This window comes from Paenibacillus caui, assembly GCF_019904135.1.
In the GTDB taxonomy this organism is placed as follows: Bacteria; Bacillota; Bacilli; order Paenibacillales; family Paenibacillaceae; genus Fontibacillus; species Fontibacillus caui.
The window spans coordinates 57,672-115,342 of record NZ_JAIOGQ010000001.1 but is presented as its reverse complement, the minus strand read 5'-3'; the positions used below and the strand labels follow the sequence as shown (position 1 = coordinate 115,342).

Below are 57,671 nucleotides of genomic sequence, written 5' to 3'. Positions count from 1 at the left end.
TCGAGGACAATGCGCATAACGCGACCGCTTCCCTGACCAACCGCGATGTCACTAACGGGGTTGTTTCCGTAATGCCAAGGCCTCAAAGCGGGTATGTGTCCGGCAATTCGGTGTCGCTCTTTTTCCAGGATAGTCTGAAGAGTGTATCCAACTATGCTTATAATCAATTTTCAGTTACCGAGGATGGCGTTTCGGTAGGAATCATCAGTATTTATCAAAACGGATCGGCGGTTACCCTGTTTTTGTCAAGAGCCGTATCCAACGGATCGGCTGTAAAGGTATCCTATGTTCCGGGTTCCTACCCGTTGCAGGATTATCGGGGACAGAACATTTCAGGCTTCAGCGACTTTTACGTAAGAAACTACAACGACACCAAAGCTCCGGAGTTTACGGGTGCGGGAGGATCGGGGAATAAAGTTGTTTTAACCTATAATGAGGCGCTAAGTACATCTAATGTACCGCTCAAAAGCCAATATTCGGTCCTTGTCAACAACAGTCCGGTGTTTGTAACTGCAGTAGCTATTGCATCTAACCAAGTAACCCTTACACTGGCTTCTTCATTTACGACGTCGCAAAATGTGACGGTATCCTACGTTTCCGGGACAGGCGGACTGACGGACCTGAATGGCAATTTGGCCGGTTATATCAATTTGGCCCCTGTAAATCTTGTTGCTGCCGTTGACGGAGTGAATTCAATTACCGTAAACGGGGATACGCTGACGATCCAGTACAACAACACATTAGTTTATAATTCCAGTTCACTGTTTACAGGACTGTTCTACCTTAAAGTGAATCAGCAAACTAGGGATATCATTTCGGCAACGGCAGGCACTGATCGCGTGACATTAAAACTTGCCAGCCCTGTAACTGCAGGACAAAGCGTGGTGCTGTCCTTTATGATTGGTTCTTCCCCTTCTCTGTATGATCAAAATGGGAATGCGATCAAAGGCTTCACCAATGCACCGGTTCAAAATTTGACACCTTCAGGCACATCTGGAAGCGGATCGAACACTGGCACAACGCTGCCTGCCAATATGACTCAGCTGGACAGCAGCTTATTTGGTCTATCAGGGTACGTTCTAGGAGTTTCAAGCACCCATTCATCGACTTTGGACCGTTCCAGAGGCGGACAGACAGTTAACAGGAATGTGATTGATAGCACCAAGCTAAAAGACAGTTTCAGCTATATTAGATCTAATGCAACATCGAACGGCCGCACTCTGGTGTTTGAAGTGCCGCTTGCAGATAAGGGAGCCTATGTAGGCGTTCCGATTCAACCTTTATACGATGCTTATTCTTCTGATAAAACATTATCCTTTGGAGTTCGTTTGGGAGATGCGCTTGTTGTTGTCCCCCTAAACAAAATTCCGTTTGCGGATATTACAAAAACGCTTGGCACCGGCTTTTCTTCGGGCTATTTATGGATTCAGATGGAAAGAGTAACCAAAGAGAAACTAAATGTATCGACGAGTCAAGGGAGCGTAACCTCGATTCCGCTTGTCGACCCTGTAGATCTCAATATCACGGTAGGGGCAGTGATTGGTGCGGGCACAACGCCGCTTCGGATCAGCGGGCAAACGTTGTATATTCGAACAGCGAATACGGTGAATCCTGCACAGTCTTCCATGACGAAATATGATAATACCGCCGGAAAAGCTTACTTTTTCCCGACCCATATTCAAACTTCAGGGTCTTACACCATTCTGAGCGGCAAGCTTAATGAAGGGGGAGCAGTGGCCGGCCCTTCGGCGGGATTTGCAAGTTATGCGGATATCAGCAATCATTGGGCGCGTGCTGCCATTACGGAGCTTGCCAATAAGTTGATCGTCTCCGACCGGTCATTGAATATGTTCCAACCTAAGCTGAGCATTACCCGAGCCGAATTTGCCGAGTATATTTCCAGGGGGCTTGGCCTAACTCCGGACTCCGGCAGTGCTGTGCGCTTCAGCGACGTTTACATTGGCTCGAGCGCTTCAGGTTATATCGGGGCAGCAGTGAAGGCCGGAATTGTAACAGGAAATACAGACGGCACGTTTAAACCTGGAAGCAATATTACACGCGAACAAATGGCTTTAATGATGGTAAGGGCAATGTCTGCAGCAGGGAAGGACATTTCATTGTACAGCACATCAACTCAGATTCTATCCAGATTCAAGGACAACAAGAGCATCGGAGACAAGCAGACGGTGGCTAAAGCGGTTCAAGCCGGTATTATTCAAGGCACAAGCACAGGGACATTCAATCCCAAAGGAACGGTAACCCGTGCGGAAGCCGCGATCATGCTGAAACGTGTTCTTGATAATTTGAATTATCTGCAGTAGTTTCGATTTTAAAAAGAAAGATCCCCGTGTTTCTAGAGAATCACGGGGATTTTAGTTTATTAGAGCTCTGAATTATCACACCGTTCTGCTCTTTGTATTAGTTTTCCTCTTACTTAATTACTCAGCCTATTATTCTCCCCATCCCGAACTTTTTCGCCAAAAAATTCATGATGATTCGTAACTTTTCTGTCTTTTTGCAGTCTATTAATTAGAGGATGGATTCCTCATTTGGTATTTTGAGGAGAAAAGGCCGTCATAGATTGCTATAAAAGATGGGAGAGTCGCTTTAACAATGGTAGATCGGTACTGTGCAAAGCCTAGGTTTTTGCGGGGAAAGGCAGGAAAGAAGTGGTTGGTCATTTCGCTGGCGGGGCTGATCTGGGTTCAGCCGGTAATGGGAGTTACGTCTTTGTGGGGAAACTCATCGATGGTGTACGCAGCCTCAAATCAAGCAGTCAAGCTGTCTGAGGATATCATTACGTCGGGAGTCAAGCTCCAGAAATATCAATATACGTTAACCCGGTCGGGCTCTCAGGTGAAGGTGCTGGCCGATGTCGTTCAGATCGATTTAACGAATCCTTATGTCAAACTGGATGTGATGACAGGTAAGGGCGGGCAGGTGACGACCCGTCAATCGGTCGGAGGCATGGCAGGGGAGACCGGCGCAGTGGCGGCGGTGAATGGGGACGTTTTCAATACGAGCGGCCAGGGCGTCGCCATGGGGGCTTCGGTGTCGGAAGGCCAGGTGGTCACAAGCCCAAACCAATTGCAGGGCATGTATGCTTTTTATTTGGACAGTAATAACGTGCCTGCGATAGACAGCTTTACTTTTGAAGGAACCGTGCAGGCCGAGGACGGATCGTCTTTTCCGCTAACCGGCATTAATAAGGAGTCCTACAGGACGGAGCCTGACAACGGGTACAGCCACGCGAACGCCATGTATATTTACACCAGCGCGTGGAGCTCGCCAGACAGGCCAAGGGATTCTGCAACAACGCCGACTGAGGTGCTGGTGCAAAACGGCGTTATACAGCAAATCTCAAACGGCGCGGCCATTCCCGGTCCGGTTCCCGCAGATGGATTCATTCTCCGCGCGCACGGAACAGCAGCAGCTTATGTGATGAGCCATTTGGCTGTGGGTCAGCATATCAGCGCGAACTACCAGCTTCGTTCGGTAGGCGGCGGGAAGCCGGTGGATCCTTCTGCTCTGAAGATGCTGATCAGCGGACATACGCTATTGGTAGATCAGGGAAAAGCCTCTTCCTTTACCCGCTCGATAACGGGGGTTAGCGGAAGCAGCGCCGTGGCCCGGACGGCAATCGGTTACTCTAAGGACGGCAAATATGCTTATCTGATTACGGCCGAAAAAAATGACAACAGCAGCGGCATGAAGCTGACGGAGCTGCAGGGCTTTATGACGAGCATCGGCGTCTGGAAAGGGCTTGACCTTGACGGTGGCGGATCGACAACGATGGTGTCCAGGCCGCTGGCTGAAACGGACAGCTCGCTTACTTTTGCCACATCCAACGGGGGTACCATTCAACGCCAGGTGGTGAACGGAGTCGGCGTTTATACGACAGCTCCGCAAGGAACGCTGAAGGGCCTTAAGGTAAGCGGCGCTCAAACCTTGCTGATCGGGCAGGAAGCCAGTTATAATTTGAAAGGCTACGATACGTACTATAATCCGATCGATACGTCCACTATTGCGGCGACCTGGAAATCCAGCAACGGCAACGTCGTCTGGACCGGCAGCGCTTTTAAAGCCGTGAAGCCGGGCGCGGCGCTGCTGACCGCAGCCAGCGGGCAGGCAACGGTAAGCACAAACGTAACGGTGCTTGGAGAAGACGACGTGAGAGGCCTTAACCTGGGAGCCGTGAGCGGCGCCCTTCAGGCCGGTGCTTCGGTTGCGGTCACGCCGAAAGCGAAGCTTAAAGACGGCCGCACCGTAGAAGTGCCGGCAAGCGCGCTGAAATGGGAGTTCAAAGGCATTCAGGCCAGTGTGGGCAATGGCACGCTTACGGTTAATTCCGTAAACCCGAATACCCAGATCGGCTATGCGATTGCCAGATACGACGGCTTCAGCGCGATGATTGCCTTTAGCGCAGCCGGGGACAAGTCCTGGGAGGATTTTGAAAATACAGCCTACAATATCGCTTTTACCGGCAGTCCCGCTGAGGTGACTGGACAGGCGCAGGTTGTGCCTAGCGGAGATGATCATGGCAATGTGCTTCAGCTGAATTACGATCTGACGGGCGGCACCGGCAACAAATTTGCATATGCCCAGTTTAACGGAAGCGGCGGACAGGAAATTCCGGAAGGGGCAACCGCGATGTCGCTTGACGTGCTGGGAGATTCGAGCCTGAACTGGCTGCGTGCCGAGCTTGAGGTAAGCGGCAAAACAGTGTATCTGGATATTGCCAGACCGCTGGATTGGACCGGCTGGAAGCATGTAGATATCGACCTCAGCTCGTATGGCATCACTTCCGGAGCCAAGCTCAAGCGGCTTTACGTCGTCAACCTTGCGGAAGGCCAGGATGAGCGCGCAATGACCGGCAGCGTTTCTTTTGACAATATCCGGTTTACCGTTCCATCAGGCGGGGACAGCTCGCTTCCCCCAAGTGCCAAGGTCGTCATGACCGTCGGCAATAAATCGTTCACCTTTAACGGTCAAAAGCAGAGCATGGATGCTGCTCCGGTCGTAAAAGATGGAACAACCTACGTACCGATCAAATATGTAGTTGATTATTTCGGCGGACAGGCCGCATGGACGGCCGCGTTCAAACGAATTACGGTGCTTCGGGGCAGCACCATGCTGGATCTCTATGTCGACAACAAGGAGTATATTTTAAACGGCCAACGCCAAACCGCAGAAGTAACACCGTTAATTATAAATAACAGGACTTTAGTCCCTATTCGATTAGTTTCAGAACGGCTGGGAATCTCCGTAAAATGGGAACAGAAAACGAAGTCTATTACCCTTGAATCATGATATGATAGTACTTGATATTATCTAGGGTAAGAAATGGAGAATGACTTACGTGGATTTTCAAACCGATGCGATAGACCGGGTCATTAAAAATGCGATCGATGTGATGCAAAACAGCAAACTGCAAATGATCGAAATTCTCGATGCTGCACGCAATGAGCTCAAGACATTAAATACCGAGCTTCAGCAGGTCATGAAGGAAACTGCAGAGACGGTAGAGAAGGTTGATCAGCTTGAACTGAATTACCGCCGCTCCCGAATCCGGCTGACGGAAGTCAGCCGGGATTTTGTGCGTTATAAGGAAGAAGACATCAAGCAGGCTTATGAGAAGGCGACGCAGCTGCAGCTTGATCTTTTGATATATCGTGAGAAAGAGATGTATTTGAAAGCTCGGCGCGATGAGCTGCAGAAACGCTGTCGCAATGTAGAACGGTCCGTAGAGAGAGCTGAAACAATTGGTACCCAGATGAATGTAGTCCTCGAGTATTTGTCCGGCGAAATTGGACAGGTAACGAGGATACTGGAATCTGCCAAGAACAGGCAATTGCTCGGTTTGAAAATTATTTTGGCCCAGGAAGAAGAGCGCAAGCGAATTTCGCGTGAAATCCACGATGGTCCTGCCCAACTTCTTGCCAATATGGTACTTAGGACCGAAATTGTGGAAAGAATGCTAATCAAGCAGGATTTTGACAATGTTCGGGACGAAATAGTAGATTTAAAGCACCAGGTAAGATCCAGTCTGGAAGAAATGCGCAAGGTCATTTTTAATTTGCGGCCTATGGCTCTTGATGATCTGGGCCTTATCCCGACGCTGCGCAAATATGTTCACGACTTTGAGGAGAAGACCAAGATCAGGGCCACTTTTGAAACAAGAGGCAAAGAGCAGCGGTTATCTTCCGCTATGGAAGCAGCTATATTCCGTCTTGTGCAGGAAGCTCTTAACAATGCGGCCAAGCATGCCTACCCTACTTATGTCGGTGTCGAAATCACTTATCAAGCCCAGATGATTAAAATTATGGTTCAGGATAACGGTCTTGGGTTTAAAGTAGAGTTGCTCGAGCAGAAGACCAAGGAGCATGCTCATTTTGGCTTGATAGGAATGCGGGAACGGGTTGAACTGCTGGAAGGAAGAATGGAAATTGAGTCGGCAGAGAACCAGGGAACGAAAATCGTCATTCATATTCCGACAAACGTAGAGAAGAGAAAGGAGCAATAATTAAGATGGATCAGGTGAGTACAGTGGAGAACAGAACAGTGAAAGTGCTTTTGGCTGATGATCATCAGCTGTTTCGGGAAGGACTTAAAAGAATTTTGAATATGGAGGAAGACATCGAAGTCGTTGGCGAATGCAGTGACGGATCGCAGGTGCTCGACTGCTGTACAAGATATAAACCGCAAATTGTCCTGATGGATATCAATATGCCGGGTACCAATGGCGTTGATGCGACCGAGCAGCTTCGGGAGGTCATGCCGGACGTTAAAATAATTATTTTATCCATCCATGATGACGAGAGCTATGTGTTTGAAACGCTTCGCAAAGGGGCGACAGGCTATCTTCTAAAGGATATGGAGGCGGAGTCGCTGATCAACGCGATTCGTTCCGTAGCGGAGGGACATGCGTTTATCCATCCTAAAGTAACAGGCAAGCTGATCCAGCAGCTGCGCCGTATGGAGTATTTGCATGAAACCGGGGCCATTGCAGAGGACGGCACGCTTCGTGAAGCGGGAGTTAAATTTGTAGCCGGCGACGACAACCCGTTGACCAGACGGGAGGCCGAAGTGCTTCGTCTGATGGCTGAGGGCCGGAGCAACAAGATGATCGGCGAACATCTGTTTATTAGCGAGAAAACGGTGAAGAACCACGTCAGCAGCATTTTGCAAAAGATGGAGGTTGACGACCGTACCCAGGCCGTGATCAACGCGATCAAATTCGGATGGGTTACGCTGTAGAGAAACCGCTGCTATCAAAAATATGATGTTTATATCATAGGATGATAGCAAAATTAAAGTACGTCTTTGGTTGTATGGATAGCCCAGTGGGATGGAACCAATCGTGGTAATCGCTTACCGCGTTATTGCTTCAATGATCCTACAAAGCGAGGTCCAGGGTAACTTAAGTGCAGACAACCCTTGATTCTTACTAGACACGCGGTACACCAATGCCCAGTAACCCCCTCTCTCACCATCGCATATACTGTGCTATAAGCTTGAAGCTTAAGGGTTAAGGCAGACGGTTTCTATAACCTTTACAGGTTTATCGAACCGTTCAGACGATGGGGAGGTGAGCTCCATGATATCTTTGGGATTATGGATTCTGTTAGGTTACGGGCTTGCGGCCGCCGTAGTTCACTGGCTGTACAGCCGTTCGAATGGGGGAATGTCCGGTTCCCGCGGACGGTCCATCCACTATGTATTAATCACCCGCAACCACGGTCGGCAGCTGGAGTGGTATTTGCGAGCGATTTGCTGGTATGCGGGTCTGCGCAGCACACACCCTACGGTGACGCTGATTGATGAAGATTCAGAGGATGATACCTTGGCTATTGCAGAGCGGATGAGAAGATTCGAGGGTATCCATCTGCAGGTGATCAAATTTTCAGGAGTTCTGTCAAAGGAAGAACTGGAGCGCCATTCACCGGATTTTCAGGGGGAGAGCGTATTGTTTATTGATCTTCGCCAGCCGGGGGAGGCATCCAAAATCCCCTATGTACATGTTAGCTAAAATAAAGAAAGCCTTCTCTTCGAAGGAAGAGAAGACAGGGTGAAGCACACTCGGATAAGCCAGACGGCTTTGAGTGTGTTTTTTGTTGTATTAATTAGAAAAATGACAGGATTGAACTAGCCGGAGATACGACCCGATTTATTCAGCATTTGGAATCACAAGCGATCAGGCGACCGGAGCGCCTGAAATCGGTTGTTTGATATCTTGTTTTGGGCAGGGGGGCGGAAGATGAAAGCTGCTTTATATGTGGTGAAGGTGAAAGGGCGATGGCAGGCCAAAGTAAGCCTGGATCTGCGCATGGATTTGCTATGGTGGACAGGAGGCGTGGAAAGTCACCGTGGAAAATATCCGGCGGCGGAGTGCATAGTGCTGATCATGGAAGCGGCTCCTTTAGGACAAGCTGCTGCTTGGCGTGATCAATTTGTATCTATGCCGGCTTATGACCGTTTTGATTTGGGAGACTGGGGGAAATTGATCAGCACATGGCGGAGGCAGGAGGAGAAACGGACGGGAACGGGGGCGAAAGGAACACGATCGGTCAGCCTCTGGAGGAGCTGCGCTTTAGGAGGCAGGGAAATAAGCCGGAAGCCTGGGCTTGCGAGAGATCACAAGGATGCTATTTCGGGCAGCGTACAGAACAGGGGCTTGGAAAATGCTCGGCAAGAGCGTGATGAGCCGCTGTGGTTATACCGCCGTTCAACGGGGATAACCCCGGATTTCAGACGGCTGCTCGCAGCAGATGCCTCCAATAAGGAAGGGATGGCAGCGCTTCGGAAGCTGCCCATGCCTGATGAGGTGGAGCAGCTTTCCGTGGCCCTTGCGGGCCGATCGCTGCTGCTCCCGGAACTGCGGCAGCTGCTTGATGATGCGCTGCCGCTGCTCGCAGGCTCGTGGCGCACAGCTGTGCAGCTGGCGCATCTATCCGGGAGCCTGCAGCTACTCTCCGGCGTCGCCCCGCCAGCCGGGCGACGGAAGGGGCTTGCCGGCCTGCTGCGCGGGCCGGCAAGCCCCCGCTGCCGCCGCTGCGGCAGCGCGGTAGTCCGCACGGCGCCATGCGCCTCGTGCGGGGAGAGCGGCTGCGCCTATTGCGAGGCGTGCCTCGCACTCGGGCGCAGCCGGGCCTGCGCGCTGCTGCTTCGCGGCAGCGCCGGGGGGCGGGCCGCGGCGAACGCGCGCGCGGCCCGGCCGGGGCCCCCCACCGGTCACGAGCTGGACCGGTGGGGGCTAAGCCCCGCGCAGCGCGAGGCAGCTGCCGCCGCGCTGCGGTTTCTGGCGGAGCCGAATAAAGGGACGCGGCCTGCGCGCTTTCTGCTCTGGGCCGTCACCGGCGCCGGCAAAACCGAAATGATCTTCCCGCTGCTGGCGCACGTGCTGGAAGCCGGGGGCCGGGCGCTTGTCGCCACACCACGCAGGGATGTGGTGCTGGAGCTCGCGCCCCGGATCGCTAAAGCTTTTCCGGCCGAGAAGGTGAACGTGTTATATGGCGGAAGCAGCGACCGCTGGCAATCTGCGCCGCTTGTACTGGCCACAACCCATCAGCTGCTGCGGTTTCATAAAGCCTTTGACCTTGTGATCATTGATGAATTGGACGCATTTCCCTATCACAATGATCCCATGCTCGCTTTCGCGGCGGAAGCCTGCTGCCGTGACGATGGTCATTTTATTTTTCTGTCGGCAACACCGCCCCGTTACTTGCAGCGGGAGGCAGCGGCCGGCAAATGCATGGCAGCCAAAGTGCCTGCCCGCTTTCACGGGCATCCGCTCCCGGTCCCGAGGCGGATACAGTCGCCCGGCTGCATGGAGTTGGCCAGGCGGAGGCGCCTTGGGGGAGCACTGCGATCCGAACTGAAGAACTCCATCAACCGCGGAGCGCAAATCTTCATGTTTGTGTCCCGGATCAAGCACATCCTGCCGCTTGTCTCGCTGCTGCGGACAAGCTTTCCCGATCTTGTGATCGAAGGAACTTCTTCACAAGACGGGGAACGGGCGTCCAAAGTGCTCGCCTTCCGCAGCTGCCAGATTCGTATTCTGGTGACCACAACCATTCTCGAACGAGGGGTAACCGTACCGCGCAGCGACGTCTTTATTTTGGATGCGGACAGCGGGCTATTCGATGAAGCTTCCCTTGTCCAAATGGCGGGCAGAGCAGGAAGATCCAAAGACGATCCCGCAGGGAAGGTGTTGTTCTTCTCCCCGCAGTCGACGCTTTCGCAGAGGTGGGCCATCCGGCAGATCCAGCACATGAACCGAATTGCCAAAGCAAGAGGATATATCAGCAGCGAAAAGGCAGGGAAGGAGGGATCCGGATGAGCCATCCTGGACGCTTAGGCTTTGGCAAGCTGTACACTATGTTCGCTCCACCGGGTTTTTCCTGCCTGGGTTGCGGCAAATGGACCCGGCACAGCGCTGGCGATTACGGTTATCCCGAGCTCTGCCCTTCCTGTGCGGAAGCGATTCCCTGGATCAGGGATCCGCGCTGCCCGGTGTGCGGCCGGGGGATCGGTTGTCCGGATTGTACGCGAGGAGATTGGGCTCAGCATCGGCCATTTATTATGAACCGAAGCGCAGTAACCTATGATGAGCGGATGAGAGACTGGCTTGGACAATACAAATACCGTGGCCGGGAGAGACTCGCTTCCGTGCTCGGCAGAATGACCGTACAGGGCTATATCTGGTTGGAACAGGAAATGCGCCGGGTCACGGGAGACCGAAGATGGAGAATTCACATCATCACCTATGTGCCGGTAAGCCCGCCTAGAATGAGGGAGCGAGGCTTTAATCAGGCGGAGGTGCTGGCGGCAGCGGTTGCCGGGAAGGTAAAAATGCCGCTTCTTCCTTTGCTTCAGCGGACCAGAGATACGGAGAAGCAGAGCTTGAAGTCCCGTTCGGAGCGGCTAAAGGATATGCGCAGCGCTTTTGCAGGCTATCCTGAAGGCGTTCGCCGGCTGGGCAATTTGATCCAAAATGGCCAAGGATTCAGGAACGGTACCCGATTCGGTCAGAGTCAACCACTCCGGCTGCTGCTTGTTGATGACATCTATACGACCGGGAGCACTGCCGGCGCATGCGGGGCCCGGCTTCACGACATATGCGCCTCAATAGGGGTCCAGGCAGAGGTTTACAGTCTGACATGGGCGAGGTCTTAACGTAACATTTTGGCGTGAGACAACCGATAAATAGAGAGAAGCGAACAGATAGACTTCCAGAATTGAATAGGTTAATCTAGTTTTAACCGCGTTTTTTTAAAATATGAGTGGAGGAAAAAAGAATGAATCTGGATAATTGTCCTCGCTGCGGAAAGCTTTACGCCAAAAATTTCAAAAATCTGTGTGGGAACTGCATTGCCGACATTGAGAAGGAATATGATAAATGCAGAACTTATTTGCGGGAACACAAGGGAACGCACATCCAGGAGCTATCGGACGCTACTGAGGTCTCCATCCGGCAGATCACCAAATTTATCAAGGAAGGCCGGATTTCCATTGAGGACCATCCAGAGATGATGTATCCCTGCGAGGTGTGCGGAATTATGATCCGTGAAGGCAACATGTGTGAAAGCTGCCGCGCAAGGCTTACCCGGGACTTGACAGCCGCCTCCAGGAAAATAGCGGGCGAGGAGAATGCCGAAGGAACTACTACTTACGGGGCCATAAATAAATTGCGTAAAGACTAAAACCGGTTTCAATTGACTATTAATAATGTTTCAATCCCTGCCGATAAACTTAGTAAAGATTATCGGCTTGTTTATTTGATAAAGAAAGGTGAGAGTCATGAAAGTTAATGATATCGGACGGCTCGGAGCGATTAACTCATATCAGCGTCAAGTAGAAAATCAACGTCAACCGGAGGACAGGAAGGCCAAGCGCAAGGACGAATTATCCATTTCTCCCGAAGCTATGGAGATGCTTAAATCTTCAGACAAACCGGAAAATGCAGCCAATGCTAAACGGATTCAGGAATTGAAGGCTCAGGTTGCTTCGGGGGCCTATCAGGTGGAAGCCGGCAAAATCGCCGAGAAGCTGGCTCCTTATTTCAAGGAATACACGAAATAGGAGGGGAACATGTCAGTTACCATCCTTTCGGAAACCTTGGACGCTCTTAGGGAGAGCTATTCGGAATTATTGGGAACTTCTTTAGAGAAGAGAAAGGCTATTGTTTCGCGGAATTATGATGAGCTGCTCAGAACGATGAATGTGGAATCCAGAAAGACGAAAGCGATCCATGAGCTTGAGAATCGGCTTCAGGACGGCATTCAGCTTTTGCTTCGGGAAAAAGGAGTCCAGTCCCACCTGCAGCTGAAGCTGTCGGAAATTATGCGGCTTGTGTTCGATCCGGAAGAAAAGGCGCAGCTTAAGGACAAGCATGCTGCGCTCAAACATACACTCGAAGAGCTTAAATCAGTGAATGCATTTAATCAGGAACTGATACAACAGTCCCTTTCATTTATAGATTATTCGTTGAATTTAATGGCTGATAACTGGGATCAGGAGCTGACTTATGCTCCGCCTCAGGTTCAGGACAAGAAGCCGCAGGCGAGAAGCAGGTTTGATACACGGGCGTAAATAGCAAGGATGGAAGCAGCAAGGATGAAAGAGTAAAGGAGCGAAGGAACATGACTTCTACATTTCACGGGCTCGAGACCAGCAAGAGGGCTCTTTTTGTCAATACGACAGCAATGCAAACGCTGGGAAACAATATCGCCAACCAGAATACGGAAGGCTACTCCCGGCAGCGCGTGAATACATCGGCGACAAAGCCGATTTGGCAGATGGGCATGACGAAGAGCCAGATGCCCGGGCAGCTTGGCACAGGCGTGCAAGTAGACAGCATCACCCGGATGCGGGACAGCTTTCTCGACATTCAATACCGCCGGGAGAATACCTCTCTGGGCGCTTATGACATTTTAAACACCACGATGACTGCGATCCAGAACATTTTGAATGAACCCTCCGATAACGGAATCAGCAGCGTAATGAATGATTTTTGGGATTCCTGGGAGGCCTTGAACCGGGACCCTTCGCTTCTGAGCGCTCGTGTCGCCGTTTCCGGAGCCGCGCAGAACCTCACGGATACGCTGAAGCACGTGGGAGAATCGCTAACCAATCTGGAGACTGACACCAACTCGAATATCGGCAAGAAAGTGAGCGAAGCCAATAATATTGCAAGCAACATCGCCAAGCTGAATGTGCTGATCCGCGACAACGAAGCCTTTGGCGATCACGCCAATGATTACAGAGACCAGCGTGACCTGCTTGTAGATCAGTTGTCGAAAATTGTTAACATTGATGTAACCGAAGATAACAGAGGCATGATCACTGTGGCTGCTGCCGGCAACAATCTTCTTACGGGGGATCAGGTGACACCGATGACAGAAGCGGCTGCACAGGCGGCCACAGGCGGGGAGTTAAGCGGGTATGCGGAGTCCCTTGATGAAATTGCGAATATCCGCAACCAGCTTAACGGTATGGTGGACACTCTGGTAAACGGGCCGGTAACGGTGACGCTCAGCAACGGTTATGTCACTTCTGCAAATATGACTGCCCTGAATGAAGTAACGCTGAAAGATGGAAGCAAGATTCCGGCAGGTCAGACCATTCCAAAGGGATCGGAAGTCGTTTCCCCGATGCAAGTCCAAGTTGATGGTTTCAACGGCCTGCATGAGCTTGGCTACAATTTGGAAAATCCGGCGGAATCGGGAGTTCCTTTCTTTACAGCCAGCGGAGGCGGCGCTTTTACCATTGACAACATTTCCGTAAATCCTGATATTATCAAAGATACCAATAAAATTGCAGCTTCTTCGAAATATGAGACGGTGGGCGGAACGAATCGAACGATCAGGGGCAACAGCGACATTGCGAACGCGCTTGCTTCGCTGCGGGATGTTACGTTCACTTTTCCGGATAATTTGACTTCACTCACCGAGGGGACAACGGATGATTATTTCCGGGCGGTGACTTCCGATTTGGGGATCAGAGCAAACAACATAGCCCGAAATCAGGATAATCAGCAGAATTTGGTAGATTCCTTACAAATGTCCAGACAATCGGTTAGCGGAGTGAATTTGGACGAAGAACTGGCGGACATGATTCGTTTTCAGCAAGCTTATAATGCCGCGGCACGGTCTATGACAACGGTGGATGAAATGCTGGACCGGATCATTAATCAAATGGGAATTGTAGGTCGTTAAGAGGAGGGGAATAAGAGATGCGTGTAACAGGCGTAATGCAGAACCTGCAGCTGCTTAAAAATCTGCGCAACATTAACACGGCCATGACCGTGGGGCAAAACCAGCTGGCAACGGGCCAGAGAATTACAAAACCGAGCGACGACCCTATCGGGGTCGGGTATCAGATGCGTTATGACACGGATTTGGCCAGGGACGATCAGTTTTTGGAGAATGCCAAGACAGGCAACGATATTCTGAAGACGATGGATTCTCTGATGCAGCAGGCAGACGATGTGCTCAAACGGGCACGTACGCTAACCTTGCAAGCGGCGAACGGGACTTATGGCCAGGAGCAGCGTCAGGTTATCGCCAAAGAGATCCGGCAGCTCAAGGAACAGATGGTCACGATCGGCAACAGCACTTATAACGGACGTTATCTCTTTAATGGACAGAAGACAGATCAGACTCCATACACCTCGGCAACGGCTTCAACGGACGAAACGGATCAGGGACTTTTCTATCTGAACGTAAGCCCTGCAGTTAAGGTGCCCGTCAGTATTTCCGGTGAAACCATCTTCGGTGCAGCAGGAACGGATAACGTCTTTAAGGTTCTGGATGACCTTGCAGATTCTCTGGATTCCAATAGTACAACCGGTATTTCGGCTGCTTTAGGCAAGATTGACGACTCCGCAGACCGGATTATGCTAAGCTGGGCAGAGATAGGTGCCAGAATGAACCGGTTCGATCTCATGCAGAGCCGAATTGGCGATGACCAGAACAATCTCCATGAACAACGTTCCGAGGTAGCCGACGTCGATATGCCTACGGCTATTACCGATTTGAAGATGAAGGAAAACGTCCTTCAGGCTGCTTTGTCCACAGGGGCCAGAATCATGCAGACTTCTTTGCTGGATTTTCTGAGGTAGTAAATCCGGCAGAGGAGGGCGGAGGTGAATCATGGATTTTTCGGCTGTAACTTCGGGCTCATGGGGACAGTACATTCCCGCGGAATTGACGATTAAGACTGAGTCGGCAGAGCTTGAAACCGATATGAGCGGCGTTTATGACGACATGGATTTAAAACGCCCTTATTCCCTAATGAAGGAATTCAATCAGAAGACTCAGGCTGAGCTTCTGGAACTCATTGCAGCCAAGGCCCGGGAAGGCGACAGGATGGCTAATATAGCATCAGGAGAGAAAAATGTATTCGGTGCAATCGCCCATGAGCGTTATATGAGAAGCGGTCAGAAGGAACTTAATGTTGGGCTTGTGCCTCATCAGGGCGTAATCATAGACTTCCGTATTCACCCTCCGGAAATTAACTTCGAGGTAAGAGGGGGGCTTCCCAAATGAAGGTGATCCAGAGTCCCGTTTACGGTCCGCTGGAGCTCAGTGCTAATCAGATCTACAAGTTTGAAACCGAAATTCTGGGAATATCCGATATTCATGATTACGGGCTTTTCCCTTTGGCAGACACCTCTTTTTTTGTCTTGCATGCTCTTCAGGAAGATGTGAGCTTTATTCTTCTTCCTGCACACGAGGCGCTGGAAAATTACAGCTTTAAAATATCGGATGAAGTTGTAGAGCTGCTAAAGCTGGAATCCCCGGATGACGTTGGGGTGATGCTGATCGTCAATATCCAGAACAGTGAGCTGTACGCCAATCTGATGGCGCCTATTCTGCTTTCTCCCCATTCATTAAGGGGAATTCAATATATACTCAAGGACCAGGATATGCCGATTCGCTATCTGATTAAGCGTAAGGAGGGCGAATAAATGCTTGTCCTAAAGCGCCGGATCGGCGAAACTGTCATGATTGGCAACGACATTGCGGTCCAAATCCTGGGGATCGAAGGCGATCAAATCAAAATCGGCTTCATAGCCCCCAAGGATGTTCAAATTCTTCGCAAGGAACTGTATGAAGGAATCGTTTCAGAAAATAAGTTAGCTAAGGAACAGACTGAGCAATTGCAGCAAGAACAAATCCTTAACTTGCTTAAAAATTTTAAAATGTAATTCATTTTAACATTTGGGTGGGATAGGGATGAATATCCGTCGCGTGGAAACAGTGAGTGTAGAAACAGTAAAATCTTTTTCAGGGAGTGCTCCGGGTCTTCCCTTGCAGCCGATAGCCGGCAATTCTGGAATTGAAAAAACAGAAGGGCAGTACAATTACCACTCATTAACGGATGAAGAGAAAACCAGGCTGGACAAGCAGATCGAGAAATTAAACAAGGCGATCGCAGATTCCAATAGAGAGCTGCATTTCAAGTACAACGACAAAGCCAAACAATTGTACGTCGAGGTTGTGAATGCCAAAACGAAAGAAGTCGTGAATAGCCTTCCGCCGGAGTTTCTGATCGACCTTTCGATCAAAATGAAAGAATTGATCGGCATGTTCATCGATCAAAAAATTTAGCAGGAAAGGAATGAATGAATATGAGCATCAGCTTTACAGGCCTTGCTTCCGGTTTTGACTCCGGCAGCTACATTGACGCGATCATGAAGCAGGAGTCCATCCCGCTTACCAAACTGCAAACCAAGAAATCAAATGCAGCAGCTTACCAAAAAATATTTAAATCCCTGAATACGAAGCTTGCAACTTTGAAGGACGCAGCTACGGCTTTGAAGGATGCTACCAGCTTTAAGCTTACAAGGGCTACCAGTTCAGATACTTCGAAGTTATCAGTAACTGCTGGTGATAATTCGGTTACTGGGAACTACCAGGTGAATGTCACTCAGCTTGCGCAGCAGCAGGTGGCGGCAAGTAAGTCTTTTAACATCACAGATACGGGTGCTTCACTTCCAGACTCCATTACTGTGAACGGGAATACGATTGATCTTACGGATTTGAAGTCCAAAACGATGGACGAAGTCTTGAGTACAGTAAGAAGCAGAATCAACGCCTTGGGGATGGGTGTCAATGCCGCTGTAGTACAAACATCAGCTACTACCCAAGCTTTAACACTGACTTCGGCGCAGGCTGGCCAAGCCAATTCGTTTACATTTTCAACAACTGACTATTTCGGTTTCGTAGAGAAACAAGCTGCTAAAGATGCAACACTTCAGGTTAATGGTATCGATGTAACAAGTTCAACCAATGAAGTGAAAAATGCAGTTCCTGGCGCAACCCTTCAATTAACTGGTACAGGTACTTCCACAGTGAATGTCAGCCAGGATGCAGATAAAATAGCGGATAAAGTTCAGACATTCGTAACTGCATATAACGATATTATCAAGACCATTCGGGATAACACCCAGAAATCCACAAAAAATGCGGACGGCAGTCTGTCACTAACTCTTCAAGGGGACTCTACCCTGAGAGATTTGCAATCGCAAATGAACAATATGCTAAATGGCCTCTTTGGCGATAAAGCGGGATATAAATTAATGTCTGACCTTGGGCTTGAAGTAGACAAGGGGGTAACTTCGGCCGCATTGATGACCGGAGAATTATCCTTCGATAAAGATACCTTCAAATCCAAGCTTGCAGCAGATCCGGATACACTACAACAAATGTTTACGGGGACTGATCCTTCCTATGACGGTTTTGGAAAGAAAACTGTAAATTTCCTAAAGGTCTGGACAGATAGCGTAAATGGGGTTATAACCACAAAAGTCAAGGGTTACGATGACGACATCTCTTTTATTGATGATGCGATAGAGAACATGCAGACCCGCTTGGACATGAAAGAGGCAAGCTTGAAGAAGCAGTATGCCAATCTCGAAGTCGTTATGTCTTCTTTGAATAATCAGAAATCATGGATGTCCAGCCAATTGTCGGCTTTGACGGCTAAATCCTCCAGCTAAATAATTGAAATTCACAGGAGATGAAGTATTTGACATCACCTAATCTGGCAGGCTATCAAGCCTATCAAAAAAACAAATATCAGACGGCGTCTCCGCATAGATTAACGCTTATGTTGTTTAATGGAGCTATCCAGTTTGCCTTAAATGCAAAAGAAGCGATTCAGCAGGGAGATATTACAAGTACCAATAAAAACGTTCAAAAGACTCAAGATATCATTTATGAACTAATCTCTTCCCTAAACATGAGGGATGGAGGGGAAATTGCCCGGAATCTCAGGCAGCTTTATTTCTATATAATTGAACGGCTTATTGAGGCGAATATTAAGAAGCGTTCAGAATCTCTTGATGAGGTTATCGGGATGCTCGGTGAACTCAAAACGGCATGGGAGGCAATCGGAAAGGGTGGCACGCTTGATCAATGAAGCTCAAATGTCGGCCCTCTTGAAGCGAAAGAGCAGTCTATATAAAGAACTCCTTGTTTGTTCCGAATTGCAGAGAGAGCTTGTTCTTAAAGGGGATGCTGAAGATATAGGGGGACGCTTTCCCCCTCTGGCTTCTCAGTGGAATAGACTAACCATGGAAATTGAGGCCCTCCAGCAGCAAATAAACGATTTTCCCGCCGATTCTATAGCAGCGGATGAAAGTCTGACTTCTGTAATGAATGAGATACTTAGCAATATTGAAGTCGCGCAAAATAAGCTCAGAGATATGTCTTCGAACACTGGGACAGGCTTGCAACATGTCAAGAACCATCAGAAGGTCATGAATGCGTACTACAATCTTCAGAACAGGGATCGGGATCAAATCCCTTTGTATGTTGATGAGAAAAAATAAAAAGTATTTTCCAAGTTAAGCTAAACAATCTCTTAATTTGGCCGATATAAAAATTAGGCCACATGGACGTGGCCAAAACAACCAATCATGGAGGATGATTCGTAATGGGAATGTTTATTAACACGAACGTTGGCGCTCTCAACGCTGGCCGCAACTTGAACTTCAACAACACAAACATGAGCAAGACAATGGAAAAATTGTCTTCCGGCTACCGCATCAACCGCGCTGCTGACGATGCTGCCGGTCTGGCAATCTCCGAGAAAATGATTTATCAAATCAACGGCTTGAACCAAGCTCAACGTAACGCACAAGACGGTATCTCGATGATTCAAACGGCTGAAGGCGACTTGACTGAAGTTCATGCCATGCTGCAACGGATGAACACGCTGGCTAACCAGGCAGCGAACGGTACGTACGATACTACCGACCGTGTGAGTCTTCAAGCAGAAGTTAATGAGCTGCGTGCAGAAATTAACAGAATTACTGGAAATTCCAATTTCAACGGTGTAAACTTACTTGATGGATCTTCTGCTTCTGCTACTTTCCAAATCGGCGTATCCAATGGTGAAACACTTACTGCGAATTTCACTGATAATAGAACTACTGCTCTTGGTGTTGATGCCATTGATATCTCTAGCCAAACTGGCGCTCAAGATGCACTGGCTGCAATCGAATCCGCAATTAATACAGTCTCCACTAACCGCGCTGCTTTGGGTGCTTATCAAAACCGTCTGGAGCATACGATCAACAGCTTGGGTGTAACTTCCGAGAACCTGTCGGCTGCTAACTCCCGTATTAAAGATGCTGACATGGCTACTGAAATGACAGCATTCACGAAGAATCAAATTTTGGTTCAATCCGGTACTGCTATGCTGGCTCAAGCAAACTCTGCACCGCAAGCAGTTCTTAAATTGTTGGGATAATCATTTGAAACAGCGCAATAAGCTCTCCATTTCAATGGAGGGCTTATTTTTTTGTCTTCAATATACAAAGCTACTATTGACTGACCGATAAAGAATGTAAAGATAAAACATTTGAAATGGTTCACATACATTTAGTGGGTATTTCTGGATATTATAAGGGATTGACTGAGGAGATTGTAGTGAAAGTGATACAAACTTTTAGTAGAGTTACCATGCATAGCACCAAATATTTGAGTAGGATAGCTGCTTCGAGACGAAGGGAATTCATAAGAAGTTGGTCTCCGAATCTTAAAGTGAAAATTCAAACATAACTTGTCCGGGTTCTGTATATCTGTTTTTTTACAATCAATGTTTTTGGACAGCTTAAGTATAATGAATGTAAATAGTATCATTAAACTATACCTTATTCCTGCCTGCATTAAACATAAAAAAGGAGTGCTGAAATGAAGATACTCACTAGTATTATAATAATTACTTACAACCAGTTAAAATATACCCAAGAATGTATTGCTAGTATCAGACAGTACACCGAGGCGGGAACTTATGAGTTGATTGTCATAGATAACAATTCCACCGATGGAACTCAGGAGTGGTTGAGTAGCCAGCAAGATATCTTATCTGTACTGAATACTCAAAATTTCGGATTTCCAAAAGGTTGCAACCAAGGGATAGCACTTGCTAAAGGGGAAACTGTACTTCTTCTTAATAATGACACCGTAGTAACACCAAGATGGCTTGAACTACTGCTGGAACGGCTCTACAGCGATGAGTGCATCGCGGCAGTAGGTCCGGTAACAAATAATATGTCGAACTATCAGCAAATTCAAGTCCCTTATAAAACTATTGATGAAATGATTACTTTTGCGGATCAATATAATAAACCGGATGACGATGCGTATGAATATAGATTAAGGTTAATGGGCTTTTGTTTGTTGATGAAGAAACAGATTATTGAGCAAATTGGATTTTTAGACGAACGATTTTCTCCGGGGAATTATGAGGATGATGACTTAAGCTACAGAATAATAGAAGCTGGGTATCATTTGGTTCTCTGCAAAAATGTCTTTATACATCATTATGGATCTGTATCATTTGGTGCTCAAAATGATAAATATACAGCTCTGCTAAAAAAGAATAAACAAAAGTTTATCGAAAAGTGGGGATTTGAATCGGGATATTCGTCCTTTATAAGGAATGATATTATCCAATTAATAAATCCTTATGATAAAAATTCGTCTATTCGTGTGTTGGAAATAGGCTGTGCTTGCGGCGGAACATTACTGGGGATAAAAAGCAAGTATAGAAATGCTGAATTACACGGAATTGAAATAAATAAGGCCGCAGCGATTATTGCATCCAATTTTGCAAATGTTAGAATAGCGAATGTTGAGAATCAACTCGATTATCCCCCTAAACATTTTGATTATATATTGCTGCCGGATGTATTGGAACATTTGACAGATCCTTGGAACGTATTGAGAAATCTAGTGGTCTATCTGAAAGATAACGGAAAAATTATCGCGAGTATTCCAAATGTTATGCATTACAGTGTTTTGAAGGAAGTCCTTAACGGAAGATGGTACAAAGATTCGGGAATAATGGATAATACTCATTTAAGATTTTTCACCCTACATGAAATAGATAAAATGTTTAGGGCTACGGGCTGTCAAAGTGTTCGATATCACGGAAATACTTTGACTATCAATGACGAGGATCAGAGGTTTGTTGATGGACTTGTACAGTTGTCGCAGCCTGAACTGCGAGAGCAATTTATCGTGTATCAATATTTGGTAGAAGCTTGCTCACCTCATTTTGATAGTTTCCTACAGAAATGTATTGAACGGTTTGATGCTGCCGCACAGAATGAAAATGATCTGATTAATTTATTGGATGCTACTTCTGACGGCAATGTTACAAGTGATAACTTAATTAGTATTATAGATTCTCTACCGGTTAATAGAATCAAGATCTTAAATCAATTGGCGGTTATCTTCTATAACAATAGACATTACAATTTAGTTATTCCTTTGTTGCAGCACGCATTAGAAATAGATAACTTAGATGAAGATTCTTTATACAATTTAGGATACTTTTTATATAGAGCCAGTGAATATGAGTTATCTTTATATTATCTGGAACAAATCCCAAATAAAGACCAGGATATTAATCAATTGATAATAGAAGTACAGCAAAATAAATTAGAAAATTGAGTTTGGAGTCTGTGATGAAAACAATAGCCCTAACGATGATAGTTAAAAATGAAGAAAAGGTTCTTCCCCGCTGTCTAGACAGTGTTTGTAAATTGGTGGACGAGATCATTATTGTGGATACGGGATCAACTGACCGTACTAAATGGGTGGCCCAAGCTTACGGAGCAAAAATATATGATTGGACATGGAATCATAATTTTGCGGATGCCAGAAATATTGCTCTGGATCATGCTTCCTGCGACTGGAACTTAGTTCTTGATGCGGATGAATATATAAATAACGGGGGAGCAGCTATTCGTCAGTTCATCAATCAGGAGAATGCCATTGGAAGACTGAAGTTAGTAAGTCAGTTTTCTAGTGACGATGGAGAATTATCTTTTGCCCAAAGCTTTATTTCGCGAATTTTTCCGTCTGGAGTCAGGTACGAAGGGAGAATTCATGAGCAATTGGTCTCCGATCTTCCAAGGATTAAGCTTCCTGTTGAAATTCTGCATGACGGCTATATGAAGTCCAAGGCAGATCGGAATATCCCTATTTTGCAGATAGAAATTGCGAATAATCCTAAAGATTCATATTCTCACTACCAAATTGCCAAAGAATTTAGAGGAATTAACAATCATGTTCAAGCATGTCATCATCTTGAGCAAGCGTATGCTTTGCTGACAAAAATGGAATCCTATGCTCCTAACGTGATCGTTAATTTAATTTATGAATTAATTGCTACCAACCAGCTTGAAGCGGGTTTGCCGATTATTCAGAGAGAACAGGCCTTTTTGCAGGATTTTGCCGATTTTCATTTTGTTTGCGGTGTGTTTTATATGAAATTGATTTTAAGCAATACAAAGAAATATATCGATTTGTTTCCGTTAATTGAAGCATCATATTTAAAATGTTTGGAAATTGGTGAGACAGATCAGTATGAGAGTGTTTTAGGCACGGGAAGCTTTACCGCCTTGCACAATTTGGGTAGTCTATATGAGGTTATGGGCAATCTGGAGAGGGCAACGAGTTGCTATAAGAAAGCGGCATCTTACGGTTATAAACCATCTGAAAAAAGACTTCAACATATTTAGAAAGAATGTACTGTGAGAAACTCCATATGAGTATGAATACTATTATATCTGTTAATAAAATAAATAATTGATGAAAAGAAGAGTTGCTAAAGATAAACAATTCTGAATTTTTCTTGTCCCCTGTTTCACCCCCGCCCATTCCGGGTTATATATAATTGCAGACTCCATTTTATGTATACCGTGAAAACACACGCGTCTTCGTCAAATAGACAGTTTTCTACATGAAGCAACAATTTACCCCGATTGACATCGGAGAACAGCGGATGGTATATTCGAATTGTGGGCCTGACTCACTTATTTGACAATGAAGGGAATGTTAGTGCATGCAAGGTAAAGTTAAATGGTTCAACGCTGAGAAGGGTTATGGCTTCATCGAGACTTCCGAGGGTGGAGACGTATTCGTGCACTTCTCTGCAATTCAGTCTGAAGGCTTCAAGACTCTCGAAGAAGGACAAGACGTAGAGTTCGATATCGTCGAAGGAGCTCGTGGACCGCAAGCGGCTAACGTTGTCAAGTTATAATCATCCCGGCACAGCCGACCTACATATAATGGTATCGATGGTTAACAATTGAGAATCGATTAGCAACAAGACCCCAGTGATTGGGGTCTTTTCTTTTTGTTATTTTTAAAGCGTTTTTTTCGTTTTTTACGGTTTTTACACTGCCTTTACATATGGTATAATGAATAGGCAAAGGAGGAGTGCTTTATGAATTTAAGTATTCGAGGTCAACAGATTGTTGTGACTGATGCTTTGCGTGATTATGTGGACAAAAAGCTTAGTCGTCTTCAAAAGTACTTTGATGCACCCCCCAGCTCTGATGGAAGTGTCACTTTGAATGTAGCACGAGGCGTTCACACGGTGGAAGTTACGATTCCGCTACCCGGCGTTTTGCTCCGGGCCGAGGACAGGAGCGATGATATGTATGCATCGATCGACGCCGTTGTGGACAAGCTAGAACGTCAGATTCGCAAGTATAAGACGAAGATTACCCGCAGGATTCGGCAGGAAGGCTTGAAAGGTCTGTTGGTTGAAGAACCGGCCGACGGTTCGCTGCTTGTGCAGACCGAGAAGGAAGAAGATGATAGTGAACTGCAGGTGGTCCGTACCAAGCGTTTTACTCTGAAGCCAATGGATGTGGAAGAAGCGATTTTGCAAATGGATATGCTTGGCCACAATTTCTTCGTATTTTCCAATATCGATTCGAGTGAGGTTAACGTCGTTTATAAACGAAATGACGGCCGATACGGGCTAATCGCCCAGGATTAACATTGCCTGATTCTCTTTGTTACAAATTATTGAAGATCAATTGAAATTTCAAGTTGAATTGGTGAAACTGAGCCTTTATCCGAAACGGATAAGGCTCTTTATTCGTATACACTTATTAGCAGATGCTCAGGTTTGAACACCCGTGTTGCGGCATGTCTTACAAACTGTTACAATTTAGGCAAACGACCTGTTTTGCATGAAAGGGGAAAACCATGCTAGGACTTGTAAAGAAGATCTTTGGCGACACGAACGAACGTGAAGTCAAACGTCTGACGAAGACTGTAGACTTTATTAATACATTGGAACCTGAATTTCAGAAGCTTACCGACGAGCAATTGAAGGCGAAAACGGCCGAATTCCGTGAACGGCTAGAAAAAGGCGAAACGCTTGACGACCTGCTGCCGGAGGCTTTTGCAACCGTACGTGAGGCATCCAAGCGGGTGCTTGGCAAACGTCATTATGATGTGCAGTTGCTTGGCGGGATCGCGCTGCACGAAGGCAAGATCGCCGAGATGAAAACCGGTGAAGGGAAGACGCTGGTCGGTACCCTGCCGGTTTATTTGAATGCCCTTTTGGAGAAAGGCGTTCACGTCGTTACCGTTAACGATTATTTGGCACAGCGCGACAGCGCGGAAATGGGCCAAATTTATAATTTCCTCGGCATGACCGTTGGCGTGAATTTGAACGGAATGGAGCATGCGGAGAAACAGCAAGCCTATGCATGCGATATCACCTATGGCACAAACAACGAGTTCGGTTTCGACTACCTTCGCGATAACATGGTTTTGTATAAAGAGCAAATGGTACAGCGTCCGCTCTATTATTGCATTATTGACGAAGTGGATTCCATTTTGATTGACGAAGCCCGGACTCCGCTCATCATTTCGGGACAGGCGCAGAAATCGACAGAGCTGTATTATGCAGCCGACCGTTTTGTGAAGCGTCTGATGAAGGAAGAAGACTTCACGGTCGATATTAAGGTGAAGTCGGTTGCCTTGACCGAAGCCGGCGTTGCCAAGGCCGAGAAAGCCTTTGGGATCGAGAACCTGTATGACCATGCCCACGTAACGCTGAACCACCATATAGTACAGGCGCTGAAAGCGAACGCGATTATGCGCCGGGACGTCGATTATGTGGTGACGGATGGCGAAGTCGTCATAGTCGACGAGTTCACGGGCCGCCTGATGGCCGGACGCCGCTACAGCGATGGGCTGCACCAGGCGATTGAAGCGAAGGAACAGCTCGAAGTGCAGAATGAGAGCATGACGCTCGCGACAATTACGTTCCAGAACTACTTCCGGATGTACCGCAAGCTGGCCGGCATGACCGGTACGGCGAAGACGGAGGAAGAAGAATTCAAGAAAATTTACGGGCTCGAAGTACTCCAGGTACCGACGAACCGCCCGAACATTCGTAAGGATATGCCGGATGTCGTCTATAAGAGCGAACAGGGCAAATTCAAGGCGGTTGTCGAAGAAATCGTGAAACGCCATGCCAATAACCAGCCGGTACTCGTCGGTACGGTGTCGATCGAGAACTCCGAGCTGCTGTCGGAAATGCTGAAACGCAAAGGCGTGAAGCACAAAGTGCTTAACGCGAAATACCATGCGGAGGAAGCGGAAATCATCTCCCGCGCGGGCGAACCGGGTTCGGTCACAATCGCCACAAACATGGCGGGCCGCGGTACGGACATTCTGCTTGGCGAAGAGGTCGATAAACTGGGCGGCCTGCATATTATCGGTACGGAACGCCATGAATCCCGCCGGATTGACAACCAGCTGCGCGGCCGTGCCGGTCGCCAGGGAGACCCGGGCTCGACGCAGTTCTACCTTTCCATGGGCGACGAGCTGATGAAGCGGTTTGGTGCGGACAATGTGCTGAACATGATGGACCGTCTCGGCTTTGATGAAGATTCACCGATCGAAAGCAAGATGATTACACGCGCCGTCGAATCGGCCCAGAAACGGGTGGAAGGCAATAACTTCGACGTCCGTAAAATCGTTTTGCAATATGACGATGTCATGAATCAGCAGCGTGAAATTATATATAAGCAGCGCCGCGAGGTGCTTGAGTCCGACAACATTAAGCAGATTGTCCTGGACATGATCAAGCCGGTGATCGAGCGTGTAGTTGAGGCACACTGCAGCGACGATATTCCCGAGAACTGGGAACTGGCAGAAGTTGCGGACTATGTGAACTCCAAGCTGCTGGATGGCGAAGTGACCAAAGACGAGCTGTGGGGCAAAGAGAAGGAAGAAATTACGGAGTATATTTTTGATAAAGTGATGCAAAAATATAACGCCCGCGAAGAGCAAATCGGCGGGGAAATGATTCGTGAGTTTGAAAAGGTCATTGTGCTTCGTTCCGTTGACAGCAAATGGATGGATCACATCGATGCCATGGATCAGCTTCGCCAAGGGATTCACCTGCGCGCTTACGGCGGTACGGATCCGCTTCGCGAGTATCAGTTCGAAGGCTTCGAAATGTTCCATCAGATGATCGCAAGCATCCAGGAGGAAGTTGCGACTTATATTATGAAAGCCCAAATCGAAACCAATCAGGAGCGCCAGGCGGTTGTGGAGGAGAACAAAATCTCGACGAGCGGCAGCGGCGAACCGGCCGAGAAGCGTCCTGTTCACCGCGGTGAAACGATTGGACGAAATGATCCTTGCCCATGCGGCAGCGGCAAGAAATACAAGCATTGCCACGGACAGAACGCCTAAACCGGCACTTGATGCGGAATGTTTTCATAGAATAACGAATTACGCCAGCCCCGTCTCTTTTCACGCTGATGAAATGAGGCGGCGGCTATACTTTTGCCTGAGGTGATGATGACAGATGATAGATCCAAGCGTGAAACAGGATTTAAGGGAAGTGGGCAAGAAATTATCAAACCTTAGGGGGTCTCTTTGACTTAGATCTGAAGCAAGAGATGATTGCCAACTTCGAGGAGAAGATGGCGGCCCCTGATTTTTGGGACGATAACGATGCGGCGCAGCAGGTGATCAATGAGCTGAATGCGGTCAAATCGTCCGTGGATCAATATGCCAGGCTGCAGCAGGAATATGATGACATCAGCGTGATGCTGGAGCTCGCCGAGGAAGAGGGAGACGATTCGCTGGAAGCGGAAATCGCTGCATCCTCGCAGGCGCTGGTTGACAAGCTTTCCGCATTTGAGCTGCAGCTGCTGCTGAACCAGCCTTATGACAAGATGAATGCGATTCTGGAGCTTCACCCGGGCGCAGGGGGCACCGAATCCCAGGATTGGGGCCAAATGCTGCTGCGGATGTATACCCGGTGGGCGGAGAAGCGCGGCTTCAAGGTTGAGACCCTGGACTATTTGCCGGGGGACGAAGCAGGCATCAAGAGTGTGACGCTGCTGATCAAGGGCTATAACGCTTACGGGTATTTGAAGGCGGAAAAAGGCGTGCACCGCCTGGTCCGCATCTCTCCGTTCGACTCATCCGGCCGACGCCATACCTCGTTCGTATCCTGCGATGTCGTTCCTGAAATTTCCGACGATGTCGATATTGAAATCCGCACGGAGGATCTGAAAATCGATACGTACCGAGCGAGCGGCGCCGGCGGCCAGCATATCAACACTACCGATTCGGCGGTCCGGATCACGCACCTTCCAACCGGGATTGTAGTCACCTGTCAAAATGAACGTTCGCAGATCAAAAACCGGGAACGCGCCATGACGATGCTCCGCTCGAAGCTGTACGAACGCAAGCTCGAAGAGCAGCAGAAAGAGCTGGCCGAAATTCGCGGCGAACAATCCGATATCGCGTGGGGCAGCCAGATCCGCTCTTATGTTTTTCATCCCTACAGTATGGTTAAGGATCACCGGACAGGTGTGGAGACCGGTAATGTGGGCGCTGTGATGGACGGCGATTTGGATGCGTTCATTGACGGTTATTTGAGAAGCCAGATCAAGCTGGACCAGAATTAAGAAGATTAAACGGAGGAAGAATAATCCTGAGATAGATTTCTACTTGATTGCAGAACTTTATAAGTTTTGAGGATCCCCGCAAAGGAATCGGCACAAGCTTCCGGGCAGTGCTTGACTTTGTGGGGTTGTTTTATGGAGAAATTTGCTGAGCCGCATTAGAGGAGTGAAGTTTGATGCCGCCAAAAGGCCGCAAACGACGATTAAATGATTATTTACCAGTAAACGGTCCTACCCGTTATATATTGGATACGTTTATGATTGTAATAGGTTCGTTTATCACTGCATTCGCGTTCAATTTGTTTTTGCTTCCCGCACATATCGCCTCCGGCGGCGTGTCGGGGATATCGATTATAGTGAATTACATATTTGGGGTGAATCCGGCTTACGTCCAGTGGGCGCTCAACATCCCGCTTTTTGTCGCCGGGTGGTGGCTGCTGGGCCGTGATTATGCGATCCGTTCCCTGATGGGGACGATTCTGCTGCCGCTCTTTGTCCTGTTCACGCAAGGCTGGTCGGCCCCTACCGCAGATCCGCTGCTTGCCTCCCTTTACGGCGGGATTGGGGTCGGGCTCGGACTGGGACTTGTTTTTCGGGGCAGGGGTTCAACCGGAGGCTTGTCGACACTCGCACAGATTGTGCAAAAATACAGCGGCCTTAACCTGGCGACATGTGTCGTGCTGATGGACGGTACGGTCATTACCTTGGCAGGCTTCCTGCTTTCCTGGGAAAAAGCGCTCTACGCGCTGATCGGCCTCTATATTACCGGCAAAATTATTGACGCCGTGGAGCTTGGATTCAGCTATACGAAGGTGGCCTACATCATTGCCGATAAAACGGACGAGCTGTCCGAAGCGGTGTTGCATCATTTGGACCGCGGATTGACCAAGCTGGAAGCCAAGGGCGGTTATACCGGAGATGACCGTACCGTGCTGATGGTGGTCGTGAATCAAAGCGAGGTCACCCGCCTGAAGACGATTGTCCAGATGATCGAACCAAGCGCATTTGTCATCATCAGCAATGCCCATGAAGTGCTGGGGAAAGGATTCAAAAGGCAGACGTAAATCAAAGAAACGGTCAATGACCACGAAGGTTCCCGCTACAATGGGGGCCTTTTTTGACATTGTGTTCATAAGTTTCCAGGGCCCCCGAAAAGTACCTAAATCCGCCTCAAGTAAAAGCCTCACTTTGTGGGGTTATTTGACTAAGTAGGGTCGAACCGTCCACCAGTTTTGTCTCTTTAGGAGCAGTCCCCTTCGCTCATATTAAGATCTTCTATCCATGTATAAGGCTAATCTATTAGCAGATTTATTGACGGAGCGGGAAGAAGAAGATACATTAATGTCACAATCCTTATTTAACCACTAGGAATTTACAGGTTTAAAATAAACAGAAGGATCCGTTCCAGTTCAACCGAACCCGTCTGCCGATCCATGTCAATGTCCTGGCCCAAGCCGCGGCGGAGCCGAGTTTGGCATGCCCTCCTGGCTTAAGGTAAAGATTGGCCGGCCAGAACAGAACAGGCTTTTTTGCGGAAAAGCGGCTGCAAATTCTGAGTAATGAGCGTAAGGCGGGCAATTCATCTTTTTCATAACGACCGAGGGGGTGCGGAAAATGGCATACGGCCATGAAGTAACGATCAGGGATGCGGAGGAGAAGGACCGTCCCCAAATTGAGAAGCTGCTGCTGGAAGCCTATCAGCAATATGAAGAGGTGATGCCGGCCCCACGGTGGACCGAATACCGGGAAAGCATCCGGGAATCGGTGTACAGGGAGGGGCCCGCCGCCCGAATTATCGCCGAGCTTCACGGAGAAATTGTCGGGAGCGTGCTCATGTTTCTGTCTTCCGAGGAAGCTTACGGCCGGCCAGAGCTGGACATTCATGCGCCGATTATCCGGCTGCTCGCAACCTCTCCCCGCGTCAGAGGGAAAGGCATTGCAACCCGGCTGATCCAGGAAAGCATTAGACGCGCTGTCTCGCTAGGAGGCGAAAGACTTCATCTGCATACCTCCGATCTCATGTCTTCGGCCATCCGGCTGTACGAGTACCTTGGTTTTGAACGGACGCCGGAGAAAGAGATGTATAATGGCGAGGTGCTGGTCAAATGCTACAGCCTGCCGCTGCTTCGGGAGAAGGCCGAGGCGTAAACGGAAGGAGATTCGTGAAAAAAAGTTAGAACTTAGACAGACATAGAACAAAACGGGAATGACGGTGGGGAAGTTGCAGCCCGCTTATAGAGTCACGTACTGACTTTGGGCAGCGGGTGCAAACCTATCCTCATCTCTCTTTCGCGTATAGAAGAAGTATGGGTTTATCGCACCAAAGCCCGTACGTTAATTTATTATTGACCAAACGGTCTGAAAAGGATAAGATAGTTTCAGAAGGAAGGGTTGATGTCATGGCGAGAAGCAAGGAATTCGATACGACGCTTGTCCTGCACAAGGCGATGGAGATATTCGGGCACTATGGCTACGAGGGCACTTCGCTGCAAAATTTGCTGGACGGACTCGGCATAGCCCGCCAAAGTCTGTATGACACATATGGAACTAAACGGGATCTGTTTGTCTCGGCGGTCAAGCATTATGTAAACGAGAAAACGGCGGCTGTTATTTCGCTTCTGGAACGCCCGGGTTCGGTAAAAGAGGCCATTGCCGATATCTTTCATGAAGGCGCAGCCGTATTGAAAAATGAACGCCGCAGGGAGTGCTTCATCCTGCACAGCGCGATTGACCAGGTTCCGCACGACCCGGAAATCGCGGCATTTTTCAAGCAGGATATGGAACGCTTGGAGCATGCTTTTTATAAAGCGTTAGTCCGCTCCCGGGAGCAGGGCGAATTCGGAAATCGCCAGCAAGACCTGCTTGCCTTGGCCCGTTATTTGAACCATTCGCGGTATTCGCTGACCCAGGTGGCCAAATTGACCTCGGATCCCAAAGCGCTGGACGATATGACAGCAGTTATTCTTACTACGCTTGATTTATAATGAAGGGTTTTTGACGCTTCATTATATTTTTTTGAACATTTTGACTGTTTAGTCTGAAAAGGAGGTGTTCAGCATTGGAAATGGGAAAGCCCGCCCGGCCATTTGGCAATTCAGCAATTCAGTATTATTTTTGATAATTTCGGACTAAACAGTCTATAAAAGGAGAGATTTCCCATGAACCAAAGCAAGTATAAAGGCTTGGCGCTAATCATCCTCGCCGTTTCCCAGCTCATGCTGGCCCTGGACTACACGATTATTTTTGTGGGGCTGCCTTCTCTCGGAACAGATTTGGGCTTTACAGCGAGCCATTTGCAGTGGGTTGTCAGCGCTTATTCGCTGGCCTTTGGCGGCTTTCTTCTTCTGGAGGGAGGTTGTCGGATCTGCTCGGCAGGCGGCGAATGTTTATGATCGCCATGGCGCTTTTCGGCTTGGGCTCTTTGCTTGGCGGTTTGGCGCAGTCCCAGCTGCTGCTTATTATTGCAAGGGGGATTCAGGGACTTGGCGGGGCGCTCCTGTCGCCGGCGACACTGTCGCTTATTATGTCTAATTTCGAGGAAGGCAAGGAGCGGAATCATGCGCTGAGTGTCTGGGCCTCCATGGGCGGAATCGGATTATCCCTGGGGCTTCTGCTTGGCGGGGTGTTAACCAGCTACATCAGCTGGGAAGCGACCTTCTTTGTCAATGTGCCGATTGCATTGCTGGCCTTCCTTCTTTCTCCTGTAGCCCTCAGAGAGAGCAGAACGCCGTCGGCAGCTTGGCGTTATGATTTGGCAGGCACGGTTTCGGTAACGGCGGGCATGATGTTATTGGTTTATTATCTCATCCAGTCCCCGGTTGAAGGCTGGCTTCATCCCGGCACGATCATCCCGGGGGCGATCGGAGCGGTTCTCCTGCTATTGTTTGTTATCATTGAAAAACGTACTTCCGAGCCTCTCGTTCCTTTCCGGTTGTTCCGGATTCGCGGGTTAACGGGCGCTGCGCTGACTGCCGCTTTATTTTCGGCTTCTTTCGGTACGCTTTACTACTTCCTTACGCTCTACACGCAAAAGGTGCTGAACTACTCCGCCATTCAGTCGGGACTCAGCTTTCTGCCTTTGGCCCTCAGCGCACTATTTGGGGCCCGATTTATCAACAAAATGGTTACGGCTATCGGGACAGGAGGAACGATTGCAGTCGGGATGGGACTTGGCGGGGGCGGTTTCATCCTCCTCACCGGTCTGTCCGAAACGGGTTCCGCGTGGGGGATCATTCCGGGATTGCCGCAAGCTCGGGGATTGAGATGAAAGAGCAGGGCGTGGCGTCCGCCATCGTTCGACGGGACAGCAAATCGGCAGCTCGGTCGGCTTGGCCGTCATCATGGCGATCATCTCCGCCCGCATGGGCACAAACGCGACCTTGGAATCCATGGCGCCTGCCGATCTGAACGGTGCGATTCGTACTGCTTTCCTGATCGCCATCGCCGTTGTTTTGCTGGGGATTGCGGTCGCCTTTACCGTGTTGAAATCGAAGAAACCGGATTCCATGGAAACAAGCTCTAAGCCGCTTCATTAATGCAGCGAAAAAAAAGATCATCGGGCAGTTCATGCTGCCTGATGATCCTTTTTTGCCGTGCGCTATCGGCATCAAATGCCGGTACTCATCGCTTTAGCTCCTTATCGCCTCAAAACTTGACCCGTTCGGCGATGTACGCCTTGAGATCGGCGATCGGCATCCGCGTTTGCTCCATCGTGTCGCGGCCCCGGACCGTTACCTGGCCGTCCTGCTCCGATTCGAAATCGTACGTGATGCAGAATGGCGTGCCGATTTCATCGTGACGGCGGTACCGTTTGCCGATCGATCCGGTGTCGTCGTAATCGACCGTAAAGTCGGTCGCCAGATCGGCGAAGATGCGCTGCGCGCCTTCCGCCAGCTTTTTCGACAGCGGGAATATGGCCGCTTTGACCGGCGCAAGCGCCGGGTGAAAGTGCAGCACGGTGCGGCGATCGTCGCCCTCAAGCTGCTGCTCCTCGAACGCGTCGATCAGGAAGGCCAGCGTGACGCGGTCGGCCCCGAGCGACGGCTCGATGCAGAACGGAACGTAGCGTTCGTTCGACTCTTGGTCGATATACTTAAAATCTTCGCCCGAATGCTCCATATGCTGCTTCAGATCGTAATCGGTCCGGTCGGCGATACCCCACAGCTCGCCCCAACCGAACGGGAAGCGGTACTCGATGTCCGTCGTCGCGTTGCTATAGTGCGACAGCTCATCCTCCGAATGGTCGCGCAGACGAATATGGTCTTCCTTGATACCGAGCGACAGCAGCCAGTCGCGGCAGAAGCCGCGCCAATACTCGAACCATTTCAGGTCTTCGCCGGGCTTGCAGAAAAACTCGAGCTCCATCTGTTCGAATTCGCGCGTGCGGAATGTGAAGTTGCCGGGCGTAATTTCGTTGCGGAAGCTTTTGCCGATTTGGCCGATGCCGAACGGCATTTTTTTGCGCATCGTGCGCTGTACGTTTTTGAAGTTGACGAAGATGCCCTGCGCCGTCTCCGGGCGGAGATAAATCTCGTTCGTGCTCGACTCGGTGACGCCCTGGAACGTTTTGAACATCAGATTGAATTGGCGGATGTCGGTAAAATCGCGGCTGCCACAGTCCGGGCAGAGGATTTGGTGTTCGTCGATAAGCGCCTTCATCTGATCGAACGACAAACCGTCGACGACCATCTCGATCCCTTTCGCCTCGAGCGCGTTTTCGATGATTTTATCCGCGCGATGGCGCGCCTTGCACTGCTTGCAGTCGATCATCGGGTCGTTGAAGTTGCCGACGTGACCGGAAGCGACCCACGCCTGCGGGTTCATCAGAATCGCCGCGTCTAGTCCGACGTTGTACGGCGATTCCTGGATAAACTTTTTCCACCAAGCGCGTTTGATGTTGTTTTTCAGCTCAACGCCGAGCGGGCCGTAATCCCACGTGTTCGCAAGACCGCCGTAAATTTCCGAGCCGGGAAAAATGAACCCCCGGTGCTTCGCCAGCGCGACTACCTGATCCATCGTTGTGTTGCTCATGAATGACACTCCTTTTGAATTGTTTGCGATGATAACGCCGGTTTCCCAATAAAGGGGCGCGAGGTCGTCAAGCCGTCAAAGCGATAGCGCTTCTAACCATCGCGATGTCCTGCGCCGGGGGCGAAACGGCAACAAAAAAAGCCCCCATCCCTACGGCATGCATTTCATGCCTAGGGACGAGAGCTGTTGCGCACCCGCGGTTCCACCCTAGTTGACGCCCTGACGAAAACACAGGGCCCCCACTTTCCAGACAAAATCGGCTCCGGACTGCCGTTTCCCTGATTCCTTGACCGGGCTTTCACCGTCCCCGGCTCGCTGCGCAATTGAGACGTTCAGGTACTATAGGTCCATCTTCGCCTTGACGACAATCTTAGTAGCGTTAATATTACCGAAAAACGAATGAAAAATCAATGACTCGTCCATCATTGTCCATAAGCGCTGCAATCGCTGCAATACAGGCGAACAGACAAGAGGGGGTTCGGTGAGCAGCTCTTTTGCGCCCATGAATATTTTCTCCGGAATCGTTGTATTTATATTAGTATGAATGTATAATAATACATATTTAGGTTTCGGCGATGCATATATCATAAATCGTACAGCTTAAGAAAGCGAGGTAAGCATGTTGGCAACTGAGCAGAATAAAGTAAAAGTGGCTATCGTCGGTTCCACCGGGTACGGAGGTGTGGAGCTGATTCGTTTTTTATTGGGGCATCCGCTGGTAGAGATTGCCTCGGTCATTTCATCATCAAGCGCCGGTGAGCCGATTACAGTAGGGTTCCCGCATTTATCGAATATTTTGGTGAATTCCCTTGACGGAGTGGATGTGGCGGAGATCAAGTCCAAGGCCGATGTTGTCTTTACGGCTACGCCTGCCGGCGTCAGCGGCAAGCTTGCGCCGCAGCTCCTTGAAGCTGGGCTCAAAGTGATCGACCTGTCCGGCGATTTCCGCCTCAAGGAAGGCGCAGTATATGAGCAGTGGTATAAGCGCGAGGCTCCGGCGGCCGGGCTGCTGGAACAGGCGGTGTACGGGCTGTGCGAGATTAACGGAGAAAAAGTCCGGGGCGTAGAGCTGATTTCGAATCCCGGCTGTTATCCTACCGCGACGCTGCTAGGCCTGATTCCGGCGCTTCAAGAAGGCTGGATTGATCCGGACAGCATCATTATCGACGCCAAGTCCGGTGTGTCTGGGGCAGGGCGTGGAACGAATCTGACAACGCATTATGCGGAAATCAATGAAAACCTGAAGGCTTATAAACTTAATAAGCATCAGCACATTCCGGAAATCGAGCAGGCTCTGGCCGCTGCATCCGGAAAGCCGGTGACCGTTACGTTCACCACCCATCTCGTGCCGATGACGCGAGGAATTATGAGCACAATGTATGCGCGTTTGACCGGAACCCGTTCCGAGCAGGAACTCATTGACCTGTACCGCAATTATTATGAAGGACGGCCGTTTGTGCGGATCCGCGAGGCGGGCAAATATCCGGCAACGAAGGAAGTATACGGCTCCAATTATTGCGATATCGGTTTTGCCGCAGATCCGCGCACGGGCAGACTGACGATTGTCTCCGTGATTGACAATGTCGTCAAGGGTGCGGCAGGCCAGGCGATCCAGAACCTGAACCTGATGATGGGCTGGGACGAAACGACCGGACTTACACTGAGTCCTGTATATCCGTAAAGGGCGAGAGGAGATTGACATGGGAGTTATTGAACAGTGGAGCGCGGTGAAGGGCGGTTCGGTTACTTCGCCGCTGGGGTTTCAGGCGGGAGGACTGCATTGCGGGCTTAAAAAGACACAGCGCAACGATCTCGGCGTCATTGTATGCGAGGTTCCCGCTGTGGCGGCGGCCGTATACACGACGAACGTATTTCAGGCGGCGCCGCTGAAGGTGACGCGTGACAGCTTGGCGGACCGCCGGCTGCGCGCGGTCGTCGTGAACAGCGGCAACGCCAATGCCTGCACGGGAGAGCAGGGCGAGGCGGATGCCTTTGCGATGCGCGCGGCCGCCGCATCGGTGTTTGGACTGGCGGAAGCCGACGTGGCGGTAGCCTCGACAGGCGTGATCGGCGAGGCGCTGCCGATGGACCGCGTGATCGGCGGCATCTCCAGACTGCCGGAAGCGGCGGCTTACGGCGAGGAAGGCGCTGAGCAGTTCAGCCAGGCGATATTGACGACCGACCTGGTCAAAAAGGAAGCCTGTGTGAAGCTGCTGGTAGACGGCCGCGAAGTTACGATTGGCGGCGCCTGCAAAGGGTCGGGGATGATTCACCCGAACATGGCGACCATGCTCGCTTTTGTCACAACGGATGCGGAAGTCGAGCCTGCCGCGCTGCAGAGCCTGCTCTCCGAGACGACCAATACAACTTTCAATATGATTACGGTTGACGGCGATACGAGCACAAACGATATGCTGCTTGTCATGGCGAGCGGACTTGCGGGAAATCGTCCCCTGTCGGCCGGCCACCCGGATTGGGACCGTTTTGCCGCGGCTTTCCGGCATGTCTGCGAGTCTCTGGCCAAGCAGATTGCCCGCGACGGCGAAGGAGCGGCCCACCTGATCGAAGTGCAGGTGACGGGAGCGTTGAATGACGCGTCCGCCGGAGCGATTGCGAAGACGATTGTAGGCTCCAGCCTGGTGAAATCGGCCGTTTTTGGCGCGGATGCCAACTGGGGGCGCATCATCGCCGCAGCGGGCAGGGCGGGCGAGCCGATTAACCCGGCCGCCGTCGATATCAGGCTTGGGCCGATTGAGGTGCTCCGCCAGTCAAGGCCGGTTTCGTTCGATGAAGAAGCGGCGCTGGAATATTTGAAGGGGGACACGGTGCAGATCTTCGTGGATCTCCACGGCGGGGAAGGCACCGCCACAGCCTGGGGCTGTGATCTCACCTATGACTATGTCCGCATCAACGCGGCTTACCGGACCTAAAAAGAGGTCAAACACCGTTTTAGGCAGACTATTCATAAATGTATTTTTTAAGAGAGGGGAAGAACCAGAATGAATACATCGGCCGAGAACGCATCGCAAGGGCAAGCAGTTGACCAAGCGACCAAAGGAATGTTCGTGATGAAGTGCGGGGGCAGCACGCTGGCCGCGCTGCCGGAAGTCTTTTTCGAGGAGCTTGTCACCCTTCAGGAGAACGGCTATCAGCCGGTTATTGTGCACGGCGGAGGCCCGGCCATTTCGGACAATCTGGCCAAGCTTGGCATTGAGACCAAGTTTGTAAACGGCCTGCGCTATACGTCTGAAGAAGTGCTTGACGTGGTGGAGATGGTGCTGTCCGGAACCATCAACAAGCAGATTGTGCGCCGGATTCAAAGCGCGGGCGGAAAAGCGCTCGGGCTGTCCGGAAGTGACGGTTCGCTGCTGCTGGCGAAGCCGGTCGCTGCAAGCAGCCAGGTTGGGCTTGTGGGCGATATCACCGAAGTGAATGCAGAGCTGCTCGAAGGCGTAATGTCCCTTGGCTATATGCCTATTGTCGCTCCGCTTGGTGTGACGAAGGCGGGACAGCGCCTGAACATCAATGCCGACACTGCGGCGGGCGCGGTAGCCTCCCGGCTTGGCGTACAGCGGATGATTGTCGTCACCGACGTGCCCGGCATTCTGAAGACCGTAAACGGGGAGAAGCGCGTGCTTCCGTCCGTAACCGTCCAGCAGATCGAGGACATGATCGGGAACGGCGAAATCTATGGCGGCATGATTCCAAAGGTGCGGGCGGCAATCGCCTGCATTCACGGTCAGGTGAAAGAAGTGGTGATTATAAGCGGCGCCGAGCCTCAGGTGCTCAGCCGGGTGCTCAAAGGCGAGAACATCGGGACGCGGATCGTACGGATGTAACAAGCAGGCTGGCGAACAGATCGCTTAGCAGCACGCGCTGCTTGCCAAAGTGAAGTATTCTATCCCGAAGGAAGGGTCGTAGAGCCGGCCTTTAGGTTGTATAATAAGGGGCAATAGCGAACATAAGAATGGTTTTCATAGTTTTCGTACGGAGCGCTGGTCCCTGACAAAAACAGGAAAGCGGCCATTTTTATTTGATTTTTGCAGCATACTAAAATAATCTGGGTGAAGGGGTAGAGATGCGATGACAATGACACCGCCGGAACTGAAACAAGCTGAGGAGAACAAGGCAAGCCATAGCGAGGAAGAGCCGAGCGCTCTTTTTCCCAATTATGCGCGTTATCCGCTTGCGCTGGTCAAGGGCCACGGAAGCTGGTTGTGGGATGATAAAGGCAACCGTTATCTGGATTTCATGAGCGGGCTTGCGGTTACCAACCTGGGGCATGCGCCCGAGAAAGTGAAAGCCAAGCTGAAAAGCCAGCTGGATCAGCTGTGGCATTCGTCAAATTTGTTCCAGATGCCGATGCAGGAGAAAGCGGCGAAGCTGCTGACTGAACAATGCGCGGCGGATGCGGTGTTCTTCTGCAACAGCGGAGCCGAAGCCAATGAGGCGGCAATCAAGCTGGCCCGCAGATACTTCCAGAAAATCAAGGGCGAGGACCGCTACGAGATCATTACGTTCGACAAATCTTTCCACGGACGCACGATGGCTACGCTGACGGCTACCGGCCAGAACAAGGTCAAGGAGGGCTTTGATCCGCTGCCGACCGGCTTCAAAACCGTTCCGCTGCATGACGAGGAAGCTCTGAAGGCGGCGATCGGTCCGCATACGGCGGCGATCATGCTGGAAATGATTCAGGCTGAGGGCGGCGTTCACCCGGTTTCGCCGGAGTTTGTGCAGACGATCAAGGGCTTGTGCGAGGAGCACGGCCTGCTGCTGATCGTGGACGAGGTGCAGACCGGCATGGGCCGGACCGGAAAATGGTTCGCTCACCAGCATTACGGCATCGAGCCGGATATTTTTACTGTTGCCAAAGGCATCGCCAGCGGTTTTCCGGCAGGTGCGATGCTCGGCAAAGCCTATCTGCGCGAAGCGTTCACGGCGGGAAGCCACGGCTCCACGTTTGGCGGAACTCCCCTCGCCACTTCCGCGATTATCGCAACGCTTGAAGTGATGGTGGAGGACAACCTGCCGCAGCGCGCCGAAGAGATGGGCCAATATTTGCGGGAGCAGCTGCAGCAGAAGCTGGCGGGTCTGCCGTTCGTGAAGGAGATCCGCGGCAAAGGCCTGCTGGTCGGCATCGAATGCGCAGGACCGGTCTCGGACATCGTGCTGGCCGGACAGAAGAACAAATTGCTGTTCGTCACGGCCGGTCCGGATGTGATCCGTCTGCTGCCGAACCTGTATGTCAGTCATGAGGAAATCGACCAGGCTGTGGAGACGATCCGTCTTGTGATCGAAGCCCATGTGGAGCAGAGTAAGGAGGAAGCTTAAGCAGATGAGTTTGGTACAAGCAGGCAAAACATACAATCTTGGCGGACGGGATTTTATCGAATTGACCGACTATTCGACGGAGGAGATTCGTTATTTGATCGATCTCGCTATCGAGATCAAGCGCAAGCAGAAGAACGGGGAAGCGTATCAGCCTTTGCTGGGCAAGACGGTAGGACTGATTTTTGAAAAATCTTCGACGAGAACCCGCGTTTCTTTTGAAGTAGGGGTTTATCAGCTCGGGGGCCATGCCTTGTTCCTCAGCAAAAATGACATCCAGCTCGGACGCGGCGAAACAATCGCCGACACGGCCGGGGTCATGTCCCGTTATCTGGACGGCATCATGATCCGCACGTTCGGTCACGACCGTGTTGTGGATCTCGCCCGGTTCTCCACCGTTCCGGTTATCAACGGCCTTAGCGATCTGGCCCATCCGTGCCAGGTGCTGGCGGATTACCAGACGATTTATGAACATAAGGGCCAACTGGAAGGACTGAAGCTGGCCTATATCGGGGACGGCAACAATATGGCCCATTCGCTGATGATCGGCGGCGCCAAGCTTGGCGTGAGTGTGTCCATCGCTAGTCCGGAAGGCTATGAACCGGATTCGCAAATTATGGCGGACAGCCGGGAGCTCGCTGCGGCGACCGGGGCGACCATTGAAGTGGTGCGCGATCCGCGCGAAGCGGTCAAAGACGCCGATGTGATCTATACGGATGTATGGGCAAGCATGGGCTTCGAGGAGGAGCAGAAGGCGCGGGAAGCCGCGTTCGCCTCTTATCAGGTGAATGAAGAGCTTGCGGCGCTCGCGAAGCCGGATTACCTGTTCATGCACTGCCTGCCGGCCCACCGCGGCGAGGAAGTAAGCGAAGGCGTCATTGACGGAAGCAACTCCATTATTTTTGATCAGGCGGAAAATCGTCTCCATGCGCAGAAAGCATTGATGGCGGCGCTGATCGGATAAAGGGCACCTAACGACAGGTGCCAGTGGCAGCCAGGGCAAGCTTGGGTAGCCTGTAGTCAGACAGGCATCCGGCTGCCGGAATACCGCAGCGAAAGCTGCGGTACATTTATGGAAAGGGGATAAGTACTTATCATGGCAAAAGAAAAAATCGTACTCGCGTATTCGGGAGGCCTGGATACGTCGATTATCCTGAAATGGCTTAAAGAAACGTACGACGCGGAAATCATCGCTTTTACGGCCGATATCGGCCAGAAGGAAGAGCTCGACGGTCTGGAAGCCAAGGCGCTTGCAACAGGCGCGTCCAAAGTCTACATTGACGATCTGCGCGAGGAATTCGCAAAGGACTTTATTTTCCCAATGTTCCAGTCCGGTGCTTTGTATGAAGGCCAGTATCTGCTGGGCACGAGCATCGCCCGCCCGCTGATCGCGAAGCGGATGGTGGACATCGCCAGAGCCGAAGGCGCTACAGCGATCGCCCACGGCGCGACTGGCAAGGGGAATGACCAAGTGCGTTTCGAGCTGAATGCGGCAGCGATCGCGCCGGAAATCAAGGTCATCGCCCCTTGGCGTCTGCCTGAGTTCCGTGAGACGTTCCCGGGACGGGCGGAAATGATCGCCTACGCGGAATCCCACGGCATCCCGGTCACGGCATCGGCAGCGAAGCCGTATTCGATGGACCGCAACCTGCTGCATATCAGTTACGAGAGCGGTGTGCTGGAGGATCCGTGGTTTGACGCAAGCGCGCCGGAGAACAAGGGGATGTATCTGCTGAGCGTAGACCCGGAGGATGCGCCGGATCAGGCTGAATATATCGAGATTGATTTTGAAAAGGGGAACGCGGTCGCCATCAACGGCGAGAAGCTGGACCCGCTCCGCGTGATGGAGAAGCTGAATGAGCTGGGCGGCAAGCACGGCATTGGACGCGTGGATATGGTGGAAAACCGCTTTGTCGGTATGAAGAGCCGCGGCGTATATGAAACTCCGGGAGGCACGATCCTGTTCGCCGCCCACCGCAAAATGGAGTCCATCACGATGGACCGCGAAGTGATGAACCTGCGCGACAGCCTTATTACCCGCTACAGCACCCTTGTTTACAACGGCTTCTGGTTCGCTCCGGAGCGTCTGGCGCTGCAGGCTTTGGTGACGGAAAGCCAGCAGAATGTAACGGGGACGGTACGTCTGAAGCTTTATAAAGGGAATGTGATCGCTGCGGGCGTGAAGAGCCCTGTCAGCCTTTATAATCCGAATATCGCTACCATGGAAGCCGATCCGACGCAAGCGTACGATCAAGGGGATGCAACGGGCTTTATCCACCTCAATGCGCTTCGCCTGAAAGTTTCCGCCGGCGTCAAACAAAGCAACAACTAAGACAGACTATCAAGGGCTCGAGGGGCTATGAATGAAGGAGTGAATTTATTTTGAGCAAGCTTTGGGGAGGACGCTTTACGAAGCAGACCAACAAGCTGGTTGAGGAATACACCGCTTCGATCGGGTTTGACAAGGCGCTCGCGGAAGAAGACGTGCAGGGCAGTCTGGCGCACGTCACGATGCTGGGCAAATGCGGCATACTGCCGGAGCAGGATGTGGATACGATCAAGGAAGGGCTTCTTGCCATCCTTGGCAGAATCCGCAACGGGAAACTTGAATATTCCGTATCGGATGAAGACATCCACATGAATATCGAAAAAAACCTGATCGAGGAGATCGGGCCTGTAGGCGGCAAGCTGCATACCGGACGCAGCCGGAACGATCAGGTTGCGACGGACATGCATTTGTATCTGCGCAAACGGGTTGTCGAGTTTGTGCAGCTGCTGGGCAATCTGCAGGAAGCGCTGATCGGTCAGGCCAAAGCCAACACTGACACGATTGTGCCGGGATATACGCATCTGCAGCGGGCGCAGCCGATCCTGTTCGCACACCATTTGATGGCTTATGTCGCGATGTTCGGGCGAGACATTGAACGGCTGCAGGACAGCTACAAGCGGATCAACGTGCTCCCGCTCGGCGCGGGTGCGCTCGCCGGAACGACGTTCCCGATCGACCGTCATTTTGTGGCTGAACAGCTCCATTTCGATTCGGTTTATGAGAACAGCCTGGACGCTGTGAGCGACCGGGATTTCATTCTGGAGTTTTTGTCGAACGCTTCGATGATTATGATGCATTTGTCGCGGCTCAGCGAGGAGCTTGTGCTGTGGAGCAGCACGGAATTCCGTTTTGTGGAGCTGGATGACGCCTTCTGCACAGGCAGCAGCATCATGCCGCAGAAGAAAAATCCGGATGTTCCCGAGCTGGTGCGCGGCAAGACGGGCCGTGTATACGGCAACCTGTTTGGGCTGCTGACTGTGCTGAAATCGCTGCCGCTCGCCTACAACAAGGACATGCAGGAAGATAAGGAAGGCATGTTTGACACGGTAGCTACCCTTCAAGGGGCTTTGCAGCTGTTCGCGCCGATGATCGCTACGATGAAGGTAAATACTGGCCGTATGCGCGAAGCGGTCAATCAGGACTTCTCGAACGCGACGGACATCGCGGACTTCCTGGTCGGACAAGGCCTGCCTTTCCGCCAGGCGCATGAAGTCATCGGCAAGACGGTATTGTACTGCATTCAGGAGGGCAAATACCTGCTTGACCTGACGCTGGACGAGTTCAATCAATTCTCGCCGCTGTTTAACGACGGCATTTACCAGGTACTGCAGCCGGAAACCGTGGTGAACGCGCGAAATGTCTACGGCGGCACGGCAAAAGCTCAGGTAGAAGGCTCGATTGGACGCGCGGAGGAGAAACTGGAAGAAACGAAAAGCTGGGTTCAGGAAATTGAATCCAAAATTATTACCTAAGAGAAAAGAGAATCTCGCAGGCACATAAAGCCTTGCAGTTCAGGCGCTGACCGCACAACGGAAGTTGTGGCGGTTGGCGCTTTTTTTATACTCGAAATCAATTATTATGCTGATTTTACAGTTTGTAACTTATTTTATATCTTATAGTTGATGGTTGGGTGATAATAGAGCCTAAACATAGTTTAGTGAATTTGAGGAGTGTCAGTAGTGAAGAAGATTCATCTTATTGTCATTATAGCTTTGATAAGTGTTTTAAGTGGATGCGACCGGGGCGGATCGATCCAGCCTGATCAAGCTTCTTATGCGCCTGTAAATCAAATATCAGATCAACTCACCACCGAACAAAAACTCGAAGATTTTGAATACATGTATAACCTGATCAAGGACAATTACCCGTTCCTGAAAGTGAATCAAAGACTGACCAGGGTGGATTGGCTGGCGAATAAAGATATATATATAAGATTAGTAAAAGCAACTCAAAATGATGATGATTTCTTCAACATGCTGAACCAAATTCTAACAGACTTGCATAATGATCATACTCATGTGCTGGGAGCGGATGAATATTGGTGGACTAAGGAAGCTAATGAACATGCAGACGACCCCTCTGTCCGACCTTGGCTTAAAGAACTGAATAAACCGGTTGTAGTTTCAAGATATTCCAGAAGCAAATCCAGTACATCCTCGTCGCAAAATATTTTCTCTGCTGCAACCTCTTCCAAAGTGATGACAGAGATTATTCAAGAGAATAAAGTTGCATACCTGTATATTCCCTCCTTGATGAACACCCAATTGAAGGTAGATAAGGAGGTTATCACCCCTTTCTTGGAGCAGGTCCACAACTATGAGACACTCATCATCGATATTCGCGGGAACGGTGGTGGAGTCTCTGCCTATTGGGAGAATTATATGGTTCCAATGCTGATTAATCAGCCAGTAGACTGGAGTTTGTATTTATTGTATCGTGGGGGGGCATTCTCTAAACCATTCATAGAAGCAAACCTTGGAGATCACATAGACCGGCTAAAGCCGATCCGTGAGCTTCGCTCAGAGCATTTGCCCAAGCTTCCACCTGAAGCCTTCACAGACTTTAAAACCTATGAGAAAAGAGTAAACGTAATTAAACCGAATCATTCCATTGGCTTCCAGGGGAAAATTTATTTGCTGGTTGATCAGGGGGTTTATTCCTCATCGGAAATGTGGGCATATTTCGCACAGCAGACCAAATGGGCGACTGTGGTTGGAGATAAAACCGGAGGAGATGGATTAAGCTGGGGAGGTTCCTATGCAGCTTTGCCTAATAGCGGTTATATATTTAGACTGCAGCTTACGTTCGGTTTGAAATACGATGGATCGGCCGATGATGAAGTGAAGACCACCCCGGATATTTTTGCCCCTGGACCACGTGTATCGCCGCTGACAGATGACCCTGCCGTACAAGCAGTATTGAAAGCTGAGGCAGAACGGCTTGGGAAATAACTTAGTAATCTTTCTCCCGGATGATTACCCTAGTTGTTAAAAGGGGAAGGAGTAACGAAAGAGAAATTTTTTGAGGATAGAGTCATGTTCGCGCTATCTCGTCCTTCATTATAACTATGTTTTTGAAGGACAACTGCGGAAAACTCTCACGTATGGTTACCGTGTAGGAATCCAAGTTGTTTGCTTCAACTACGAACCGGTCTCGTCAATACGTACAGTGAAGCAGAAATAAATATGACAAGACATTCGAATGCTTTCGATATTTTTCCTAGTATTAGACAGAAAAATCGTGATTGTATTGGACTATTAATGTATCCATGACACTGAGAGACTGAAGCGATTTTAACAGAGGAATCTCTGCTTAATATAATATGGAGAAAAAAATACTTGAATTATGCTGACTTTACTATTGCTAATAGAGCATAGGGAAGTTTTCATAATAAATAAAATTTAGGGAGGAATTCAAGATGGATTTTCTTGTTAACTCAATGGGGGTTGTAACTAAGGACATTGGGTGTATTTGCTATGGAGCTGGACCATCATGTACTTGGAAGTGTGCAACACAATCTTGTCCAAGTTACTGTTGGGGACAAGTTTGTGTAACAAAGGCTACTCCATATACGTACACAACAAAATAATGTTCTTCTAAAAATTGTAAGATCGCTGCGATTCATGCTCGAATGTTATATGAATTCCAGTTTTTAATAGATCGAGGTGAAAAGTTTGGGAGAATAGCATGAATAGATAACTGGATCGATATTCCAGGAGGAAATCCGATTATATCCGGGGCGTAAACATTTTCTCTGCTGTAACGTATTCCAAAGTGATGAAAGAAATAGATTATTCAAGAGAACGTATTCCCTCTCTACTGAATCATCGTTGACGGTTGATAAGGAGGCTTCAAGGGAAGAAATTATATGTTGGTAGATCACGATGTGTTTTCTTCCGCTGAGATGTGGGCTTATTTCGCCAAACATACGAAATGGGCCACGTCGGGATGGAGTATTAGTCTCTCTCCCCAATAGTGGATACTTATTTCGAATGCAGCTTACCTTCGGCTTGAAATATGATGGAAGCGTAGACGAAGAAGTGAAGACGAAGAAGTGAAGACGGTCACGGATATAATCACTCCCGCGCAACGCGTATGGCCGCCTTGCCGTACAAGCTGTATTAAATGCCGAGGCAGAAAGGCTTGGACAATAACTTAGTAATCTTTCTTTCAGATGATTACCCTAGTTGTTAAAAGGAGAAGGCGTAATGAAAGAGAAATTCTGCTTCCTCGCTATAATTTATGGCTAACAGTCTGAACAATAGATAAATAGTCATACTGCTCAGTAATACGTTAATAGGAGCGGAATGACTATGTGAACTTCATTAAGCAGTAAGGGTAACATGATTGCGGACATTTTTAAAGTGGTTTTGCAGTTGGAAGAACCATGGAAACTGACCTACATTGAATTTGACGACAAGGATCAGGCGTGGCATTTATTTCTTGATTTCGAGAGGGGAGCTACATTCGCTTGTCCAATGTGTGGAAAACCCTGCAAAGCTTACGATTCGCGAGCTTAGGGAACATGATACGCCGATGTGGCGTATTTTTCACCATTATGTAGGGCTTGCTGAACGAAAGAAAAATCCAGTAACAGCAAGGGTTTAGCGCCTTTTTTGTCGAATTTAAGTGTAAGGGAAGTTTTCATAATAAATAGAATCTAAGGAGGAATTCAAGATGGATTTTCTTGTTAATCCAATGGGGGCTGAAACTAAGAGTACGTGTGATTGCTTTGGACTTGATTATCCGCCACAATGGCCACAATGTACTTGGAAGTGTGCAACACAAACTTGTCCAAGTTACTGTTGGGGACAAGTTTGTGTAACAAAGGCTTCTCCATATACGTACACAACGAAATAATGCTCTTCTAAAAATTGTAAGATCACTGCGATTCATGCTCGAATGTTTTGTGCATTCGAGTTCTTTTATAAACGGATTAAGGTGAAAAAGTTGAAGGAGAATAGTATGAATAGATAACTGGATCGATATTTCAGGAGAACAGCAGGCACATCCGGGATGCAAAACATTTTCTCTGCTGCAACATACTCCAAAGTGATGAAAGAAATAGATCATTCAATATAATAAAGTTGCCTATCCATGTATTACGTCTCTGCTGAACAAATAGTTGACGGTGTCTAATGGGCAACCGTGGTAGGAGATAAAATCAGAGGAGACGGGATTGGATGGGAGAGGTTCCTATGCAGCCTTGCCTAATAGCGGTTATCTTTTTAAACTACAGCTTACGTTCGGTTTGAAATATGATGGATCAGTCGATGATGAAGTGAAGATAATCCCGGATGTATTCGCTCCTGGACCACCTGTTTTGCCGCTGACAGATGACCCTGCCGTACAAGCAGTATTGAAAGCTGATGCAGAACGGCTTGGAAAATAACTTTATATGGGAGGAAGGAGAATGAAGTTAAACAAACGTCTGCTAACCACTATTGTTATTGTCTTCATGTTCTGTCTAGTCTCAACGTTGTTTTACGTCAATTTCATCAGTAGAAAAGAAGCGGAGCCTGCGGCAACCACGAACGAGAGCGCGATGGTTACAAGCATTCAGCAAACATCCCAGGAGCCTAATCAACAACCTGTACTAGCCCCGCTCACCACCGAACAAAAACTAGAAGATTTCGAATACATGTACAATTTGATCAAGGACAATTACCCGTTTTTGAAAGTGAATCAAAGACTGACCGGGGTGGATTGGCTGGCCAATAAAGAGAAATACATAGCGAAAATTAAAAGTTCCAAGGATGATTCGGATTTTTTTAGTTATCTGACTTTTATCCTTCGGGATTTGCATAATGGACATACGACGATGCTTCACCTTGATGATTACAAGTTATACAAGGAAATTTTCACGAGAGATGAGCAGAAGAAATACCATGAACCTTGGCTTGCTGAACTGAACAAAAAGACGGTTGTGGATCGTTATGCCCAAAAAAAGGTTAGTTTTTATTACACCCCGGTAACTGTAGAGTCCGATCCTCTTGTGACGACTGAAATTATCGAGAAGAATAAGCTGGCATATATGCGTGTCCCCGCTTTAGTTGGAATCAATAGCGATATGAAGGTTATTAAGCCATTCCTCCAGCAAATCAAAAATTACAACGCGCTTATTATTGATATTCGCGGCAATAGAGGCGGCGACAGCACCTATTGGTACAATTACCTTGTTCCCATGCTGGTGAACAAACCGGTGACCTGGACGGAATATTTATTATATCGGGTAACCCCTTTCTCAGAACCTTACATTAAAGCCAAACTCGGCGATTATTATAATCTTCACCCCATAGACCGGTTGAACCAAGAGCATTTGGATCAGCTTCCGCCGGAGGCGTTCACTGACTTTAATAACTTTAGCAAGAATGTCCAGACAATTGCTCCGATAGATTCTGTAGGTTTTAAGGGAAAAATCTATCTCTTGGTCGATCATCAGGTTGCCTCTTCGGCGGAGGCATGGGCGAATTTTGCCAAAGAAACGGGTTGGGCAACATTGGTTGGCGAACAAACGGGAGGGGACGGAATAGGCTGGGAGGGAGCGCTTCCCTCATTGCCTAACAGCGGCTATATGTTCCGATTGGAATTGACATTTGGATTGAATTCTCATGGTGCGGCAGATGAAGAGGTTAAGATCCAGCCGGACGTTGTGTCTGATGTATTTCCAATAGGACCTAGTGATCTGGATCCGGCTATAGCGACAGTTAAACGACTGGAATCGGTGAAAGAGTAGTACATGAAACCGGCTAAAAACAGAACGGTCGCCAAGTCTCCCGCGAAGGGGGATTAATCGAAACACAAAGAAATAGACCGCCCTCGGCAAAGGACGCGGTCTATTTCGATCGTAACATCTTTTCCACAGCCGACCGCTCTTTAAAGCGGTAAGTGTACTTGGGAGTCCGTGTTGCTGCACGGCTCCTTAACTAATTTTATCATAGCATATTACAAAATATACCTCAACGACCCGGGAAACGAATCATCCTTCTGTTTTCACGCAATTTTTCCGGTCCAGCTTCTGGACGGCTGCAGGCATCAGCTTTGTGGACACCGTCTTTTTTTGCGCAGGCGATCAGAATTGGCACGATAAACAGCGCTCCGAGCAGGATCAGGATGAAAGAGTAATCATGGGCTGATATTTCCAGAATCCGCCCGGCAAGAGCGGGTCCAAAGGCCATGCCTACGAAATTGACCTGATTGTAAAGCCCGAGTCCGGCGCCCATATGCTCCTTCGCCTGGATCGTATCAGGCACCATGATATTCAAACTGACCTGCAGTGCGGCGTAGCCGATATAAACGGCAATCAGAGGCAGCAGGGTAGCGGTCAATCCTGTGCTGGAGACAAGTCCCAAGACCAGGTACCCGGCCAGGGACAAAAGACTGGCTATCACGGTTAAAGAGGTGCTGCTGACTTTGGCTGCCACCTTCCCGCCCGCAAAAGTCGTAAGGAACGAGAACATGGCGCCTGTGAACAAAACAACCCCGATCATGGACATGGAATTGTTCATGTTTTGGGATAGACGCTGGGGCAGCAGGAAGACCGCGGCGACAACCGTCATGTTGTTGATAAATCCGATGACAAGCATGCGCAAATAGGAAGTGTTCTTTAGCAGATCCATGCGGATGAAAGGCTGCGCGGCGCGCGGCATCCAGTACAAGATCGCGACAAGCAGAGCTGCGGACAGAACAAGCAGATAAAGGCGCATATTGATGCCAAGCAGCAATGTGATGATAAAAGCGGATGTCAGCAATGCCCCAAAAGTATCAAACGGATGGATGTTCTTCCGGGCCGGGGTGCCATGTTCCTTCGCATCCTTCGGCATGATGATCAGGAGGGAGATAAAGGCCAGGACCACAATAAACATCAGGAGGAACAGCGAGTGCCAGCCGAACATTTGCGTCATAAAGCCGCCGACGAGCAGGCCCGTTCCGGAGCCGAGGGCAATCGCGGAGCTGATCAGGGTAAGGGCGAGCGGCCTTTTGTCAGGGTGAATGAGGCGGCTTGCCGCAATCATGGACAGGGCGATAAACGACGAGCCGCCGCCGGACTGAAGCAGACGCGCCGTCAGGATCAGGCCGAACTGGTGGGCGACGCTCCCGAGAACCGATCCGGCGAGGAAAAGTCCGATGCCGACGAGCAGCAGCCTTTTGAGGCTGAACCGGTCCGCCAGATTGCCATACGTGTTCGCGCCAATCGCGATCATCATTGTATATCCGATGACGATCCAACTGACCCGTTCCGCATGTGCATGCAATTCTTCTGTAATCCGAGGCAGAGCTACGTTAAACAACACCGCATTGGTGACACCGAGCAGAACAAGATAACAAAGGGTGAACATTAAAAACATACTTTTGCGCTTACTCAGCATGGGGAAGGACTCCTTTTGCTATATTTTTAGAAATATCGAAATATAAAATAAAAAAAGAGACAGTTCAATCCTCCAGAATATAGGGGATAAACTTTTGGGCCGTCTCCGAATTGACTCTGTAATAAATGTAGGTGCCATCCTTCCGAAAATCAATCAGTCCGCACTCGGCAAGCTGTTTCAAATGATGGGACAGCGTGGAGACCGCCACATCCTCAATGTACGCGCGAAGCTTTGAACAACACATACCAGTGGTTTGCTGTTTGGCTAAAACTTGCATGATTTTAAACCGGGTCGGTTCGCCCAGCGCTTTGTGGATTTTAACGGCTTGTTTCATTTCGGCGTCGGTCAGTGCCATGCGTAAACCAGTCCCTTTTCTTACAGAATAATTCTATATTTCGATAACTTTCGAAATTACATGTTTTAAAATAGCATATTTTTTCCACAGTGTAAATGGGGTGGGCAATGATTTTCATTTCTTGGGTGAAGAATCAGGTTCTCAGCGGTCACCGGTTTGTTTCGCCTTTACGACGTAACAATGTTATGTTACACTGAATTCATCTTAAGGAGGTCATGTCATGAGTGAAGATCTAATCTCGAAAAAAGAACTGCTGGACCTGACCGGAATCTCTTATGGACAGTTATATCGCTGGAAGCGGAAAAATCTCATCCCGGAGGAATGGTTTATCCGGAAGTCTTCGTTCACCGGTCAGGAAACCTATTTTCCGAGAAATCAAATTTTGCCCCGGATTGACAAGATTCTGAATATGAAGGACGGATTGTCTCTGGATGAGCTCGCGGATGTGTTTTCACCCACGCTTGGCGAGGTTCAGCTTGACCGGCATCAGTTAATAGATCGAAACATTGTTTCGGAGAGTTCGCTGGAGCTGTTCAAGGAAGCCGGCAAGGAGCAGCCTTACTATAATCTCGATCAGACGCTGCTGCTGTTTGTGCTTGAGAAGCTGCTGAAGAGCGGCGACATTACGCGCGAGGAAGGGAAAATGCTGATCGGGGTTTTGACCGAGCATTATCATCATTTTTCGGGTAAGCCTTGCGAGCTGGTGCTGATCCGGAAGATGGGCGTTCCGGCCTTTTTGCTGGCTGGGGGCGGCTCGGAGCTGTATTTCGACAGCGGGGTCAAAGTGGTGCTGAAGCTGCCGATGGGGCAGTTCACGGAAGAATTGAAATTAAAGATCGGGTAATCAAATATTTTTCGGGAGGAATGATCATGCAAGAGCGTAGGCAGCGCAATGATTTAACGATATCGGGAATGAGCACCACATCCGGGGGAAGCTACGATTACGTTACTATAGATGGAATGGCGAAGGTGACCGACAGCCTGGATTGTCTTTCCCTGGAGGTGAACGGAACTCTGAAGATGCAAGGGACCCTGACGGCTGCGGAACGGATGACGATAAACGGCATGGGGACGATCGAAGGCCCTGTCCGCAGTTCCCGGATCCGCGTCGACGGAATGGCTACGCTTCGCGGAGACGTAACCGGGAATGAGGTTGAGGTGAACGGAAGATGCAAGATAGAAGGGCGGCTTGAAGGGGAGCGCATTCAAATTGACGGCTCTGTCACCGTGCGGGGCAATGTGGAATGCGAGAATTTCCGGGCTAACGGCAATTTGAACATTGAAGGGCTGCTCAATGCCGAAGCAGTCGATATCCAGCTGTATACTTTATCGTCAGTACAAGAAATCGGCGGAGAACGCATCGATGTCCGGAGAACCGAACGGGGAGGCTTCTGGAAAAATATTGGCTTTGGCGGCTCTCCCCGGCTGAAGGCCGGGATCATTGAAGGAGACGACGTATTTCTCGAGGATACGGAGGCGGATACGGTGCGCGGTGCCCGCGTGTTTATTGGCCGCGGCTGCAAAATCCGTCTGGTGGAGTACAGGGAGACGCTGGATCAGGACCCGGAGGCTAAGGTAGCGAGCCGCCGGCAAATTTAAATCCGTCTTAAACGAGGGAAGGAAGGGAATTCTATGAATAAATCCAACATTAACATTATGGGCGAGGGAAGCTCATCCGGCGGGAAGTTCGGAAGAGTAAAAGTGATGGGCGAGGCTGTCTTCACCGGGGACCTGAAATGCGAGACGTTCAAATGTACGGGCACTTCCGAAATTGAAGGAAGCCTTCTGTCGAATGAGATCAAAGTGACGGGAACGCTCCAACTGCGGAGCAGCAGCGGCAGCCCGGAAGAGGCCGTCCCTGGTGTCAAAGGGGAGACCGTCAAGGTAACGGGCGAGCTCCGGATCCCTGGAGGCTGCGAGGCGGAGGAGTTCAAACTGCGTGGAACTCTGGAAACGGGAGGCATGCTCAGCGCGGAGGATATCGAGATCAAGCTTCATGGATCAAGTCGCGTAAGGGAAATGGGCGGCTCCTCCATTTCGGTCAAAAGCACAAGCGGGATCCCGTTGGCCGGCTTCTTCAATAATGGCGGCGCTTTGGTGGCTGACCAAATCGAAGGGGATCGTATCTATCTGGAAAATACCGAGGCAAAGAGCGTCCGCGGCGGACATATCGAGATTGGGCCGGGCTGCCGGATCGGCTCGATCGAATACCGCCATTCCCTTCAAATCGATAAACGCTCGGAAGTCGGAACGCAGCTGAAAATGTAGGGCGCCTTGGGAGCGTAATCGGTCCCGGGACCGATTACCCGAAGGCATGTTCCCCTTATAATGAGTAGGTTGAGATCAGATACAGAAATGGAGAGTGACCTTGTGTCTTCAAGCAAAAATAATACCGGCCTGGTGCTGGCGGGGCTATTGCTCGGCATTCTGATGGCTTCCATGGACAATACCATCGTGGCTACGGCAATGGGCGACATCGTCGGCAAGCTGGGCGGTCTGGACAAATTTGTATGGGTAACTTCTGCTTATATGGTTGCCGAAATGGCCGGCATGCCGATCTTCGGCAAGCTGTCGGATATGTACGGCAGAAAGAGATTTTTCATATTCGGGATAATCGTCTTTATGATCGGGTCTGCGCTGTGCGGAACCGCGACGTCGATCGTGGAGCTCAGCCTGTACAGAGCGATCCAGGGGATCGGCGGCGGCGCGCTTGTCCCTATCGCCTTTACGATCATGTTTGACGCCGTCCCTCCAGAGTCGAGAGGCAAGCTCGGCGGACTGTTCGGAGCGGTGTTTGGCATGTCGAGTATCTTTGGGCCTCTGCTTGGCGCATACTTAACCGAATATGCCGCCTGGGAATGGGTGTTTTATATCAACCTGCCGCTTGGCTTGGCCGCTTTCGTGTTCATCGCATTATTCTATAAAGAATCGCCTCAGCATCAGCGGCTGCAAATTGACTGGATTGGCGCGGCTACCCTGATCGGGGGCGTTGTTTGTCTGATGTTTGCTCTGGAGCTCGGCGGCAAAACCTTCGCCTGGGATTCCTGGCAGATACTCGGCCTGTTCGCCGGTTTTGTCGTTCTTACACTGGTATTTCTGTATGCTGAGACCAAAGCGGAGCAACCGATTATTTCCTTCAAAATGTTCAAAAGCCGCATTTATTGGTCCAGCAATATGATTGCTATCTTTAGCGGGGCGGCCTTCGTGACGGCCTCCATCTATATCCCGATCTTCATTCAGGGAGTGCTCGGGGGCAAAGCGACGAATTCGGGGCTGGTGCTGCTGCCGATGATGCTTGGTTCGGTCGTCACTGCGACGATGGGCGGCTTTCTGATGACCAAGCTCAAGTACCGCACGCTCATGATTCCTACCCTTATGCTGCTGGTTGCGGGACTGGTGCTCCTGACCACGCTTGGCGAGGGTTCCACGCTGTGGACGGTGCGCCTCTTTATGATTCTGATCGGGCTTGGCATCGGGGCTTCCTTCTCGGTGCTCAGCAATGCCGCGATTCATTCCGTTACGCCGAGAGAACGCGGCGCAGCCAGCTCGACGCTCAACTTCCTGCGGTCGCTGGGGATGACGCTTGGCATCACGGTGTTCGGCATCATTCAGAGCCACATCTTTACCCGCAAGCTGACTGACGCCATGTCCATGTCTGGAGCCGGAGCGAACGGAAATGCGGCCGGAACGGGCAATGGCGCCGGAAGCGGAGGATTGCCGCCTGGGCTCAACCTGCACGACCCGCATGCGCTGCTCTCGCCTGAACTGCGAAAGGCCATTCCGCCGCAAATTCTGGAGAGCATTACCCATGCGCTGTCATCCTCCATCGTCCAAACCTTTGCCTGGTCGGTCATACCGGCGGTGCTGGCGCTGGCAACGGCCTTCTTCATGGGCCGCGACAAAATGGCTCCGATAGAGCAGCAGGAGAAACAGGAGCAGGGCGAGTATTCGGCTGCTCATTAATGCAGGGAAGACTGTTCCCTGATCTTCAAGCAAGTCACTTAGCCCCTTGCACCGGAAGGTGTGAGGGGCTTGTTTGCGTTAGTTCTCTGCTGTTAAAAGGAAGGCGCATGCGGAAACGTCAATTTCCCGCCCTCGCCAATGCCGTCCTCGATGATTTTCGGTTCAGGAGGAACCGTTTCGCTCCCCGGACTGGCAGAGGCCGAATGGACTGCAATGAGCGACGGCTGCGCGGGGTAGGTGTCCCGGGACAATAGCTCTTCCTTCGAGGCTTTGCCGCTGATCCATTTGGTCCGGTAGGTTTCGACAATGTAGCCGCGAGTGCCGCTTCGCAGCATATGGTGAGTGCCGGCAGGAAGAGCCGGATTGGTGACGTAACGCGCTCGCGGCTGAATGATTTCTACCGTACGCGACCTGATTTCATAATGAACGTTTTCCGGCATGCTGCCGAACAGCTTGACCATCATCCTGCCGCCTTCCGCCCTGGCGCTGATCAGCAGATAGAACTGGGTATTGTTCTTGAAGCGGAAATTGATGTAGCCGGTCGAGAAGGTGGCGTCCTGCCCTTTCGGCAAATAGCTGACAGGCCGGGAATGATTCCGTCTTTCCACGATTTCGAGCCCCGCCCGAATGACCGCGCCGTACAGCGTCCCCGAAACCTGACAAATGCCTCCGCCTACGCCGGGCACCATTGTCCCCTGCACAATAACGGGAGCTTCCCTGAAGCCGTAACGGCTTTCCGCCTCCTTAACGACTTTGCCGTAGTCAAACACCTCGCCCGGAGCGAGCAGCATGCCGTCGATGACCCGGGCGGCCGCTTCCACATTATGAATTCGGCCGGAAGAGCCTGACAAGCCCGTAGTCAGAATGGAAATACGCCGGTCGATGCCCTGGGCCTTCAGGCTTTGTACCGTGACGGAAGGGGAGGCCGTCAAGAGGGGCATCTCGATCGTGACCGCCCGGTTAGCCGGACCGCTGCCGAATGAGCGGGGCATTTGAGCGCGAAAAGAAGCGGACAGGGCATCCCAGTTGATTCGGGGGGCCGTCACTTCAGGAATATACCGGATCCGGTCATCCGGTCCGATGACTCTCTCCGCATTTTTCATAGCGCCGAATTGTTTGTTTTCCCAGTCGCTGTTCAGCGCCTTTTGAAGGGGACCGGCATTCCATCCGGTTTCAAGCTCCCACTTCTTCGGGAACTGGTAACGGTATTTGGCCCGTGTCCAAAGACTGCCTTCCTTAAGCTTCTCCAGGGAAAGAAGAAAATCGTTATAGTGGGCCTGGACGCCTGCGCGTGACCAGGTCGTTTCTACAGAGAACTTTTTGCCGCGCAGAATCACCTGCTGCCGCAGCAGGGCGGCTTTTTCCCGGCTCAGCAATTCCGCAGCTTCGGAGATGCGAAGGCTGCCGACGGACAGGCCCCCGACCGTCACACCGCGCGGAACGGTATTTTGGCCGGCATAAAGCCGGATTCCGAAGATTACACAGATAGTCAGAAATAGAGCCGTGGCCAGCAAAAAGACGGTGAACCTCTTCTTTTTCATCGTGGGGCTGCCCCTTTCTACTTGTACCAACAGGTTTGTACCACCATATGTATGCCGCCAGGTCAGGAAAAATTTCAGGTACTCAACAGGTAACAAATTTGTTACAATGAAAAACAGGCTGATGAATTCACTCAGCTTTTAAAGGAATTGGCTGGAACGTGTCGAAGTAGTTACAAAGTTGATGTCATTTTGCGTTTTTCTATTTTTACTCAACAAGTTTTAGGAAGTGATGCTGTGATCGAAATGCAAGATGTCTGGAAGACTTACCCGAACGGGGCCCATGCATTGCAGGGGATATCCGTGAAGATTGACAGGAACGAATTTGTATATATTGTCGGTCCCTCCGGCGCAGGGAAATCGACGTTTATGAAGCTGATTTATAGAGAAGAAGTACCCACCAAAGGCCAAATCTCCGTAAGCGGATTTAACATTGGCAAGCTGAAGCCCCGCAAAATTCCTTATGTCCGCCGTAATATCGGCGTTATTTTTCAGGATTTCCGCCTTCTGCCAAAGCTCACGGCTTACGAGAATGTGGCCTTTGCGCTTGAAGTGATCGAGGCGCCCAAGAAGATTATCCGCAAGCGGGTAACGGAGGTGCTGGATCTGGTAGGGCTCAAGAATAAAGCCGGCCGCCTTCCGGCCCAGCTATCAGGTGGAGAACAGCAGCGTGTGGCTATAGCCCGGGCGATCGTGAACAATCCGACGGTCATCATTGCGGACGAGCCTACAGGCAACCTGGACCCGGAAACCTCGTGGGAAATTATGCAGCTGCTTGACGAGATCAACTTCCGCGGAACGACGATCGTGATGGCGACCCATAACAAAGATATTGTGAACACGATGCGCAAGCGCGTCATCGCCATTGAACAGGGCACCATTGTCCGAGATCAACCGAGGGGAGAATACGGCTATGACTTTTAGAACCTTCTTGCGGCATTTGCGGGAAGGGACGAAAAATGTATTCCGCAACGGCTGGATGTCGGTCGCATCGATTACGTCCATTATTGTTTCTTTATTTATACTTGGTGTGTTTGTTTTGCTTGTTCTGAATGTGAATTCATTTGCTGATGAGGCGGACAGCCAGGTGCAGATCAGCGTGTTTCTAAACACGGGCGTCGATGATGCGATGCGCCAGCAGCTTGAAACGGCAATCCGCGAGATGCCGGAGGTCAGCAAGGTGACTTTTGTCGACAAGGCTCAGGGCCTCAAGGATCTCCGCCAGAAGCTTGGCAAGGACGGCGACGATCTGCTTGAAGGGTATACGGCAGAGACGAATCCGATTCCCGACACGCTGAAGGTGGAGGTTATCGAGTCCACTACCGTCGGCTTTGTGGCCGGGAAGATCGAAGATTTGAACAAGCAGTACGAAAGCAAGCCGGTTTATAAAGTCAGATACGGCAAGGGAACGGTTGAGAAGCTGTTTCAGGTCACCCGCATGATTCGCAACGTCGGATTCGTCTTCGTCGGCGGTCTCGGCCTGATGGCGATGTTT

General features: G+C 50.1%; 53 protein-coding genes (2 of these 53 cut by a window edge). 48 read left to right on the top strand and 5 right to left on the bottom strand.

Annotated elements, in window-relative coordinates:
- The 32 genes from K7397_RS00485 to K7397_RS21200 form a co-directional block, all read left to right on the top strand.
- On the top strand, positions 1-2,321 hold the 3' portion of the coding sequence (locus K7397_RS00485; RefSeq protein WP_223065972.1) for an Ig-like domain-containing protein. The gene continues 1,681 nt to the left of window position 1, outside the view; the window shows 2,321 of its 4,002 coding nt (coding positions 1,682-4,002); its start codon lies beyond the left edge, outside the window; the stop codon is at positions 2,319-2,321.
- Between the two features lie 292 nt (positions 2,322-2,613).
- On the top strand, positions 2,614-5,310 hold the full coding sequence (locus K7397_RS00480) for a stalk domain-containing protein (RefSeq protein WP_223065971.1): 2,697 nt from the start codon (positions 2,614-2,616) through the stop codon (positions 5,308-5,310).
- 49 nt (positions 5,311-5,359) lie between these two features.
- Entirely contained in the window at positions 5,360-6,523 is a 1,164-nt protein-coding gene (locus tag K7397_RS00475; protein WP_223065970.1) for a sensor histidine kinase, read from the top strand.
- A 5-nt stretch (positions 6,524-6,528) separates the two neighbouring features.
- Positions 6,529-7,257, top strand: coding sequence for a response regulator (locus K7397_RS00470; RefSeq protein WP_223065969.1), 729 nt, complete (start codon positions 6,529-6,531; stop codon positions 7,255-7,257).
- Positions 7,258-7,597: 340 nt separating this feature from the next.
- Entirely contained in the window at positions 7,598-8,029 is a 432-nt protein-coding gene (locus K7397_RS00465) for a hypothetical protein (RefSeq protein WP_223065968.1), read from the top strand.
- A gap of 228 nt (positions 8,030-8,257) precedes the next feature.
- Positions 8,258-10,339 (top strand): helicase-related protein, encoded by a 2,082-nt coding sequence (locus K7397_RS00460; RefSeq protein WP_223065967.1) that lies wholly within the window; start codon positions 8,258-8,260, stop codon positions 10,337-10,339.
- Positions 10,336-11,175, top strand: a complete 840-nt coding sequence (locus K7397_RS00455) for a ComF family protein (RefSeq protein WP_223065966.1) — start codon at positions 10,336-10,338, stop codon at positions 11,173-11,175. The genes K7397_RS00460 and K7397_RS00455 overlap by 4 nt, the downstream gene beginning before the upstream one ends.
- A gap of 122 nt (positions 11,176-11,297) precedes the next feature.
- A complete protein-coding gene (locus K7397_RS00450) occupies positions 11,298-11,702 on the top strand; it encodes a TIGR03826 family flagellar region protein (RefSeq protein ID WP_223065965.1) in 405 nt (134 codons plus the stop codon).
- 97 nt (positions 11,703-11,799) lie between these two features.
- Positions 11,800-12,081 (top strand): flagellar biosynthesis anti-sigma factor FlgM, encoded by a 282-nt coding sequence (flgM, locus tag K7397_RS00445; RefSeq protein WP_223065964.1) that lies wholly within the window; start codon positions 11,800-11,802, stop codon positions 12,079-12,081.
- Between the two features lie 9 nt (positions 12,082-12,090).
- Entirely contained in the window at positions 12,091-12,591 is a 501-nt protein-coding gene (locus tag K7397_RS00440; protein ID WP_223065963.1) for a flagellar protein FlgN, read from the top strand.
- A gap of 50 nt (positions 12,592-12,641) precedes the next feature.
- Positions 12,642-14,216, top strand: coding sequence for a flagellar hook-associated protein FlgK (gene flgK, locus K7397_RS00435; RefSeq protein ID WP_223065962.1), 1,575 nt, complete (start codon positions 12,642-12,644; stop codon positions 14,214-14,216).
- A 17-nt stretch (positions 14,217-14,233) separates the two neighbouring features.
- Positions 14,234-15,121 carry a flagellar hook-associated protein FlgL gene (flgL, locus tag K7397_RS00430; protein ID WP_223065961.1) on the top strand — a complete coding sequence of 296 codons (888 nt, stop codon included), beginning with the start codon at positions 14,234-14,236 and terminating at the stop codon, positions 15,119-15,121.
- A gap of 31 nt (positions 15,122-15,152) precedes the next feature.
- Positions 15,153-15,548 carry a DUF6470 family protein gene (locus K7397_RS00425; protein ID WP_223065960.1) on the top strand — a complete coding sequence of 132 codons (396 nt, stop codon included), beginning with the start codon at positions 15,153-15,155 and terminating at the stop codon, positions 15,546-15,548.
- Entirely contained in the window at positions 15,545-15,970 is a 426-nt protein-coding gene (gene fliW / locus K7397_RS00420; RefSeq protein ID WP_223065959.1) for a flagellar assembly protein FliW, read from the top strand. Before K7397_RS00425 ends, fliW begins: the two co-directional genes overlap by 4 nt.
- Positions 15,971-16,210 carry a carbon storage regulator CsrA gene (gene csrA / locus K7397_RS00415; RefSeq protein ID WP_223065958.1) on the top strand — a complete coding sequence of 80 codons (240 nt, stop codon included), beginning with the start codon at positions 15,971-15,973 and terminating at the stop codon, positions 16,208-16,210.
- 28 nt (positions 16,211-16,238) lie between these two features.
- A complete protein-coding gene (locus K7397_RS00410) occupies positions 16,239-16,613 on the top strand; it encodes a flagellar protein FlaG (protein WP_223065957.1) in 375 nt (124 codons plus the stop codon).
- Positions 16,614-16,627: 14 nt separating this feature from the next.
- Entirely contained in the window at positions 16,628-18,004 is a 1,377-nt protein-coding gene (gene fliD, locus K7397_RS00405; RefSeq protein WP_223065956.1) for a flagellar filament capping protein FliD, read from the top strand.
- 29 nt (positions 18,005-18,033) lie between these two features.
- On the top strand, positions 18,034-18,426 hold the full coding sequence (gene fliS, locus K7397_RS00400; protein WP_237690564.1) for a flagellar export chaperone FliS: 393 nt from the start codon (positions 18,034-18,036) through the stop codon (positions 18,424-18,426).
- Complete coding sequence (locus tag K7397_RS00395) at positions 18,407-18,838, top strand: hypothetical protein (RefSeq protein ID WP_223065954.1); 432 nt, start codon at positions 18,407-18,409, stop codon at positions 18,836-18,838. Before fliS ends, K7397_RS00395 begins: the two co-directional genes overlap by 20 nt.
- Positions 18,839-18,942: 104 nt before the next feature.
- A complete protein-coding gene (locus K7397_RS00390) occupies positions 18,943-19,761 on the top strand; it encodes a flagellin N-terminal helical domain-containing protein (protein ID WP_223065953.1) in 819 nt (272 codons plus the stop codon).
- 443 nt (positions 19,762-20,204) lie between these two features.
- Entirely contained in the window at positions 20,205-21,971 is a 1,767-nt protein-coding gene (locus tag K7397_RS00385) for a bifunctional glycosyltransferase family 2 protein/class I SAM-dependent methyltransferase (RefSeq protein WP_223065952.1), read from the top strand.
- A gap of 14 nt (positions 21,972-21,985) precedes the next feature.
- Complete coding sequence (locus K7397_RS00380) at positions 21,986-23,044, top strand: glycosyltransferase family 2 protein (RefSeq protein ID WP_237690563.1); 1,059 nt, start codon at positions 21,986-21,988, stop codon at positions 23,042-23,044.
- Between the two features lie 323 nt (positions 23,045-23,367).
- Positions 23,368-23,565, top strand: coding sequence for a cold shock domain-containing protein (locus K7397_RS00375; protein WP_223065951.1), 198 nt, complete (start codon positions 23,368-23,370; stop codon positions 23,563-23,565).
- A 186-nt stretch (positions 23,566-23,751) separates the two neighbouring features.
- A complete protein-coding gene (gene hpf / locus K7397_RS00370) occupies positions 23,752-24,312 on the top strand; it encodes a ribosome hibernation-promoting factor, HPF/YfiA family (protein WP_223065950.1) in 561 nt (186 codons plus the stop codon).
- A 212-nt stretch (positions 24,313-24,524) separates the two neighbouring features.
- Positions 24,525-27,035, top strand: a complete 2,511-nt coding sequence (gene secA / locus K7397_RS00365; protein ID WP_223065949.1) for a preprotein translocase subunit SecA — start codon at positions 24,525-24,527, stop codon at positions 27,033-27,035.
- Positions 27,036-27,150: 115 nt separating this feature from the next.
- Positions 27,151-28,264 (top strand): peptide chain release factor 2 gene (gene prfB, locus K7397_RS00360; protein WP_223065948.1). Its coding sequence is split into 2 segments (ribosomal slippage): positions 27,151-27,222 and positions 27,224-28,264, totalling 1,113 coding nucleotides; the frame shifts between segments, so codons are not numbered across the junction.
- Between the two features lie 173 nt (positions 28,265-28,437).
- Positions 28,438-29,325: a YitT family protein gene (locus K7397_RS00355; RefSeq protein ID WP_223065947.1), complete on the top strand. Its 888-nt coding sequence runs from the start codon at positions 28,438-28,440 to the stop codon at positions 29,323-29,325.
- A gap of 550 nt (positions 29,326-29,875) precedes the next feature.
- Positions 29,876-30,409: a GNAT family N-acetyltransferase gene (locus K7397_RS00350; RefSeq protein WP_223065946.1), complete on the top strand. Its 534-nt coding sequence runs from the start codon at positions 29,876-29,878 to the stop codon at positions 30,407-30,409.
- A 251-nt stretch (positions 30,410-30,660) separates the two neighbouring features.
- Positions 30,661-31,245, top strand: a complete 585-nt coding sequence (locus K7397_RS00345; RefSeq protein WP_223065945.1) for a TetR/AcrR family transcriptional regulator — start codon at positions 30,661-30,663, stop codon at positions 31,243-31,245.
- A gap of 174 nt (positions 31,246-31,419) precedes the next feature.
- Positions 31,420-31,653: a hypothetical protein gene (locus tag K7397_RS21205; protein WP_237690562.1), complete on the top strand. Its 234-nt coding sequence runs from the start codon at positions 31,420-31,422 to the stop codon at positions 31,651-31,653.
- A complete protein-coding gene (locus K7397_RS00340) occupies positions 31,617-32,528 on the top strand; it encodes an MFS transporter (RefSeq protein ID WP_237690561.1) in 912 nt (303 codons plus the stop codon). The genes K7397_RS21205 and K7397_RS00340 overlap by 37 nt, the downstream gene beginning before the upstream one ends.
- Before the next feature lie 61 nt (positions 32,529-32,589).
- Positions 32,590-32,796 carry a hypothetical protein gene (locus K7397_RS21200; protein ID WP_237690560.1) on the top strand — a complete coding sequence of 69 codons (207 nt, stop codon included), beginning with the start codon at positions 32,590-32,592 and terminating at the stop codon, positions 32,794-32,796.
- Between the two features lie 109 nt (positions 32,797-32,905).
- Here the strand turns inward: K7397_RS21200 and K7397_RS00335 are convergent, their stop codons facing one another.
- Together K7397_RS00335 and K7397_RS00330 are read right to left on the bottom strand one after the other, a co-directional pair.
- Positions 32,906-34,291, bottom strand: a complete 1,386-nt coding sequence (locus K7397_RS00335; protein ID WP_223065944.1) for a glycine--tRNA ligase — start codon at positions 34,289-34,291, stop codon at positions 32,906-32,908.
- Positions 34,292-34,630: 339 nt separating this feature from the next.
- A complete protein-coding gene (locus K7397_RS00330) occupies positions 34,631-34,795 on the bottom strand; it encodes a hypothetical protein (protein ID WP_223065943.1) in 165 nt (54 codons plus the stop codon).
- A gap of 115 nt (positions 34,796-34,910) precedes the next feature.
- On the opposite strand from K7397_RS00330, the gene argC reads away from it, so the two are divergent.
- From argC to K7397_RS00280, 10 genes are all read left to right on the top strand, one after another.
- Positions 34,911-35,972: an N-acetyl-gamma-glutamyl-phosphate reductase gene (gene argC, locus K7397_RS00325; protein ID WP_223065942.1), complete on the top strand. Its 1,062-nt coding sequence runs from the start codon at positions 34,911-34,913 to the stop codon at positions 35,970-35,972.
- Positions 35,973-35,991: 19 nt separating this feature from the next.
- Positions 35,992-37,221 (top strand): bifunctional glutamate N-acetyltransferase/amino-acid acetyltransferase ArgJ, encoded by a 1,230-nt coding sequence (gene argJ / locus K7397_RS00320; protein ID WP_223065941.1) that lies wholly within the window; start codon positions 35,992-35,994, stop codon positions 37,219-37,221.
- Positions 37,222-37,350: 129 nt separating this feature from the next.
- Positions 37,351-38,130, top strand: a complete 780-nt coding sequence (gene argB / locus K7397_RS00315) for an acetylglutamate kinase (protein WP_420488739.1) — start codon at positions 37,351-37,353, stop codon at positions 38,128-38,130.
- A 250-nt stretch (positions 38,131-38,380) separates the two neighbouring features.
- Positions 38,381-39,625, top strand: coding sequence for an acetylornithine transaminase (locus tag K7397_RS00310; RefSeq protein WP_237690576.1), 1,245 nt, complete (start codon positions 38,381-38,383; stop codon positions 39,623-39,625).
- Positions 39,626-39,629: 4 nt separating this feature from the next.
- Entirely contained in the window at positions 39,630-40,586 is a 957-nt protein-coding gene (argF, locus tag K7397_RS00305; RefSeq protein ID WP_223065938.1) for an ornithine carbamoyltransferase, read from the top strand.
- 132 nt (positions 40,587-40,718) lie between these two features.
- On the top strand, positions 40,719-41,954 hold the full coding sequence (locus K7397_RS00300) for an argininosuccinate synthase (protein WP_223065937.1): 1,236 nt from the start codon (positions 40,719-40,721) through the stop codon (positions 41,952-41,954).
- A 50-nt stretch (positions 41,955-42,004) separates the two neighbouring features.
- On the top strand, positions 42,005-43,423 hold the full coding sequence (argH, locus tag K7397_RS00295; protein WP_223065936.1) for an argininosuccinate lyase: 1,419 nt from the start codon (positions 42,005-42,007) through the stop codon (positions 43,421-43,423).
- A 207-nt stretch (positions 43,424-43,630) separates the two neighbouring features.
- Positions 43,631-44,902 (top strand): S41 family peptidase, encoded by a 1,272-nt coding sequence (locus K7397_RS00290; RefSeq protein WP_223065935.1) that lies wholly within the window; start codon positions 43,631-43,633, stop codon positions 44,900-44,902.
- 2,228 nt (positions 44,903-47,130) lie between these two features.
- Complete coding sequence (locus tag K7397_RS00285; RefSeq protein WP_223065934.1) at positions 47,131-47,343, top strand: hypothetical protein; 213 nt, start codon at positions 47,131-47,133, stop codon at positions 47,341-47,343.
- A 21-nt stretch (positions 47,344-47,364) separates the two neighbouring features.
- A complete protein-coding gene (locus tag K7397_RS00280; protein WP_223065933.1) occupies positions 47,365-48,687 on the top strand; it encodes a S41 family peptidase in 1,323 nt (440 codons plus the stop codon).
- A gap of 223 nt (positions 48,688-48,910) precedes the next feature.
- Here the strand turns inward: K7397_RS00280 and K7397_RS00275 are convergent, their stop codons facing one another.
- Positions 48,911-50,320: an MFS transporter gene (locus K7397_RS00275; RefSeq protein WP_223065932.1), complete on the bottom strand. Its 1,410-nt coding sequence runs from the start codon at positions 50,318-50,320 to the stop codon at positions 48,911-48,913.
- Between the two features lie 64 nt (positions 50,321-50,384).
- On the bottom strand, positions 50,385-50,675 hold the full coding sequence (locus K7397_RS00270) for an ArsR/SmtB family transcription factor (RefSeq protein WP_223065931.1): 291 nt from the start codon (positions 50,673-50,675) through the stop codon (positions 50,385-50,387).
- Positions 50,676-50,895: 220 nt separating this feature from the next.
- On the opposite strand from K7397_RS00270, the gene K7397_RS00265 reads away from it, so the two are divergent.
- From K7397_RS00265 to K7397_RS00250, 4 genes are all read left to right on the top strand, one after another.
- The gene (locus K7397_RS00265) at positions 50,896-51,519 is read left to right on the top strand and encodes a YhbD family protein (protein ID WP_223065930.1); all 624 of its coding nucleotides are present in this window, start codon (positions 50,896-50,898) and stop codon (positions 51,517-51,519) included.
- A gap of 26 nt (positions 51,520-51,545) precedes the next feature.
- Entirely contained in the window at positions 51,546-52,274 is a 729-nt protein-coding gene (locus K7397_RS00260) for a polymer-forming cytoskeletal protein (RefSeq protein WP_223065929.1), read from the top strand.
- Positions 52,275-52,307: 33 nt separating this feature from the next.
- Entirely contained in the window at positions 52,308-52,943 is a 636-nt protein-coding gene (locus K7397_RS00255) for a hypothetical protein (RefSeq protein ID WP_223065928.1), read from the top strand.
- 102 nt (positions 52,944-53,045) lie between these two features.
- The gene (locus tag K7397_RS00250; protein ID WP_337926653.1) at positions 53,046-54,638 is read left to right on the top strand and encodes an MDR family MFS transporter; all 1,593 of its coding nucleotides are present in this window, start codon (positions 53,046-53,048) and stop codon (positions 54,636-54,638) included.
- A gap of 92 nt (positions 54,639-54,730) precedes the next feature.
- Here the strand turns inward: K7397_RS00250 and K7397_RS00245 are convergent, their stop codons facing one another.
- Positions 54,731-56,179: a VanW family protein gene (locus K7397_RS00245; protein ID WP_223065926.1), complete on the bottom strand. Its 1,449-nt coding sequence runs from the start codon at positions 56,177-56,179 to the stop codon at positions 54,731-54,733.
- Positions 56,180-56,413: 234 nt separating this feature from the next.
- On the opposite strand from K7397_RS00245, the gene ftsE reads away from it, so the two are divergent.
- The gene (ftsE, locus tag K7397_RS00240) at positions 56,414-57,100 is read left to right on the top strand and encodes a cell division ATP-binding protein FtsE (protein WP_223065925.1); all 687 of its coding nucleotides are present in this window, start codon (positions 56,414-56,416) and stop codon (positions 57,098-57,100) included.
- Positions 57,090-57,671, top strand: the 5' portion of a protein-coding gene (gene ftsX, locus K7397_RS00235; RefSeq protein ID WP_223065924.1) for a permease-like cell division protein FtsX. The gene runs 333 nt beyond the window's last position; 582 of the gene's 915 nt are visible here — the first part of the coding sequence; it begins with the start codon at positions 57,090-57,092; its stop codon lies beyond the right edge, outside the window. Before ftsE ends, ftsX begins: the two co-directional genes overlap by 11 nt.

Bases quoted from the DNA above. Each gene is read 5' to 3' on its own strand.
- K7397_RS00300 (WP_223065937.1), top strand. From the start codon at position 40,719: ATGGCAAAAGAAAAAATCGTACTCGCGTATTCGGGAGGCCTGGATACG.
- K7397_RS00375 (WP_223065951.1), top strand. From the start codon at position 23,368: ATGCAAGGTAAAGTTAAATGGTTCAACGCTGAGAAGGGTTATGGCTTC.
- K7397_RS00460 (WP_223065967.1), top strand. From the start codon at position 8,258: ATGAAAGCTGCTTTATATGTGGTGAAGGTGAAAGGGCGATGGCAGGCC.
- K7397_RS00440 (WP_223065963.1), top strand. From the start codon at position 12,091: ATGTCAGTTACCATCCTTTCGGAAACCTTGGACGCTCTTAGGGAGAGC.
- K7397_RS00355 (WP_223065947.1), top strand. From the start codon at position 28,438: ATGCCGCCAAAAGGCCGCAAACGACGATTAAATGATTATTTACCAGTA.
- argC (WP_223065942.1), top strand. From the start codon at position 34,911: ATGTTGGCAACTGAGCAGAATAAAGTAAAAGTGGCTATCGTCGGTTCC.
- K7397_RS00280 (WP_223065933.1), top strand. From the start codon at position 47,365: ATGAAGTTAAACAAACGTCTGCTAACCACTATTGTTATTGTCTTCATG.
- K7397_RS00275 (WP_223065932.1), bottom strand. From the start codon at position 50,320: ATGCTGAGTAAGCGCAAAAGTATGTTTTTAATGTTCACCCTTTGTTAT.
- argB (WP_420488739.1), top strand. From the start codon at position 37,351: ATGTTCGTGATGAAGTGCGGGGGCAGCACGCTGGCCGCGCTGCCGGAA.
- K7397_RS00260 (WP_223065929.1), top strand. From the start codon at position 51,546: ATGCAAGAGCGTAGGCAGCGCAATGATTTAACGATATCGGGAATGAGC.
- hpf (WP_223065950.1), top strand. From the start codon at position 23,752: ATGAATTTAAGTATTCGAGGTCAACAGATTGTTGTGACTGATGCTTTG.
- K7397_RS00350 (WP_223065946.1), top strand. From the start codon at position 29,876: ATGGCATACGGCCATGAAGTAACGATCAGGGATGCGGAGGAGAAGGAC.
- K7397_RS00330 (WP_223065943.1), bottom strand. From the start codon at position 34,795: ATGGGCGCAAAAGAGCTGCTCACCGAACCCCCTCTTGTCTGTTCGCCT.
- K7397_RS00345 (WP_223065945.1), top strand. From the start codon at position 30,661: ATGGCGAGAAGCAAGGAATTCGATACGACGCTTGTCCTGCACAAGGCG.
- K7397_RS00245 (WP_223065926.1), bottom strand. From the start codon at position 56,179: ATGAAAAAGAAGAGGTTCACCGTCTTTTTGCTGGCCACGGCTCTATTT.
- K7397_RS00380 (WP_237690563.1), top strand. From the start codon at position 21,986: ATGAAAACAATAGCCCTAACGATGATAGTTAAAAATGAAGAAAAGGTT.
- fliD (WP_223065956.1), top strand. From the start codon at position 16,628: ATGAATATGAGCATCAGCTTTACAGGCCTTGCTTCCGGTTTTGACTCC.
- K7397_RS00470 (WP_223065969.1), top strand. From the start codon at position 6,529: ATGGATCAGGTGAGTACAGTGGAGAACAGAACAGTGAAAGTGCTTTTG.
- K7397_RS00425 (WP_223065960.1), top strand. From the start codon at position 15,153: ATGGATTTTTCGGCTGTAACTTCGGGCTCATGGGGACAGTACATTCCC.
- K7397_RS00465 (WP_223065968.1), top strand. From the start codon at position 7,598: ATGATATCTTTGGGATTATGGATTCTGTTAGGTTACGGGCTTGCGGCC.
- K7397_RS00265 (WP_223065930.1), top strand. From the start codon at position 50,896: ATGAGTGAAGATCTAATCTCGAAAAAAGAACTGCTGGACCTGACCGGA.
- K7397_RS00480 (WP_223065971.1), top strand. From the start codon at position 2,614: ATGGTAGATCGGTACTGTGCAAAGCCTAGGTTTTTGCGGGGAAAGGCA.
- K7397_RS00255 (WP_223065928.1), top strand. From the start codon at position 52,308: ATGAATAAATCCAACATTAACATTATGGGCGAGGGAAGCTCATCCGGC.
- K7397_RS00455 (WP_223065966.1), top strand. From the start codon at position 10,336: ATGAGCCATCCTGGACGCTTAGGCTTTGGCAAGCTGTACACTATGTTC.
- secA (WP_223065949.1), top strand. From the start codon at position 24,525: ATGCTAGGACTTGTAAAGAAGATCTTTGGCGACACGAACGAACGTGAA.
- K7397_RS21205 (WP_237690562.1), top strand. From the start codon at position 31,420: ATGAACCAAAGCAAGTATAAAGGCTTGGCGCTAATCATCCTCGCCGTT.
- fliW (WP_223065959.1), top strand. From the start codon at position 15,545: ATGAAGGTGATCCAGAGTCCCGTTTACGGTCCGCTGGAGCTCAGTGCT.
- argJ (WP_223065941.1), top strand. From the start codon at position 35,992: ATGGGAGTTATTGAACAGTGGAGCGCGGTGAAGGGCGGTTCGGTTACT.
- K7397_RS00310 (WP_237690576.1), top strand. From the start codon at position 38,381: ATGACACCGCCGGAACTGAAACAAGCTGAGGAGAACAAGGCAAGCCAT.
- csrA (WP_223065958.1), top strand. From the start codon at position 15,971: ATGCTTGTCCTAAAGCGCCGGATCGGCGAAACTGTCATGATTGGCAAC.
- flgK (WP_223065962.1), top strand. From the start codon at position 12,642: ATGACTTCTACATTTCACGGGCTCGAGACCAGCAAGAGGGCTCTTTTT.
- flgM (WP_223065964.1), top strand. From the start codon at position 11,800: ATGAAAGTTAATGATATCGGACGGCTCGGAGCGATTAACTCATATCAG.
- flgL (WP_223065961.1), top strand. From the start codon at position 14,234: ATGCGTGTAACAGGCGTAATGCAGAACCTGCAGCTGCTTAAAAATCTG.
- K7397_RS00450 (WP_223065965.1), top strand. From the start codon at position 11,298: ATGAATCTGGATAATTGTCCTCGCTGCGGAAAGCTTTACGCCAAAAAT.
- K7397_RS00385 (WP_223065952.1), top strand. From the start codon at position 20,205: ATGAAGATACTCACTAGTATTATAATAATTACTTACAACCAGTTAAAA.
- K7397_RS00270 (WP_223065931.1), bottom strand. From the start codon at position 50,675: ATGGCACTGACCGACGCCGAAATGAAACAAGCCGTTAAAATCCACAAA.
- K7397_RS00335 (WP_223065944.1), bottom strand. From the start codon at position 34,291: ATGAGCAACACAACGATGGATCAGGTAGTCGCGCTGGCGAAGCACCGG.
- K7397_RS00410 (WP_223065957.1), top strand. From the start codon at position 16,239: ATGAATATCCGTCGCGTGGAAACAGTGAGTGTAGAAACAGTAAAATCT.
- argF (WP_223065938.1), top strand. From the start codon at position 39,630: ATGAGTTTGGTACAAGCAGGCAAAACATACAATCTTGGCGGACGGGAT.
- K7397_RS00390 (WP_223065953.1), top strand. From the start codon at position 18,943: ATGGGAATGTTTATTAACACGAACGTTGGCGCTCTCAACGCTGGCCGC.